At 40.6% G+C, this 41,651-nt stretch carries 35 protein-coding genes, 2 pseudogenes and 1 riboswitch; of the genes and pseudogenes, 8 read left to right on the forward strand and 29 right to left on the reverse strand.

What is annotated here, in order from left to right; all coding sequences use genetic code 11:
* The 5 genes and pseudogenes from BABA_RS24775 to BABA_RS24795 all read left to right on the forward strand — a co-directional run.
* Positions 1-316 (forward strand): annotated as a pseudogene (locus tag BABA_RS24775) (hypothetical protein); the annotation flags it as partial.
* Positions 317-414: 98 nt separating this feature from the next.
* Positions 415-1,224: an MFS transporter gene (locus BABA_RS24780; RefSeq protein WP_157273257.1), complete on the forward strand. Its 810-nt coding sequence runs from the start codon at positions 415-417 to the stop codon at positions 1,222-1,224.
* Between the two features lie 106 nt (positions 1,225-1,330).
* Positions 1,331-2,236 (forward strand): alpha/beta hydrolase, encoded by a 906-nt coding sequence (locus BABA_RS24785; protein WP_007088024.1) that lies wholly within the window; start codon positions 1,331-1,333, stop codon positions 2,234-2,236.
* 165 nt (positions 2,237-2,401) lie between these two features.
* A complete protein-coding gene (locus tag BABA_RS24790; RefSeq protein WP_007088025.1) occupies positions 2,402-3,064 on the forward strand; it encodes a Crp/Fnr family transcriptional regulator in 663 nt (220 codons plus the stop codon).
* Between the two features lie 128 nt (positions 3,065-3,192).
* A complete protein-coding gene (locus tag BABA_RS24795) occupies positions 3,193-3,825 on the forward strand; it encodes a Crp/Fnr family transcriptional regulator (RefSeq protein WP_007088026.1) in 633 nt (210 codons plus the stop codon).
* A gap of 16 nt (positions 3,826-3,841) precedes the next feature.
* On the opposite strand, the gene BABA_RS24800 is transcribed toward BABA_RS24795, so the two are convergent.
* From BABA_RS24800 to BABA_RS24905, 23 genes and pseudogenes are all read right to left on the reverse strand, one after another.
* Positions 3,842-5,452 (reverse strand): phytoene desaturase family protein, encoded by a 1,611-nt coding sequence (locus BABA_RS24800; protein ID WP_007088027.1) that lies wholly within the window; start codon positions 5,450-5,452, stop codon positions 3,842-3,844.
* A 45-nt stretch (positions 5,453-5,497) separates the two neighbouring features.
* Positions 5,498-6,022, reverse strand: a complete 525-nt coding sequence (locus BABA_RS24805; RefSeq protein WP_040347523.1) for an FAD synthetase family protein — start codon at positions 6,020-6,022, stop codon at positions 5,498-5,500.
* A gap of 113 nt (positions 6,023-6,135) precedes the next feature.
* Positions 6,136-7,611 carry a 4-hydroxyphenylacetate 3-hydroxylase family protein gene (locus tag BABA_RS24810; RefSeq protein WP_007088029.1) on the reverse strand — a complete coding sequence of 492 codons (1,476 nt, stop codon included), beginning with the start codon at positions 7,609-7,611 and terminating at the stop codon, positions 6,136-6,138.
* Positions 7,612-7,930: 319 nt separating this feature from the next.
* A pseudogene (locus tag BABA_RS28575) lies at positions 7,931-8,305 on the reverse strand (aldehyde dehydrogenase family protein); the annotation flags it as partial.
* Complete coding sequence (locus BABA_RS28580) at positions 8,278-8,433, reverse strand: aldehyde dehydrogenase family protein (protein ID WP_420806029.1); 156 nt, start codon at positions 8,431-8,433, stop codon at positions 8,278-8,280. The pseudogene BABA_RS28575 and the gene BABA_RS28580, both read right to left, overlap by 28 nt.
* A gap of 527 nt (positions 8,434-8,960) precedes the next feature.
* Positions 8,961-10,469: a sulfatase-like hydrolase/transferase gene (locus tag BABA_RS24820; protein WP_157273259.1), complete on the reverse strand. Its 1,509-nt coding sequence runs from the start codon at positions 10,467-10,469 to the stop codon at positions 8,961-8,963.
* A 153-nt stretch (positions 10,470-10,622) separates the two neighbouring features.
* Complete coding sequence (nhaC, locus tag BABA_RS24825; protein WP_007088032.1) at positions 10,623-12,056, reverse strand: Na+/H+ antiporter NhaC; 1,434 nt, start codon at positions 12,054-12,056, stop codon at positions 10,623-10,625.
* Positions 12,057-12,297: 241 nt separating this feature from the next.
* Positions 12,298-13,578: a kynureninase gene (kynU, locus tag BABA_RS24830; RefSeq protein WP_007088033.1), complete on the reverse strand. Its 1,281-nt coding sequence runs from the start codon at positions 13,576-13,578 to the stop codon at positions 12,298-12,300.
* A 284-nt stretch (positions 13,579-13,862) separates the two neighbouring features.
* Positions 13,863-14,480, reverse strand: coding sequence for a TetR/AcrR family transcriptional regulator (locus BABA_RS24835; protein ID WP_007088034.1), 618 nt, complete (start codon positions 14,478-14,480; stop codon positions 13,863-13,865).
* Between the two features lie 215 nt (positions 14,481-14,695).
* On the reverse strand, positions 14,696-15,487 hold the full coding sequence (locus BABA_RS24840) for a 2-keto-4-pentenoate hydratase (protein WP_007088035.1): 792 nt from the start codon (positions 15,485-15,487) through the stop codon (positions 14,696-14,698).
* A gap of 72 nt (positions 15,488-15,559) precedes the next feature.
* Positions 15,560-16,339 carry a 2-keto-4-pentenoate hydratase gene (locus BABA_RS24845; RefSeq protein ID WP_007088036.1) on the reverse strand — a complete coding sequence of 260 codons (780 nt, stop codon included), beginning with the start codon at positions 16,337-16,339 and terminating at the stop codon, positions 15,560-15,562.
* Positions 16,340-16,400: 61 nt separating this feature from the next.
* Positions 16,401-17,870, reverse strand: coding sequence for an aldehyde dehydrogenase (locus BABA_RS24850; protein WP_007088037.1), 1,470 nt, complete (start codon positions 17,868-17,870; stop codon positions 16,401-16,403).
* Between the two features lie 11 nt (positions 17,871-17,881).
* Positions 17,882-18,331, reverse strand: coding sequence for a RidA family protein (locus tag BABA_RS24855; RefSeq protein WP_007088038.1), 450 nt, complete (start codon positions 18,329-18,331; stop codon positions 17,882-17,884).
* The gene (locus tag BABA_RS24860; protein ID WP_007088039.1) at positions 18,328-19,344 is read right to left on the reverse strand and encodes an amidohydrolase family protein; all 1,017 of its coding nucleotides are present in this window, start codon (positions 19,342-19,344) and stop codon (positions 18,328-18,330) included. The genes BABA_RS24855 and BABA_RS24860 overlap by 4 nt, the downstream gene beginning before the upstream one ends.
* The gene (locus tag BABA_RS24865) at positions 19,335-19,871 is read right to left on the reverse strand and encodes a 3-hydroxyanthranilate 3,4-dioxygenase (protein WP_007088040.1); all 537 of its coding nucleotides are present in this window, start codon (positions 19,869-19,871) and stop codon (positions 19,335-19,337) included. Before BABA_RS24865 ends, BABA_RS24860 begins: the two co-directional genes overlap by 10 nt.
* A 158-nt stretch (positions 19,872-20,029) precedes the next feature.
* A complete protein-coding gene (locus BABA_RS24870; RefSeq protein ID WP_007088041.1) occupies positions 20,030-21,358 on the reverse strand; it encodes an MFS transporter in 1,329 nt (442 codons plus the stop codon).
* Positions 21,359-21,376: 18 nt separating this feature from the next.
* Positions 21,377-22,285, reverse strand: coding sequence for an alpha/beta hydrolase (locus tag BABA_RS24875; RefSeq protein ID WP_007088042.1), 909 nt, complete (start codon positions 22,283-22,285; stop codon positions 21,377-21,379).
* A 360-nt stretch (positions 22,286-22,645) separates the two neighbouring features.
* Positions 22,646-23,029, reverse strand: coding sequence for a Na-translocating system protein MpsC family protein (locus tag BABA_RS24880; RefSeq protein ID WP_157273261.1), 384 nt, complete (start codon positions 23,027-23,029; stop codon positions 22,646-22,648).
* 23 nt (positions 23,030-23,052) lie between these two features.
* Positions 23,053-23,799 (reverse strand): IclR family transcriptional regulator, encoded by a 747-nt coding sequence (locus BABA_RS24885; RefSeq protein WP_007088044.1) that lies wholly within the window; start codon positions 23,797-23,799, stop codon positions 23,053-23,055.
* A gap of 351 nt (positions 23,800-24,150) precedes the next feature.
* Positions 24,151-24,543, reverse strand: a complete 393-nt coding sequence (locus BABA_RS24890; protein ID WP_007088045.1) for a VOC family protein — start codon at positions 24,541-24,543, stop codon at positions 24,151-24,153.
* Positions 24,544-24,599: 56 nt separating this feature from the next.
* Positions 24,600-24,887, reverse strand: a complete 288-nt coding sequence (locus BABA_RS24895) for a putative quinol monooxygenase (RefSeq protein WP_007088046.1) — start codon at positions 24,885-24,887, stop codon at positions 24,600-24,602.
* A gap of 361 nt (positions 24,888-25,248) precedes the next feature.
* Positions 25,249-28,389, reverse strand: coding sequence for an efflux RND transporter permease subunit (locus tag BABA_RS24900; protein WP_007088047.1), 3,141 nt, complete (start codon positions 28,387-28,389; stop codon positions 25,249-25,251).
* Between the two features lie 148 nt (positions 28,390-28,537).
* The gene (locus tag BABA_RS24905) at positions 28,538-30,895 is read right to left on the reverse strand and encodes a bifunctional YncE family protein/alkaline phosphatase family protein (protein ID WP_007088048.1); all 2,358 of its coding nucleotides are present in this window, start codon (positions 30,893-30,895) and stop codon (positions 28,538-28,540) included.
* Between the two features lie 378 nt (positions 30,896-31,273).
* Between BABA_RS24905 and brnQ the strand changes: the two genes are divergently transcribed.
* The gene (brnQ, locus tag BABA_RS24910; RefSeq protein ID WP_007088049.1) at positions 31,274-32,644 is read left to right on the forward strand and encodes a branched-chain amino acid transport system II carrier protein; all 1,371 of its coding nucleotides are present in this window, start codon (positions 31,274-31,276) and stop codon (positions 32,642-32,644) included.
* Between the two features lie 381 nt (positions 32,645-33,025).
* Here brnQ and BABA_RS24915 read toward each other — a convergent pair whose 3' ends face one another.
* From BABA_RS24915 to BABA_RS24935, 5 genes are all read right to left on the reverse strand, one after another.
* Positions 33,026-33,982: a transketolase family protein gene (locus BABA_RS24915; protein ID WP_007088050.1), complete on the reverse strand. Its 957-nt coding sequence runs from the start codon at positions 33,980-33,982 to the stop codon at positions 33,026-33,028.
* Positions 33,979-34,830 (reverse strand): transketolase, encoded by an 852-nt coding sequence (locus BABA_RS24920; RefSeq protein WP_007088051.1) that lies wholly within the window; start codon positions 34,828-34,830, stop codon positions 33,979-33,981. The genes BABA_RS24915 and BABA_RS24920 overlap by 4 nt, the downstream gene beginning before the upstream one ends.
* A gap of 90 nt (positions 34,831-34,920) precedes the next feature.
* On the reverse strand, positions 34,921-36,297 hold the full coding sequence (locus BABA_RS24925) for a PTS ascorbate transporter subunit IIC (RefSeq protein WP_007088052.1): 1,377 nt from the start codon (positions 36,295-36,297) through the stop codon (positions 34,921-34,923).
* Positions 36,298-36,320: 23 nt separating this feature from the next.
* A complete protein-coding gene (locus BABA_RS24930; protein WP_007088053.1) occupies positions 36,321-36,602 on the reverse strand; it encodes a PTS sugar transporter subunit IIB in 282 nt (93 codons plus the stop codon).
* A gap of 23 nt (positions 36,603-36,625) precedes the next feature.
* Positions 36,626-38,689, reverse strand: coding sequence for a BglG family transcription antiterminator (locus BABA_RS24935; protein ID WP_007088054.1), 2,064 nt, complete (start codon positions 38,687-38,689; stop codon positions 36,626-36,628).
* Between the two features lie 224 nt (positions 38,690-38,913).
* On the opposite strand from BABA_RS24935, the gene BABA_RS24940 reads away from it, so the two are divergent.
* Positions 38,914-39,702 (forward strand): histidinol-phosphatase HisJ family protein, encoded by a 789-nt coding sequence (locus tag BABA_RS24940; RefSeq protein ID WP_007088055.1) that lies wholly within the window; start codon positions 38,914-38,916, stop codon positions 39,700-39,702.
* Between the two features lie 48 nt (positions 39,703-39,750).
* Here the strand turns inward: BABA_RS24940 and BABA_RS27780 are convergent, their stop codons facing one another.
* Complete coding sequence (locus BABA_RS27780; RefSeq protein ID WP_162829852.1) at positions 39,751-39,888, reverse strand: hypothetical protein; 138 nt, start codon at positions 39,886-39,888, stop codon at positions 39,751-39,753.
* Between the two features lie 47 nt (positions 39,889-39,935).
* A riboswitch (cyclic di-GMP riboswitch) is annotated at positions 39,936-40,020 on the reverse strand.
* A gap of 475 nt (positions 40,021-40,495) precedes the next feature.
* Here BABA_RS27780 and BABA_RS24945 point away from each other — a divergent pair.
* A complete protein-coding gene (locus BABA_RS24945; protein WP_007088056.1) occupies positions 40,496-41,581 on the forward strand; it encodes a BMP family lipoprotein in 1,086 nt (361 codons plus the stop codon).
* The last annotated feature ends 70 nt before the right edge of the window (positions 41,582-41,651 follow it).

The following is a 41,651-nucleotide window of genomic DNA, read 5'->3' on the forward strand; positions in this document are numbered from 1 at the left end:
CATGAAGCGCTTTGGAATATCCATTCATGAAGCTGCTAGTTTTGTTATAGCCCGGAGGGCATTAGGTTTTAAAGAGATACTCCCACCAGTGTTGCATGCACTTTTACCGGAGAAGATAACTGGTATGCATCATTGGGCGCAGTGGGCGTATATTTCTAAAATCCTGAAAGATGTTCGTGTTTGTGCGTTCTATCAATCAGATCTTTTTGATATAGACAAGTTTCGTTCTACGAATGAATTCTTTGCTCCAGGTACTTTAACAAACTTGGAGCAAAAAGGTTTGTCGAAGTTGAAAAGTGGAAAAACCGCCTCCTAGTTGGACGGGAGACGGTCATATATCTTAAGCTCCTATGATATATGTCTTATTATTTAAAGAATCCCCCACTTCAAACAACCCGTAAGGGATGTTAAGTGGTGGGTAGTTCAATGCTAATTCCTCTAATTTATAAATATGTACCCGATTCTTTAAATCTCTTAGCTGCAAAAGGAAAGAATGATAAGCTTGAAAGCGTATTAGAAAGATTTGTACCTGGTATTGATCGTAAACGCATTATTGCCGATAAATCTGAAATGTCAGTACATCCAAAGGCTTCATTGCCAGATTTATTCAAAAATAATTTAGCCCTAAGTACAATAATGCTTTGGATTATCTATTTTATGGGTCTATTAATGATATTTGGATTAAATACATGGCTTCCGTCTTTAATTAAGGAATCTGTTCCTAGTTTGCAAACAGGTCTTGCCTTTTTAATCGTACTTAATGCAAGTGCTATTCTTGGAACAGTCGTATTCGGATTACTTGCCGATAAAAATGGTGCAAAAAAACAACTCATTATCATTTATGTAGCAGGCGCATTCGCTATATCTTTACTTGGTTTTACAACTAATATCCCGCTTCTTTACCTTTTTAGTGCGATAGCAGGTATCTGTACTACCGGGGCTCAAAATCTACTAAATGCATTTACATCACAATACTATCCTTATCACGTGCGTTCAACGGCTCTTGGATTTGCAAACGGAGTAGGAAGAATAGGTGGAATAGTTGGTCCGACATTTGGAGGAGTTTTATTATCTTTAGCAGCCCCTTCGCAATTTAACTTTATCGCATTTGGTATCCCAGGTGCCATTATTGCAATTGCATTAATATTTGTCTCTACCCATAAAGAAGCAGTAAATACTAATTGGGTAAAAGGAGCCGGACAATTATCCGAGCAACCTAAATAATTTAAGTATATTTACTAAAGGGAATCTCACAGTCGTTATACCAATTAACGACCCTGAATTTCCCTTTCCTTCGTCCAAGGAATTACCTTAGAAAGGAAGATGGAACATGGTTGATAATCAAATGAGAGCTCAAAGAAATGTAGTTTATGGAGAAACAGATCAAGAAAAGTTAACAGCGGATATTTACATGCCCAACAAAGGCGAAAACCTGCCTGTTGTAATACTAATTCACGGTGGAGCCTTTCAATCAGGCTCAAAGGAAATGTATGCCGAATGGGGATCCTATTTGGCACAGTCTGGGTTTGTAGCAATGGCAGTCAATTATCGCTTAGCTACTTCAAAATATTCCACTTGGCCTAGCGTACTAGATGATATCCATCAGGCAGCTAACTGGTTGGTGGGCAAAGCCAACGAATTTAACATAGATCCTCTAAAAATGGCTGTTATTGGGGACTCTGCTGGTGCCCATATCGGTAGTATTTTCTCCTTCCAGTCACAAGCGCGTTCTAGCTACAAAATTCAGGCTTGTGTAGGTGTTTATGGAGTATATGATTTAACACATCCTGGCTCTAACCGAGAGGCACAAATGTTTCAAAAACTTATCGGTAAACCTTTTAATGAAGCCTCAAACGTATATAAAGAAGCCTCTACCTATTACTATATAGAAGATGCGATATCAAGTCCTACTTTTGATACAGACTTTTTCCTGATCTGGGGAGATTCGGATATCGTAGCATCACCTTCTCATTCTGAGAACTTAACTCAGGAATCAGGTTTGAATGTAAAAACCCTAGTGTATCCAGGTCAGGGCCATTTTTGGTTTAACCTTACACCAGGCTTAGAAGGTGGAGCACTTAAGGATTTCCCAAACAAAGATGTTGCGCCAAAAGTAATACAATTTTTAAAGGATAGCTTAGATTCCTCTGTAATTGGTATACTTTCAAAACCGCAGATTCAAAAGTTAGTAAAACCTGCAAAATTCAAAGGTAAATGCAAAGTATTATTTGTTTGAAAATATTTTCAAATGAACCATCACACACTCAAGGTTAAGTATGTTAACTCCAAAATAATTTTAATATTCTAATACCTTTGGTATAATATTAATTAATATATTGTTATGAAATTAACTATTAATCTTTATTTAACCTAATTGATTTTGAATGGTGGTGACATATCAATGAATAATAATGAACTTAGTTGGGATTCCTTTATCGCCATGGGGTATGGAGAAAAAAAGGTATATAAAAAAAAGGAAATTTTGTTTCATCCCGGAGAAATAGGCAAAGGATTTTATTATCTTTTAGCAGGAGAAGTAAAAATCAGTGTAATTTCGCGCGAAGGACATGAGAGAGACATTGACTACGTCACTCCAGGGGAATTAATTGGTGTACAAGGTATGCAAAACGAGCCTTATACCTATACAGCAAAGGCTACCATTTCCTCCACCGTCTATTTCTTTTCAAACCTAATGTTTAACCAATTATGCGCCAAGCTTCCTGAAGCAGCAAGTGTTCGCACAAATTCTTTAATAATGAAAGTTCGATTATTGGCAGAATCAATAAATATTCTTACTGCTCCAGCTGAATATCGACTTGCTCATTTTCTATATGGCTTGTATCTCAAAAAAGAAGACCCTAAAATCAAAATTAGTCGGACCTCATTAGGGCATTTTATTGGGACTTCGAGAATTACTGTTTATAAAATAATTAGACAACTAGAACAGGATGGTCTAATTGAAATAAATAAAGGCTATATTTATTTACTAGACATAAATAAACTTAAAACTTTTTTAGAATCCTCCCTTCAACCTTCTCATCAAGCATGTCATACGAAGAATTAGTTTAAAAAATATTGTACTTTTCGTGTATAACAACCAAACAAATGAAAGCACTTTCAAAAATAGCGTTCATTTGTGGATAAAAATCGTATCTATTTATTTTTCCACATTTCAACAAGGGGGGATTTTTATTGTCGCAGTATACCACAGATAAGCAAAATAAACATTTCATAGAACCTTACTTAAGGTACGCAGAAAGAATATTTATAAGAAAAAAAACGATTCTATTTCAACAAAATGAAAAAGGACAGGGATTTTACTTTTTAAAGGATGGATTTGTTAAAATTACCACTACAGATTATAAAAAAAATACTAGAATTATAGATATTCCCACTTCCGGGACATTAATCGGTGAACAGGTACTTAATGGAATGCCTTATTTTTCTACTGCCACTGTCATAAAGGATTCAATTTTATATTACTTTTCAATACAAACATATAATAAGCTAATTCAAGATTATCCTGAAATCGAAAATTTAGTTGTTAATTCTATAATAGACAAAGTAAAACTTCTTCTTTCTGATATAAATGTAAAGAGTATTCCAACGGAGAATCAGGTAGCCTTTTGCTTATTAAAATTAATCGATATTTACAAAGATGTTGAAATCGATTTAACACAACAAGAATTATCTGATTTTACCGGTTTGACCCGTATAACCATTTATAAAATTTTGAAGAAGTGGGAGGAAGACGGTATACTTCAGATTAAAAATAGAAAAATATATATTTATAAGCCTTATATACTTAAAGACTACATAGATTAAGACCGAAACCCTTTTCTTAATGTACCGATTCAAGTTGTTTTTTTCTCTTAAAGTTTTTTCTAAGCAGGCGTTTAGCTAACAAATAACCGGAAGTGGCATTTAATCCTGCGCCCGGCCAAGTGGAAGCTCCAACAAGATAAAGTCCTTCAATGGGTGTGTCGTACTTAGACCTTCCTGGGATCGGACGAAATAAGTAATTTTGCTGGAGTTGGTGGCTTCCTCCCACACTATCCCCACCAACAAGATTAGGATTTTCTTTTACTAAATCAGCCGGAGACATAGTACAGGCTGATAATATTTTCTGTTTGATGTCAGGTGCATAATGCGAAATTTTATCAATGACCCTTTCTGCATATTGTTCCTTTATATTCTCCCAAGTATCGGGATGAATAAGATCCAATGCATCTGACTTCGGCCTATACGGGAGAGCACGCACCTGAACCCACAAAGTATGCTTTCCTTCTGGAGCGCGGGACGAATCAACAGCGGATTGTTGTCCGATGACAAGCATTGGGCTGGCTGGAAGCCTTTGGTTTAAAGCATCCGTATAGGTCTGTGCAACATCGGATGTATAGGGACAAATATGCACGTAACAAAATTGGGAAAGGTCCTCACTGGCATTCCATTTCAATGGGCCATCCAATGCCATATGGATCATCATGGTGCCCGGCCCATTCTGAAATTTCCGAGCCTTTTGCACGTAAATAGAAGGAAGCGCTTCAACCGGAACTAATTTTTCAATTAGCTGTGATGGATGAATATTGGCGATTACGGCATGTTGAGCATAGACTTTTTGTCCATCCCCCAATATGACACCTACAGCCCGTCCATTTTCAAGCAATATTTGCTCTACCTGTCTCCCCAGCTCCACTTTGCCTCCCATCGATTCTAACAAAGAAACCATGGCGTTAATCATATTGCTTATACCGCCTTTTGCCAACGCCATGCCGTTCTTGTAGTCTAACGGAACTTCAAGGAATGGAAACATCGCTCCTCCTGCAACATCAGGAGCATAATCCAGATGAAATCCCCAAGGAATAAACAAAGATTTGATCTTCTCTGATTCAAACCACGATTCGGTAAATTGACGAGAAGTAGAAAGAAGCATTTTTACCAAGTCAAGGACACCGTCCCTGCCAACGTTCCTGTATAATTTATACACTTCCCGAACTAACGGCCACGAAGGCATCTCCTTTTGTGATAAAGACATTAGATAAGGAGAAACCTGTTCAAAATAGGCAAGCAGCTGTTTCCATGATTCGGCGTCCTTCAAAGACTGTCTAGCAAATTCATTTAGGGTCTTCAGCTTATCCATATAAACCCGGACCACATCGCCATCGGGAAAAGCACTGGCAAACGGTTTATCCGCAATGACTACTTCCAATCCTTTTTCATGCAGTTGTTTGCCCATTTCCTTGTAGATTGGTGATCCAAGAAATAATCCAATATTCGTGGCAAATAAATCATGCCGGAACCCCTTTATTGTCACCTCGGAAGTTTTTGCAGCTCCACCAGGCAGCTTGGAACGTTCAAGGACTAGTACCTTATAACCTTCTCGAGCCAGCATTAATGCAGTAGTCAATCCATTATGTCCTGAACCTATAATGATAAAATCAGCGTCATACATAAGAACCCTCCATTCTAACGCTTGCAAACTTATTGAATGAATTGACTAACGTCCTAGTAAAGCAACTGATTCTTCCATCTGTCCCTGAGAAATCAGTTCTCGTATTCTTGTAGATGAAATAACCTTTCCTCCAGAACAACAAACTGGTTTCATGACCCGAACATTGAAATAAGTTCGAAGGAGATTGATATCTCCCTCTCGATTTTTGCCAAAACGAAAGTCACTGCCCACAATGATTTCTAATGGATTAAGGCGTTTTAAATATTTTATAAAATCAATAGGCGGACGAGATATATAAAATTCATCAAACTTTGCTACTACTACATAATCAACCTCTAACTGTTTGATCAAAGTCAGTTTCTCTTTCACTGGAGTTAAAATACGAACCCCCTGAAAGTAAAATCGGGGTGGAGGATCGAAAGTGTATACCAAACTCGGTACTCTTAGCACTTTAGATCTTTCCACCGCTTCTCCAATCACGGTCTGATGCCCTTGATGAACTCCATCAAATGCTCCGATGGCTATAACTGATCCAGACAGCTTTAAACTTCCTTCTGAATATGTTTCTATATCGCTTACCTCCTCAGAAAACAATATCCTGTCTATCGAATAAACGTATTTCCATATTCAGATAAATTGTTTTCGAGATCATCCAAAATACCTTTAAATTGTAAATATAGATATTACTTATTTGATAGTTCCTTCAACTGACCTACTTTTAATGCTTCATCTACCATATCAAACTTACTATTCCTTTTAATATTATTGTAGAATATAGCTTTCTTTCGTATTGGATCGCCAGTATAATAGCGTTCATATTGAAGTAAACGCTGTCCAAATGCTTCACCACATAAATCCCAAGCTAATTTAAATATGCTTACACGTTCGACCCCAGAAATACCTTCTCTTCCGACATAATAACGATCTAAATCTTCCCTTAATTCTTCACTTTCAAAATCAGCACCTGTTGGGGAAAGCAATAGCCCACCTGCTCCTAAAATTTGCATTACTTCAATAGCACGTGGATACATATTTGGCATGTGACCACGAATCGTTTCAAGAGTAACTCCATTTGGCATTACCTCACCCTCTGGTGTAGTCTCATATTCATATTCGGCAGCATGTAACAATGCTCTAATGGTTTCCACAGACTGGAATAATTCTCCGAGTTTTTCTTGTACATGTAAATATGCATCGACACCAATTGAATCAGCCAATCTAGCTGCTACTTCTGCGGCAAATTGTAACTTTACAAGTCCTCTTACTGCTGACTGATGAGAAGGTTGTTGAGCAATTCCCGTTTTTGGATAAAGTAGATTCGCAGCTTCAACATTGTTATAAAGAAACACTCGATCCCAAGGAATTAAAACATCCTTAAACACAAGTAATGCATCAATTTCCTCAAAACGTGAGGCTAATGGATGGTCAAATAATGGACGTTTTCCATCTTGCATCGATTCACGGCAAATAATTCGAAGTCCTGGCGTATCAATAGGAAGTGCAAATGAGATAGCATACCGTTCATCTCCAGGTTGGAACCCAGGGAAAGTATAGATAATCACTTCATCTGTCACTGGGGCAAGTGTTGCTAAAAACTTTGCTCCCCTTACGATAAGACCATCTACTGTTTCCTCAACAACACCTAAATGAGTAAACATATCCTTTTGTTCATGTGAAGACTTCCTGCGATCATTTTGAGGATTGACAATCGCATGGGTTAAAAACAAATCATTATCACGGATATATTTATAATAATCACGGATATTTTCTCCCCATTGAGGATTATACTTTTCTAAGAAATGAGCGTTACTATACAAGGAGGTAAGGACTACATTTAAAAAGTCAGGAGATCTTCCCATCAAACCAAATGTAGCTTCTGCATAGGCTTCAAATGCCGTTCTGCGTTTAATTAAATCTTCATAACTTCTTGGTACTAAAAATGCATTGTTTACTCTTTCTCCAGTTTCTTCGCAGATATGAGTAATCTGTTCTTGATATTCGGGATCATGCTGCAGATCATATAATTTTGCTATTTCAATGACTGCCTGCTTTAATACGGGCTCATCTAATATATTTTCAACTTTTCTTCCTTCCAACCAAACCTCTGGTTTTCTCGACTTTACTGCATTGATATACTGTTCACCTGTACGAATTCCCATATTCATCTATCCCACCTTTATATTTTTACCATCTATTGATTGATTTGCTTAATTTAATATTAATACTGTAATCGTTTTCAAACTGTAAACCTATTAACATTTCAAAAAAACTTTCATGATATTTGTAAAACTATCCGAGATATTTGTTAAATAGTTAACGATTTGATTGTATTACTTGAATAGAACCAGTGTAGCGGACAAAATAAGCCAGCATCCCAGATAAAAAAAAGGCTGCATTCAGAACCAAATAAGGTTAGAATGCAGCCATTCTTATTTAACAATTCCCGACAAAATCAAATATGGTTTCGGTAAATATTAATTATAATTTTATACAAATATTTTTCAGTTCTGAATAAAACTCCATGCTATGTGCTCCGCCTTCACGACCGATTCCACTATGTTTCATTCCCCCGAATGGTGTTCTTAAATCACGAAGGAACATTTCAATGTAACTCTTTACTCGATGAAAATGCTCTTCGGAAATAAGAGCGCCATCATTTGTCTTTGAATTAAGTAGATCACCAACAACCAAATCTTTTGTTTTTGCTACAAACTTCTCTAGAAATTGATCGTAAACTGATCTTTCTACATATATACGTGAACCACACATGCATACTTCCCCTTGATTTACAAAACTAGATTTCAGCGTTGTTTCAATGACTTCATCTAAATCAGAGTCAGCAAAAATTTGATTCGTTCATCAGTTGTGAACTTTTTCCACGGACCTCTCAGTTCTATTTTTGCTACTTGAACAGCCAGATTTATTTCTTCCTCCCCACCTTCTGCAACGGTTCCTAATATTTCTTTAGTGGCTGGATTAATATTTTAAAATACCCTGCCATTAGTGGGAGGAATGTATTTTCCATTAATAAAATGCAGGCAATCAATTGGTTTAACTGTATTCGTTGCTACTACCTGTTCAATCATTTGATTATTCCTCCTACTATTCAGATAATTTATTACACTTATAGTAATCAACTTTGATTTTGTACACAACAACAATGTTGCTGTATGTGAAACAAATTGAAATATGTTCAATTCCTCGAACATTTATGCTCCACAGGGACTGTTCGAGACCGGTGAAAAAGTCTTTATATGTTATTAAAAGAGAGTTTATCCATTTACTTTATATCTTTTATCCACGAAAAAACCCCCTAAATGGTATAATAGGTACGACCAAATACCGACCATTAGAGGGGTCCTTGTGCTTCGACTAGAGCCAAAGCAATCCAGTTTTGACTCTGAATTATACGATAAAATTCCAGAAAATCATATACTTAAAAAGATTAATACAGTAGTAGATTTTAGCTCTTTAGTGAGTTACTCGTGGATAGTTACTCGTTAGTAAATTAGTGTAATCCCATTGGATGGAAAAAGGGATAGGCATTTTTTCTCTTTTCTTTTTCTAAAGAGGATAATTCAAGTTCCGACGAGGAAGCTCTTAGATTATGATTGAAAATAGCCGGATCATGTTTACGAGTTGATAAGATGTCAATTAATTTTTCTTTCCAGCCGTTTCTCATTTCAGGCTGCATCGTAACTAAGTTGGTTATTTCATTCGGATCTTTTTGAATATCAAAAAGTAATTCAAATCCATCTTCTTCATACCAAATATATTTCTGTTTTCCATCCGTTACCATAAGAGAGCGCTTACCTAAGGAACCGTACTCTCCTAGTATAACATTTCGAACACTACTAGCAGAGTTATTTACAAGTGGTATCAGACTTTGCCCATCAATATGACCTGGAATTTCTGCTCCGCCAATTTCACAGCATGTTGGTAAAATATCTTCCAATCCTACGACTGAATCATTCACTCTCCCCGGCAGCCAATCTGAATGTAAAAGTTCATTTGATTGTTCTCCGAAACCGACCAATGGCGGAGTGATAATAAGCGGAATGTTACAAGAGCCTTTTAAGAAATTCGTTTTCTGCCAAAGTTGATGGTCACCAAGGTTATCTCCATGATCTGAAGTAAAGATAAACCAAGTATTTTCTAGGATGCCCTCATTACGAAGTGTCCCTATTATTCTATTTATTTGCCTGTCTACTTGTGTAACCATTGCAAAATAGGCCCGATATGCCAGATCAATTTGTTTATCCGTCATGGTTTCGCCAAACGATAAACCTAATTGGTGAAATAGTGGATGATTTTCTGCCCACTCTCCCATAACAGGGCGCGGCATTTCATCTCGATCGTACATATAAAGATCCTTTTGTAAAGGAACCAGAGGTGGATGCGGGGCTGTAAAGGATGCCCAAAGAAAAAGTGGACTTGTCCAATCCCGTCTTTTAATTTGTTTACATGTTTCATACCCAATCCATTCAGTAGGATGCAAATGGTCTGGTAAATGCCACGGTGTTGTCGTATACCCGTTTATTGACATTCCATGTCCAAAAGCCATGCCGGGATATCCTTGTTCTGCAAGCCATTGCTCATAGTCTCCGTAGCCTCTATTTTCTCCATATGGTGCACCAAATGGTCGACCTTCCTCCCATAAAATCATTTCGTGAAAACCATACCTGCGTCTTTCCGGATAGGTGTGCATTTTACCGATTACCATCGTTTGATAGCCTGCATCACTAAGCTGCTGTGGCAGAGTTTCTATAACAGGAAGTTCAACACCTTCACGATATTCAGTTAAATCCAGGCTGTGCCCATCCATTCCTGTCATAACGGTTGCACGCGCTGGAACACAGACAGGTGTAGTAGAATATGCCTGAGTAAAGCGGACACCTTTTTTTGCCAGCAAATCGATATGAGGGGTTTGAATAACTTCATTGCCAGCACAGCCCATTAAATCCGCCCTTAAATGGTCACAGGATATCATTACAATATTTGGTTGATTGTTCTTCACCATTGGTACCACCTTCCTAAAATCCAACTAGACTTTCAAACCTCAATGAAACTATGGAACATAAATGATCAGCAAATGATAGAAAGGCACATCGTATGATGTCCCTTTCTATTATAAAATAAATCCCTGAGTCTGAATATTCATGTTTATTTATTAAACAACAATCTCTATATCTGAATTCTTACTTGAACCATTCGTATTCGTTTCTGGATATGTCTTCTTTTTAATAGTAAATCCTGTTAACCCATAAATGATATTAATAATCGGCACAAGCAAGATAAAATAACTAAATGGAATAAATTCCATCGCACTGACCCCGAGAATCCCAGCGGCAAAGACAGCGTTTACACTCCACGGTACAAGGTTAATACTAACTGTACCAATAGCCTCAAGGCACCTTGATAAGTTTACTGTATCCAATCCCCGCTCTTTATACGTATTGGCAAACGCCCTGCCCGTAAGGATAAGTACAAGGAATTGAGAACCGCTTGCCAATGCAATTATAGCCGCTGATGTTAATGTCAACATAATAAGTGATTTGCTTGAGCGAGCTTTGTTAATTAAAGTATTTAGTAATACTTGGAATACCTGAACCCCTTCTAAGAGTCCGCCTAATGCTGTTGCTAATAAAATGAGGCCAACAATATTGAGCATGGACAAAATACCACCCTTATTAAGCAAAGCATCGACTTCTTTTATACCTGTATCCGCAGCATAGCCGCTGGTCATCGATTGAATGACCTGTGCAATGCTGCTCCCCTGCATGACCATAGCCATAATTCCTCCAAGGATACTAATAATCAACAAGGAAGGCAATACTGGATATTTTTTTAACACTAATAAAATTGTTACGATAGGCAAAAGAAGTAAAATTGGACTTATGGTAAATGAATTATTTAAGGTAATCATCATTTCGTTAATTTTATCAAAATTAGCTGAATCGACCGTATACTGTAAGCCTACAAAGTAGAAAATAACGACCGAAATGAAATAGGCCGGAATGGTATCCCACAGCATATGTTTAATGTGACTAAAAAGGTCGGTATCTGAAACTGCAGGTGCAACGTTGGTCGTGTCCGATAATGGAGATAATTTATCACCAAAGTAGGCACCTGAAAGGACTGCTCCAGCAACGAGTGCCGGCGGAAAGCCCATTCCTTGACCCACGGCCATGAATGCCAAGCCGATCGTTGAGATAGACGTAAAGGAACTGCCTGTTGAAATACTTAATACACCTGTGACCAACACAACGATGGGAATAAAGATACTCGGGTTGATAAAATCTAAAGAATAATAGATTAAAGTAGGAATGGCACCACTTAAAATCCATGTTCCAACAATTAATCCAATCATAAATAAAATAAATAGTGGTAATAATGCTCGGGAAACGCCCTCGATGATAAACTTTTCTATATCAGTCCATTTGTGGCCTAGGTATAAACCAAGCAATGCAGTAAAGACAATACCGGATAATAACGGTATATACATACCCGTTTTCCATTGTGAGATGGAAAATACAGCCACGACCATTAGAATGATTAATGGAAGTAGAGCCTGAAGAAAATTAGGCTTTTTTACATTTGACATTATTTAAAACCTCCTTTTTTTCTTTAAAGCTGGTATTGAGTTACTATAAATGATTCTCTACTTCTACTAATCTCACTATAAATACCGGTTGAACATTCTATATATTCCAATAATTCGAATCATAATATAATACCGACGTTATGTCTATATTATTTTCGACTTGATGTCCAATACATTTTAGATAGTGGCAGTGGGGCTGCCACTGCCACCCCCATCCTATTCCACTGAATTCTTTTTGGGCCTATACAACAAGAGTACGTTTATTGCTATACTGTTCATATTCTCCATTAATCGCTATTTCCTCCAGTATTTCTACCAGTCGAAAGACTTCCTCAAATGAAACATAAAGTGGCACTGGCGCAAGCCTTATAACGTTCGGTTCACGGTAGTCTGGTACTATGCCATGATCTTTAAGTGCTTTACAAATGCGGTATGCTTCCTCGTGTTCAAGACAAACATGACCGCCGCGGTTATGATCTTCTCGAGGGTTTCCAATTTTGTACCCATACTTCACTAAACGTTCATCGACAAGTTCCATCAAATAGGCGGTAAGATCTAGTGATTTCGCACGAATCTTTTCCATACCAACCTCATGATAAATATTGAGGACTCCCTCTAGTGGTGCCATTGAAAATAACGGCTGGGTTCCTGTTTGCCATCCATGAGCGTTTTGTTCATGATCAAACTCATTTAGCAGTTTGAACTGCGTATCTTTATTATTTCCATGCCATCCTGCTAATCCAGGTTCCTTTTCAAAGTGGCTTTTATTAATGTAGAAACCGGCTATCGCACCTGGTCCGGCAGACAAATATTTATAATTGCACCATACTGCAAAATCCGGATTGATATTTTTGAAATCATGCGGAATGGCTCCAATAGAATGGCATAAATCCCAGCCAATAATAATCCCTCTTTTATGTGCTTCCTTTGTTATACGTTCCATATCAAGCAGCTGCGCACTTCTGTATAATACGGATGGCAGCAAGATTAATGCCACATCTTCTGTCATTCCCTCAATAATTGAGTCCTCAGAAATAAAATTTCCATCAGAACTCTTAATGACCTTAACCGCATCTTTTGGATCATACCCTTTTAGTCTTACTTGACTGTCAACAGCATATCGATCTGTAGGAAAATTCAAGTCATCAACTAAGATTTTGTAACGGTCTTGTGTAGGTTTATAAAATGTACTAATCCCTTGGTGGATATTAATGGTTGTATTCGTCATTACTGTTACTTCATCACCATCTGCGTTGATCAATTGGGCAAGTTTTTCACCAAGAACCTTTTGATAAAGAAAATACTTACTATCCTCGATGTCCCAAATACCAATTCCATGTTTCTCCCACATATCAATCACATGATATAAGGCCTCTTTAGCATCTTTCGAGCACAGCCCTAATGAATTTCCATCCATATAAATCGTGTTTTCCTGGATACAAAATCGTTCCCGTATATCCCTTAATACGTCTTCACAATCTTTCTTTTTAGCAAATTCTAAGCTATTTTCATATTTTTGCATTTACCTTCACCCTCATTAGTAGAATTTTTATATGCAGAAAACACTGGCAGCGTTTACATAAAGAAGTATTTACCACCCCTCCTTATTATTGAAAATATATTTCCTGCTTTTGATAACCTGTATTTCATTAATTCTTCTGTGCAAACCACTAATCTGAATTTACTGTATTTTCTTTATAGTCTCGATTATAATTTATTTCCGACGTGATGTCTATAATAAATTCGACTTAATGTCGGAATTGTTGCACACCAAAAAATTTTGATTTTGGTGCGTATATTATTACTTTACAAGTAGATAGCGTCAACATACATAGTGGTTAAGGTAGAAGCAATTTCATCAAGTGAAAAACTATTTTTATGAAAAACAATCTCCCATTGATAGTTTTCGTTAGAGAAAAACCAGCTTCGCGCCACAATTTCTGCCTTTAGATCTGTTCGAGCCAATCCTTTAAATTGAGCATAGGTAATATCTTTTGTGATACTTTGAATAAATCTTAGTCTAATTTCCTCCCATTTTTCATTCACTATGGTTGAAAGCCCAATAGCCTCTGAAAAAACCTTCATTATCTCCCTTTCTGTTTCTGCTATTTGCAAGAAATTTAATACTTGAGTTAAAATAATCTCTTTCGCTTCGTCTCTAGTTATTGGAAAAAATGGGGTATTTGCAATTTCAAAAAATTTATTCATAACATCTTCCATTAACACGATAAATAGGTCATCTTTGCCTTTAAAATGACCATAGAAAGTCCCATATCCTATATTTGCTTGTTCCATAATTTGTTTAACTGTTGTATTTCTAAAACCTTCTCGTGAAAAAATGAAGTGTGAAGCCTTAATAATTTTATTTCGAGTTATGATCGACCGTAAATGCCTTCCATCTTCAACATTATTTTTCTCTCTCATCATGATCCACCTTATCAACTTTATTACCGCTAGATAATTCGTATTTTACCTTTTATCATAGCGAATAATAATAAAAAACTCCACCAGATATGTTGAATTAGAAGAAAGAAGAAAATCAAAAACAGATCGATTAACCATCTTAAAAAGGGGACAATCTATATTTGAATGTAAAGAAGAGATGCCACTGTGGGTAGCACCTCTTCTTACCTTTTCACTCACTTACAATACATGGATACACTGCCTAAGCCTTCAAAATTGGCAATCACCGAATCTCCGGGCTTAAATGCGATGGCTTCGGTGATCGCGCCGCTCAGGATGATATCTCCCTTTTTTAGTCCTTTGCCGCGGGCTCCCAGTTCGTTAACCGCCCAAGCAATAGCTGTAGCCGGATGGCCTAAAACGGCTGCGCTCGAACCGGTTTGAGCCACTTCGCCATTTTTGGACATCACCATGCCGACGTTTCCTAAATCTAGCGTGCTTGGTGAAATCCATTTACTCCCCACGACAAATTTAGCGGAAGAACAATTGTCCGCAACGACATCCACTAAGGTAAAGCGGAAATCTTTATAACGGCTGTCAATCACCTCAAGTGCAGGCGCCACATATTGGGTTGCATCTAAGACATCTTCTTCCGTTATGTTTTCACCCTGTAAGTCTTTTCCTAGTAAAAAAGCAATCTCAGGTTCCACCTTTGGATGAATCAACTCTGAATAGCGAATAGCTTCCCATTCAAAAGCGAGCATATCGTTATGTAAATAACCATAAATGGCTTCATTGACGCCCATCATGACTTGTTTCGCTTTGCTTGTTAAACCTAACTTCACACCGACCGTTTTCGTGCCAGCCTCCACTAATTTGCGTGCCAGTAAACCGTCCTGTAATTCATACGCATCCTTTACGGTCAATTCCGGATATTCGTCCGTCACTTTAATGACTTCCCGTACATCACGCTCTGCCGCATACAAATACTCAATAATTTCTTTGTTTTTATTTGTTAGTAGAGTCATCCTTTATGCCCTCACTTTATTTATTTTCTCCCATGGTGCTGTTACCGATTTACGCATATCAGCCGGATTGCATTATTCGAAATGAACCGTTACCGACCCAAGTGCACCAAACTTCGCTTCAATGGTGTCCCCGGCAGCAACCGGTACGGCGCCGGATAATGCTCCTGGTAAAATTAATTCATCTTTTTTCAAAGTAATTCCGAATTCATGTAATTTATTGGCGAGCCAAGCAATCGCGTGTGCCGGATGGCCAAGTGCCGCCGCACCCGCTCCTGTTGCAAGAAGTTCATTATTTTTAAATAGAGACATGCCAGCTGTACGTAAGTCCACACCATCGAGCGCTGTATAGTTATCGCCCACGACCACTTTAGCAGAAGAACCATTATCGGCCACTGTATCAATTAATTTGATTTTCCAGTCTTCTACCCGGCTATCGATAATTTCGAGTGTCGGCACCACATATTTGGTTGCCATCACCACGTCTAAATAGGTAACATTCGGTCCGACTAAATCCTCTGCAAGAACAAAACCGATTTCCGCTTCAATCTTAGGCGAGATCATCGAATCGGCCTTTACCGTTGCGCCATTCTCCACACGCATATCATCTAACAAATGGCCATAATCCGGTTCATTCACGTTCAGCATTTTTTGCATAGCTGCACTTGTTAACCCTACCTTTTTTCCAATAACCTTTTTCCCTTGGGCTAGCTTTACATTGACCGCTTCCAATTGGATTTGATAGGCATCCTTCACCGTTAACTGTTCATCGCGATCCGTCAAGGCTTGAACCGCTTGCCGCGTTTCTTCCGCTTTCAATAGTTCATGTGCATACTCAATCGTTCGTACTCCCACCAGAATATCCTCCTCATTCAAAATAAACAAAAGGTGAGCATGTCACCTTTTGTTTATTGCTTTATTTTTTCATCGTAATGGTTTTCGCTTCTGTATAGAAATCAAAACTATGGCGTCCGCCTTCACGGCCGATGCCGCTCGCTTTAGCTCCGCCAAATGGTGTGCGTAAGTCTCGGACATACCAGCAATTCACCCATAATAAGCCGGAGTGAACTTGTGATGTCACGCGGTTTGCGCGTCTTAAATCATTTGTCCACACAACACCTGCCAAGCCATAGATGGAATCATTGGCAATTTGAATTGCCTCTTCTTCCGTTTTAAATGGAATGATCACCGGTACAGGTCCGAAGATTTCTTCCTGGGCAACGCGCATTTTATTATTTACATCATAAAGAACAGTCGGCTCATAGAAGTTTCCTTCTGTGAGACCCGGGGCCCGCTTACCGCCATGGGCCAATTTTGCACCCTCCGCAAGCCCGATTTGTACGTATTCATCAACAGATTGTAAATGGCCTTTTGATACGAGCGCGCCCATATCCGTCGATTCGTCTGTCGGATCACCGACTTTTATTTTCTTCACGGCCGCAACAAACTTATCTAGGAATTGATCGTAAATACCTTCTTGAACAAGGATGCGCGAACCGGCTAAACAAATTTCACCTTGGTTGCGGTATATCGCCTCAATTGAACCGGTAACGGCTTCATCTAAATCAGCATCTTCAAAAACAATATTTGCCGATTTGCCTCCAAGTTCTAAGGAAACAGGGATTAGGTTTTCAGCGGCATTGCGCATCACTGTTTTTCCGGTATTGGACTCACCGACAAACGAAATTCTGCGAACGGATGGATGGGATGCCATTACAGTCCCCACTGAACCTCCTGGGCCAGTGATAATATTCAGTACGCCAGGTGGCAAACCGGCTTCATTGGCAATCTCACCAAGCAAGACGGCACTTAATGGTGTATAAGATGCCGGTTTAATCACGACAGTGTTTCCTGCTGCCAAAGCAGCTGAAGCTTTCCACGTCATTTGCATAAACGGCAGATTCCACGGAATGATTAAACTTGTCACACCCGCAGGCGCATACTGGACATAGGACATGTGATTGCTCATATCAAAATGCTCATGGACCATGTATTTGGCCATCTCAGCGAAAAAGCGGAAGTTTTGGGCAGCGCGAGGAATATCAAAACCGCGGCTTTCCTTTATCGGCTTTCCGACATCTAATGTTTCAACTAGTGCCAGCCGATCGACATTTTCCATAATTAAATCGGCCATCCGGCAAAGGATCTTTGATCTTTCTTCAACAGGCATGTTACTCCAAACGCCGCTCACAAATGTGCGCTGGGCAACGTCAATCGCTAGCTTTGCATCCTCTTGGCCGCCATTGGCAACCGAAGCATGCTTTCGATTTGTTGCAGGATTCAGGGAATCAAACGTTTCCCCTGAGAGTGCGTCCCGATACTCCCCATTGATAAAAAGCTTCGCATCTTGAATGATGGTATTTTCAGCCACTAATTCTTTTGCCACATCCGTTCCTCCTATTCCTCGACTTCCAGAATCAGTTCAATTTCAATTGCCGTGTTGTTCGGTAATTGGGCCATTCCCACTGCTGAACGGCCATGCTTTCCTTTTTCGCCAAACACTTTCAAAAGTAGATCAGATGCGCCGTTCATGACTTTCGGCTGGTCGGTAAACTCTTCCGTACTATTGACCATTCCGAGCACTTTGACGAACTGCTTGACCTTACTTAGTTCACCCAGTTCATTTTTCACCACACTTAAAAGGTTCAACATCGATTGCTGTGCGGCTAAATAGCCTTCTTCGACCGTTAAATCCCGGCCCAGTTTCCCGTGGTATTGGTCGACGCCCTGACCGGCAGTGAACAACAAATTCCCGGTTCTCACACAAGCTACGTAGCCTCCATGTGCTGGACGTAAAGCGGGTAACTCCAGTCCTAATTCCGCTAGCTTTTCCTCTGGTGTATTCATGATTTGATCTCTTCCTTTATTTCAATATTTAAAAAGGCAAGTGCATTTTTGCCTAACATGTCCTGTTTTTGTTCTTCCGTCAGTTCAATCGTGTCATCAATGACCTTTCCAGGCGGAATTTCCCTTAATAAAAACGGATAATCCGAACCCATTACCACTTTTTCATGGCCAAAACGTTCAACTAAATATTTAATGTTTAACGGATCATAATTTAAAGAATCAAAGTAAAAGTTTTTCGCATAATGGCTTGGCGGATTGCTGATTTGGCGTAATTCCGGCCATACTTTCCACCCCTGATCCAAGCGCGGTAGGATATATGGGAAAGACCCGCCGCCATGGGCGAAACAAATCTTTAATCCTGGGAATTTCTCCATCACACCGCCGCAGATTAGGCTGGCAGCAGCCAAAGCCGTTTCACTTGGCATGCCAACGGTGTACATGAAATTATGGCGCGGCATCCGTTCTCTGCCTAACGTTTCCCACGGATGAATAAACAATGGTACTTCCCATTTTTCCGCCATTTCGAAGAACTTTGTAAAAGCAGGATCATCCAAGTTTTTACCGTTGATATTCGTCCCGATTTCAATGCCTTTTAAGCCAAGCTCATGAATACAGCGATCCATTTCGCGAATCGAAACCTCTACATCCTGTAATGGAACCGTTCCAAGGCCGATAAAGCGGTCCGGATACTTTTTCACGGTATCTGCGATAAAATCATTTTGAATTTTCGACATTTCTTCTGCCGCTTCCGGTTCGGCCCAATAAGAGAACGTCACAGGAATCGGCGACAAAACTTGGATATCAACACCTTCTTTATCCATATCCGCGATTCTTTTTTCCGGACTCCATACCTGGTCCGTTACTTCACGGAACACTTTCCCGGCGACCATGATGTTCGCGCCGCAGGAACATGTTTTCTCCAGCGTCGGCCAGCGTTCGCCGCCAAATTTTTGGGCGAAGTTTGGAATGTCTTCGGGAATGATATGTGTATGAAAATCTACTCTCATTTCCATAACCCTACTTCTTCTGACATTACGTGGCCGCAGCTTTCACATGTACGAAGATCTTGGCTGCTATTGAATTCTTCAATCGCTCCTTTTACTTGCGTTTCTATATTAGTCAGCTGCACACTCTTCCGGTGCATTTCCTTATCACAGTTATCACAGAACCAAACGAAATCTTCCAGTTCTCCTGTGGCACGCTTCCGTTCAATTACCAAGCCGTAAGTATCTGCTACACGGTGCGGGGAATGCGGCACATTTGCCGGCAGCATAAATACTTCTCCTTCCTTCACCGTTACAACTTCACGTTTGCCATTATTAATGACCTCGACATAGCAATCGCCTTTAATTTGATAAAAGAATTCATCTGAAGGATCGACGTGGAAATCACGGCGTTTGTTCGGCCCGCCAAGAATCATACAGATAAATTCGGAGTCCTCCCAAAGCACCTTATTATTTACTGGCGGCTTGAGTTGATCCTTATTTTCTTCAATCCATTTTACTAAGTTAAAAGCATTTAATTTTGTCATCGTAGCCATTTATAATTCCTCCAATTTATTATTTTTCTTAGTAAATCGTCAGGAGGTCTATAACCCTTGAAGTCTACTAAGTTTCTAATACCAATATAGTGAAAAAGCGCTTTCAGTAAAATTGAGTTTTTTCATAATGTGAAATTAGTTGAATTTTTTAAAAATATTTATGATTGCTGATTCGATTGATTTGTCGGTACGAACAAAATCACTACGGAAGCTATAACGGCTATTATGGCAAACAAATAAAAATTAAATTGGAAGCCTACACCCATGCTTAAAATGATTCCAACAAGGATTGGCCCGGCAACTGCACCGAAACGTCCGATGGCGGAAGAGATCCCAATGGCAGTGGCACGATTCTGGGAATTATAGTGTTTCATCACATAACTCGCCAGGACAAAAGTTGTGCCCGTGGTTCCAAACCCTGCGACCGCAATAAGCAAATACATAATCACGATATTGAACTTGATACTAAGCAGGGCGATACTTAATGCGGCTAAAAAATAGGTAAAGCAAATGACTTTTTTCGGACGAATCCGGTCCGCTGCTGCTCCTGCTATAATTCCACCGAAAATAGCGGCCAGATTAAAGATAAGTAAAAATGCCAAACTCGATTTCATCGGATAACCTGCTTGTTGCATAATTTTCGGCAGCCACGTATTCATGCCGTAAATGAGGAGAAATGCCAAGATATAAATGAAACTGAATAACAAGGTGGAGGTCAGATATTTTTTTGAAAAAATACTAACCAAACTATTCGATTTCCCTGCCACTTCCTCTTCACCGGCCGCTTCCTCTGCCAACTGATGTTTTTCCATCAGCTTTTGGGCTTTCGATTGCTGATTGGATGCCTGTAAAAATTTGATCGACTCTGGCAAATACTTCATGGCAAACGGGACGATTAGAACTGGGATCGTACCCAGCCAAAATAAAAATCTCCAGCCGAAAGGTGCAATGAACAGCATGCCGGAAACCGCTGCCGCTACTCCGCCAAAAGCAAAACCGGTATACATTAATACATAGACTAACGAACGATATTTTGCCGGTGAATATTCCGTGGTTAAGGCCGATGCAGCCGGAACAATTCCCCCTATTCCTAATCCAGCAATAAAACGGAACACAGCAAAACTTTCTGGCGAATTGGCCAAAGCCGACAACATCATCATGATGGACAATAATACTAAGGACAGAAGTAACACTAGTTTTCTTCCAAATTTATCTGATAAAACACCGCCGACAGACGACCCAACAAACATCCCCAATAGGGCATAGCTTCCCATTGCCCCTGCCTGTGTGGCGGACAAGCCCCATTCACTTGGATCCATAAGGGATGGAAGGACCGCCCCGTAAACAACTAGGTCATAGCCTTCAATAAAAATAGTCAGCCAACAAATAACGGTGACTAAGATAGTTATTTTACTCAATGGTTTCGTTTCAGCAGATCCCCGTTTGGATGGCTGATTTTCGACGGCTACATAGGCATTATTTTTCATTACACATGACCTCCTGTTTTAATTGATTAATGGTAAATTTTCAAATTGAGCTAATACTTCGATTTGCCTCTTGGAAAAATTCACCCTATGACTCTGTTGAACGGTATTCTTAAGAAAAGAAATGATTTTAGGATAAAGAAGATGGTTTGGATAATCAGTAATGGTGCCTCCCTCAATTCCAGGTAATTGATTAAACCAGAAATGACCTTTATCCTCTATTTCCGTGACCTCTACCTCAATGTTTGCTTCTGTTAATTTTTCATAGAAGACGTGTGATTGTGAAGGATTCAGGATCTGATCTTTCCCACCCCAAATGAGATAAAAGTTGGTATCAAATGTTGGGCTGGTGACTGCCTCGTCAATATACGTAACTGGTGAAGCCCCAGCGAAAGCCCTTTCATTTTCCTTAAAGGGTAATCCAAGTAATTTTTCAAACATATTATTTTTCCGCTCCCGAACGGGATGTAGACACTCCGCTACTAGATCATAGACGCCATACACACCAATAACAGAACAGATCTTATAACTAAATGGCCGAACCTTTAACGCGAAAAGTGCAGCTAAGTAGGCACCGGCTGAATCCCCGATAAGACCAATCTTGCCAACATCTAACCCCCTTTCATTCGCTTGAAAAACCAGCCAATTCATAGCCATCTCTACATCTTCTAAAGCGCCTGGATAGGTAGAATAGGAGGAAGTGGCCAGCCTGTAGTTAATTGCCATTACGAAATACCCCTCCCCGGCAAGCTTTTCCCCCCAGTCTTTATACATTTCTTTCGAACCCGTTTGAAAGGCACCGCCATGAATCAATACTAAAACCGACAAATCTTCCACTATCAGTGATGGCTTATACAGATCCGCCGTTAAATATTCCTTTTCCGTCTTACCAAACACTACATTTCTTTCTACAAGGACATGATTCGTCATCTACTTTTTCTCCTTTTAAGATTTTAAACAACAAGAAAAGCGTAAACGCCCTGGTCAGCGGCGTATGACCTGGAGCACTCCAACTGAGATAAAGGAAACACGGTGAGCTTCGCTGCCCGATGTTGACTTATCGTAGGGCGGAGAGCGAAGGACACTAGCCGCTAGGGCGCTGGAGCTGGACAACAAAAAAACCATAACTGCACAGACCATTCCTATCGGAACAATCTAGAACAGCTATGGTTTGCCTTCTTTAAAGACCACCCATTGCTAGGCATGGCTTATGGATATACAGGAGCAACTGTATACGTTTGTTGTAATCATTATAATACCGAATATTCCGCATATTGTAAATAAAAACTTTTAGGAGCTTTTCCACATATTTTTTTCCAATAATAATACGGCTGTTGCTGAGTCATTTTCCAAATTCCAAGATTCATAGTTTTCGAGCACCCTGCATCCAAGAAATTCCTCAAACTTAGCAATTCGATGTTCTTTATCCATGTCTAAAAATACTCTTCTTGACTCTATCACGACCCTTTTTCCCTCTGGGCTTTGAATGAGCTTTCTTTCTCGTTCTGTTAATATGCCGCGGAGGAAATAAACGATCGTATCACCCATAAATCGAACTTCGGCACTTTTAGGACCTTTCCCACCCTGCTTTTTCACATAATTGTTTACAAAACTTAAGAATTCTGCCTCAAATGTCTTGGGGTCCGTATGCTTTATAATAAAGAACACCTCCATAAAATGTTGTGGAATGGCGCGGATTAAATTTCAATATACCCTAATTCTTTTGAGATGGACTGCGCCGTATTTCTGACACTTTGGATGATCATGTCTCGATTACTGCCTTGCATATAGGAAGTGGGTCCGACTAAATTAACTGCCGCCAGTATGTCGCCAGAATAGGAAAAAATCGGTGCTGCAATCCCATACATGCCATCTGAATTTTCATTATTGCTGATAGAGTAGCCATGTTTCCGAATCTCCGCTAGCTCTTTTTTTAACTGATGAATATCTGTAATGGTATTGGGGGCCTCATATGACAACCCCCGATTAATAGTCTCTTGTAGAAATATTGGATTGTACGCAAGCAAAACCTTTCCAGAGCTCGTAGCATAGGCTGGTTTCCTTGACCCGATGTACGTTTGGATGGGTGTCGATTCCTGGGAATTTACCCTTAAAACAAAGACAACAGTCCCTTTATCAAACATGGCAATATGGACAGTTCCTCTAAATCGATTGATCAATTCCTTTACCAATGGCATCGCTTTTTCGTAAACATCTTGCTGAAACATCACATGATTATTCCACTCTAGTAATTTCCAGCCAAGCCGATATTTTTTCCGATTATCCTTCATCAATACCCCTTCATCACATAATGTGGAGACGATGTGATGGGCAGTACTCACATTCATGCCTAGTTTATCTGCAATCGTTCCAATCCCCAAGGCAGGATCTTCATTTGAAAAACAGCTTATAATTTGACAAGCTTTTCTAACGGACTCAATCACAATAGACTCCCCCCTCTATTCTTAAAAAAAGGGCTTAAATAATAGAATAATTAGAATTATTTTAAATTTATTATAATGAAGTCTCTTGAGGGAAGCAAGGGGGCGGGTCTTCAGTTAAAGGACAATCCTTACATTCCTTTGGACGGGTGTATTTTAGTAGTAGAGCAGGGGACGGTTCTCTCGCTTTATTTTTTCCTCAGGGAAGAAGCAAGATTTAAACAATAATTCTTAGACACCAAAAAGCACACGTTATTTCATAATTGAAATCTCGTGTGCTTTTTATTGAAAAATCAAGATATACCCATAATGCCCCAACGAACTGTTTCAAATTTCAAGATAAATGTTCCTTTCTTAACTTCTCATATGTGGGGATTCAGGGTTCATCTCCATAAACTCGAGCCAATTTCCATCGGGATCTACTATCCAAAATTGATAGTTCAAAGCCATTCCTTGAGAAATCTCTACTTCTAAAGGGACTCCCTTTTTCTTTAATTGATCCGCCGTTTCTTGGATATTATCTACTTCGAAACAAATATGCTCCGCTCTATCTCTAGCTCCCCCGGTGCCCCCGTAAAATAATTCAATGAAACACCCGTCAGCCACTTTCACATACACAATCCACGGTTCGCCATTTGGATCATTCAATTCAAACGCTTTCTTAAAACCAAGCTTATTACAATAAAAATCCAATGATCGTTCCATATCTACTACATGAAATCCTTTGTGATTAATCCCTTTAATCATCGTCTATTTCACCTCATATTTTTCAAAATCGCAGTTAGAAACAAATGGTATGAACATTATTCTACTTCTCGATAAAGGTTGATTTCTGTACTTTCCCGAAGTTTTCGAAGCTCTGGAACAATTTTCAAAACATGTTCACTTTGATTGTGTTGGTTTATTGCCTCTTCATTCACCCATTCTTCAAGCATAGTAAGGATGGTCGGATCATGGATATCTTCATGAATCGTGTATGTTATACAGCCTTTTTCTTTTCTGGTTTCTGAAATCACTTCTCTAGCTATTTTTAAATATTCTTCAACGGTTACACCTTGTTTTAGTTTGGCTTTACATACAACTTTAATCATTTTATTAACTCCCTTTCTTTTTTGGGGTCTAGCTCAACACCATCATTTTACATGATTTTCGATAGTATTTTACAGCTATATGATTATATTTGAACACGGTAATTGCTAATGTGATCTGGAGGATTTCCCCAATAGCATTTTCAAAATAGTGCCAATAGAAAGCCTAATGTCCGCGTCTCGTACCCAGCAGGAAACTCCGTCAAGAACTCCGCCATTCCGTTTCCATCCGCTTGCTGGCGGCCACGCAAAAACGTTTCGTTATTTGTTGGCTCAATATGTTCAGGATTTTCTTCATTTTCAAGGGCTGAGTTACCGAAACCTGAGTAAATTCCGAAAGTTCCACAGGGTCGGATCTCCAGCTTTAGAGCAGAAGAACCGTCCCCTGCTTCCTTTCCTGCTGCTGACGGTTTCTTGTCTTATTCCTCTTTACATTCAGCCATTCATACATAATGGGTATGATGAAGAGGCAGATAATCGTGGAACTGATCATCCCGCCGACAACGACAACCCCGAGGGTTTGCGATACAAGTGTGTTTCCGTTACTTGAAGCCGCTAAAGGTAGCAAGGTCAGGATCGTCGTTCCCGCTGTCATGAGCACCGGCCTCACTCTTGTTGCGGTTCCGAAAAGGATTGCCTGTCTCACTTCCATCCCTGCAGCAAGATTCCGTTCAATTTTATCGACGAGGACAATTCCGTTAGTGACCGCAATGCCAGCAAGCATCAACAAGCCAATCAAGGCAGCCAGATTCCATTCCATACCAAGAATCGCCATGCCCCAAACAGACCCAATCAATGCCATCGGAATACAGATCAATACAGCAGCCGGTGCATGCCAGCCGCGAAAGACCGCACTGACAATCATCAGGACGAGTGCAAGCGACAATATGAGCGCAAGGCTCATCTCCATTACCATTTGCTTGACTTGCTGAGAGATTCCGCCAAGCGAATAATCAACACCAGATGGAAGGTTCAACCCGTTCATGGTTTCGTTTACTTGTCTCGTTACCTTGCCAATGTCCCGTGTGACAATATTCCCAGTTACGGCAGCAAACGGACTGCCGTCCCGTTCACTGATAACTGTTTGGCTGCTCGTCTCTAATGTCGTAATTTCCGCCAACGACACCTGTGACCCATCCTTGGCCGTAAACGTTTCATGTCCAATTTTTGAAAGAATTGTTTTTTCCGGATTCGGGTCGCCAGCCGATACGAGGCTACCTTGAGCCGTATCCATTTGCAGCTCAATCGGAATCGCCACCTCTCCAGCGATAACGTCCATTCTTACATTTTGAGGTAAATAGCGGTTCATTCGATTCGTAATTTCATCGACATTCAGACCTAAGTCTTGAATACTGCTCTGATTAAGTACAAGGAAATGCTTCATCGACTCATTGGCATCATTCGCCGTTCCTTCTACACTTAAGCCCGGAATCATCTGCAGTTTACTTCTTACCAAAATCGCAGCTGAATCGAGTTCACGCTGGTCTCCCCCAGTTAATATCACCTTTAAGCGCGAATCATCGCCGGCAATATTTTGATTGGCAACAGTAAAGACCGCATTAGTTGATAACGCCCCAAGCTGGCTCCGCAATTGTTTCACGAATAGGTCTGCGTCTGTTTGTTTCTTGATGCCAACAGATATATTGGCGATATTTTGTTTTTGAACCCAACCGCCGCCTTCATCAAACACATCGTCAAACATTGGCGTAAACGTTGAACCCAGAGTAGACGTATAGGTCTCAACCTCAGGGACATCTTTTAAGATGGTTTCAATATTTTTTACCTCAGCATCCACATCAGCAAGAAGGGATTGTTCAGGAAGTTCCACCTGAATGGTCACACCATTGGCATGCTCTCTTGGAAAAAAATTCACTGGCAGAAAAGCAGCTACAGCAGCTGTAATAGCGAATAACGCTAGGGTAAGGATCACAATTACTTTTTTCTTAAAAAAGACCCATTGAAGTACGGTTCTCGCTTTCATCTCCATGTCAACGGACTTCGTGATGGGCTGTTTTTTCCAGCATACATAGGCTAAAGCAGGGACAACCAAAATCGAAACAGCCAGTGAGGTGACAAGGGCAATCACAACGGCCCAAGCAAATCCGGAAAAAGCTGAACTAATCATCCCACCAATCAACGAAATAGGCAGAAACACGGCGACGGTAGTCGCAGTGGAGGAAACAATAGCGGGAATCATTTCCACTACCCCACCTGCCAATGAATGAGCTGTTATCGGGCCGCCCGTTCGTTCCATTTGTTTTCTGTACATATTATCAATCACGACAATCGAATCATCAACCACTCGCCCCATCGCCACGATTAATCCAGAAATGGTTAAGATATTCAAGCTGACATCCATCGCTTTCAGAATCGCTGTTGCAGCAAGGAGGCAGACCGGCAATGACAAGGCGATAATCAGGGTGGAACGGATATTTCTAAAAAAGACAAATACACAGATGACCGAGAACAATATTCCTAATAATCCTTCTTTGATTAACCCTTTTAAAGCAGTGTTTATTTCATTTCCTTGATCTTGTAAGATACTGAGATCAACCGCTTTTGCCTTGATTTCAGGAAGGGCCTGGATTCGCTCGTTAATTCGTTCCGTGACATCGGTTACGTTGGCTGAAGGTGTTTTTAATACATCAAGAAGAACACTTGGCTTTCCCGATGTTCTTGAAATCGTATGTACGTCAACGAGGCCGCTCTTAATCGTGGCGATGTCCTGCAAAACGACCGTTTCCCCGTCTGGAGTAGGAATACTAAGGTTGTTCAGATCGGTACTATTAATCTCCCATCCCGTAATGCGGATGGGCATCGATAGTCGCCCTTCAGGTCCGCCGTCTTCTTTTATCGTCCCTTGCGGCCAAATCGGATGCATCGAAGAAAGAGCATTTTGGATATCTTTCATGGTTAATCGGTATTTTTCGACCGCATCGGCTTGCAGCGTCACTATGTAACCGGATTGGCCTGCACCTGTAACACGCACTTCGCTTACTCCGGGAACACGTTTCAATTCATTTACTACGTTATCTTGAACCGATGTACGCAAATGACTTTCATCTACATTTTCGCTGGTCAAACTCAACCGCAGGACGGGAAAAGAGTTCGTACTGACCCGTGAAACGAGAGGTGTATTCACATCATCCGGCAATTTGATTTTTCCAACGGCCTTCTTTACGTCGTCTTCTGCCTTTTCCATATCCGTATGGTTCGGGAAGTAAAAGCTTACCATAAGACCACCATCGAAGGAGTTGGATTCAATGTAGCTAAGCTTATCAACAGATTGAACCGCTTCCTCCACTTTTGCCGCAATCGTTTGTTTCACCTGATCGGCTTGATAGTGGTCGGCTTGAATCGTGGCCATAAGAGCCGTATTGTTAATTGGCGGCAGATAATCACGCTGCATCTGAAAAGCAGACATCGCCCCCCATGTGATGATCAAAGCGACACATGTTAGGATTAAAACCGACCGTTTCATTGCTGCTTCAATAAATCGATTCATGGAAAAATAAACCACCTTTTCAAGTTATAAATGAATTAGAGCTTACATAAAAAAGGTGATCCAAAGAATAGAGTTTCCACCTGCACCATCTTGTATTGGTGCTTGCGGTGCTACTATTTTCGCTTTGTTTCACCCAATTTATCATGATTTAGTTAGACTTTTTGTCCCCAGGATATGGTTTATCTCCTTTTGTCGCTTTCCACAGTATCTTGTTTAATTTTTCAGGGTTTGCATGATCAACCCCTGTAAAGTCTAGTTCTGCAGATTCTTTTGCCATTGGCGCGTTTACCCCATTTTTCCGATCAAGTGGATAGGTTGGTTCAATCACCTTAAAAGGAGTAAAGGCTGGTTTATGGGTGAACGAATTGACCATTGGAACAGCCGAGGCATCGAATTGGGTCATTGGCTTCATACCCAGGATCATTTCCATCGTTCGCAGCATGGAAGTGGTATCATAAAGGGTACTGTCCACCTTGCCTGTTTGCGTGTACGGGCTGATTACGAGTGATGTCGTACGGTGGGCATCCACTGAATCCCATCCATTCTGGGCATCATCCTCTGTCACAAAAATAGCCGTGTCTTTCCAATATGGAGAATGGCTGACCATCTCAACAAGCTTTCCAAGTGCATAATCGTTTTGCGCGACCATTGCTTGCGGTGTTAATTCTCCTACCTTTGTTCCAAGCGTATGATCATTAGGCAGACGAACGACTTGCAGCTGTGGCAGATTCCCGTTTTTTACAAATTGCTGAAATTCCTCTGCCCACGCCTCATATCGGGTAAGGTCGGAAATTTTCAGATCATAGGAAGGAAAGTCCGGGTCAAAGTTATTGCCCATACTAGGCTCATTCGCCACATATTTTCCGGTCTTTTTGTCATAATTAACGAATTCGCCATAGTTTCTAAAAGTGACACCCGAGCGAGCGGCATTCGACCAGAGGAATCCTGCTTTAGGATAGGCAGCCTCATTATCCCCTTCAAAATCATAGCCGCGGTTACGTCCGGAATAGTTGGCAAGCCAATTTTTCTCAACATAATCATTGGATTGGGCCGCCGTAGACCAGTTATGACCCTGGGCGCTGATTTCCGCATTCGCATAAAAGTTGTCCAATAAAACGAATTGATCCGCAAGTTGATGGATATTTGGCGTAATATCTTTGCCAAAGATCGTTAAGCTAGGGTCGCCGTTTCCTTTTTTCACATCGCCAAATACTTGATCATACGTGCGGTTTTCCTTGATTACATAAATGACATGCTTGATCGGTGATGCCTGACCTTCGAAGCGAGGGATTGGGAATTTATCACTTGCACTAAAACCTGTTGGCTTATAAATCTCATTATTCTTTTCTACTTGTTTCGTATATTTTTTCAACTGCTTCTCATCCGGAATAGCGATGAATGACATCGTTCCTTTGATCATACTTCCAATATACTCGCCATTCCGGTTTGAACCGGCTCCAAGACCCTTTGCATTCAGAACCATGAGTTTATCTTCATTTAAGTAAACACCGCTTGGGTACCAGCCAGTAGGAATTCTCCCTGTCACTTCTCCTTTTTGCAGGTTCACAACGGCTACATCGTTTGTTCCACCGTTCGTAACGTAAAGCGTGTTTCCATCTGTATTTAAAGCAAGCGCATTTGGCTGATTTCCTGCAGGAGCATTTTTATAGGTGCTCAGTGAAATCGTTTTGATTTCTTTTTGTTGGTTAGGGTCAATGACGGAAATGGAATCACTGTCGGAATTCGCTACATAGAGTTTGCCGTCCGCAGTGTTTTCAATAATCGCATTTGGATGCAATCCGACGGGAATGGTGCTTTTAATCTCCAGCGTTTCCGGATCAACAACACTGATGCTGCTCTCACCCCAGTTGCTGACATAAAGGGAATTCCCATCATGGCTTAATTCGGCCGTGTATGGATTTTTGCCAACAGGTGTGGTTTTTACAATTTGATTGGTGGAAAGATCGACTTTTGAAACGGAATGATGTAAATTATTTGCTACTAATAGAAACTTCCCGTCCTTTGAAACAGATAATCCAGCCGGATAGAAGTTGGTTTTGTTTTGATCTGTCAGCATAATTGGAGATCGCTCAGCCAATGTTCCGTTTTCAAATCCATAGACGCGGATTTTGTTATTACCGCCCGCTGATGCATAGACCGTTTTTCCGTCCGGGCTAAAGGCGACCCCTAAATAAAGAGCTTCAGGGGATGTGTAAGGAATGGTCTGAACGACTTTCTGGGTGTTAACATCCACTACTTGAAGGGATTGCTCACCTTGTCCATCGTTTGAGACAAGAAGATATCGATGATCAGGGCTTAATACACCGCCCATTGGAAAATCACCAAGCGTCACTTGTGAACCCTGTGGCGTAACCGTCCAGCCATGAGGGGTAACAGCTGTTCCATTTTCTTTCGGACCGACCAATTTCGTGTATGCCGCATAGGTTGACGTTGAACCAAGAAGCACTGTCACAAGCGATGCTGCTAGTAACTTTTTGTGTTTCATTTTAACAACTCCTTTTTCATTTGATTTTGGTTTACAAATTCAATCCTACTCCCCGTTTGTAAATTGGAAGTTAAGGGAAACTAAAGAAATATAAAGAAAATTAGGAAAATATATTGATTGCAATCTATCATTAGGAGGGATTTCCTATCATTTAGAGGATATAGCACCGACAATTTACGTATTTTTTTCAGATACCCTTGCCACTCTTCCAAAAAAAAGAGAGACAAGCATGATGCTTGTCTACAATTTTCAAAACATGTTCACTTTGATTGTGTTTGTCTATTGCCCAAAAAACAAAATGCCACAAGAATCATCCCCTTGGTTCCTCCCAAAAAAGGTGTTAAAATAGGTGGAATTCATCTTAGAAGGAGCACAGAAATGCAACAAAAAATATCATTTTCAACCTATGCCATCATTGGCACGATGCTATTCGGAATGTTCTTTGGCGCAGGAAACTTAATCTTCCCCATCCAAATGGGGCAGCTCGCGGGCACGAACTTTTGGCCGGCTTTAATTGGGTTCCTCGTAACCGCCATTGGCCTGCCTTTTATGGGGATTTTAGCATTTGGTTTGTCCGGAAGTAATGGATTACGTGATCTAGCTGGTCGGGTTCATCCACTATTTGGCGTCGTCTTTGCCATGGCACTTTATTTAACCATTGGGCCGTTTTTCGCCATTCCACGGACAGCGACGGTTCCTTTTGTGGTCGGTTTTGAACCATATATGAACCCAGCGCACGGCAGTTTATATCTCGCACTCTTTAGCTTTGTATTTTTTGCTATCGTCTATTATTTCTCATTGAATCCGGCGAAAATCATCGACTATATCGGCAAATATTTAACCCCAGCGTTTTTGGTATTTTTATTCCTCTTAATTGTCATTGCGATCGTTAAACCGATGGGGCACTTCGGTAAGCCAACAGGTGACTATAGTGAATTGGCTTTTATCACCGGCTTTAAAGAAGGATACAACACGATGGACGCGCTCGCCTCCCTTGCCTTTGGGATTGTTGTCATCCATGCGATTAAAGGACAAGGCATCACCGATCCGAAGGCAATCGCGAAAGCAACATGGAAATCAGGCATTTTCGCCATGGTACTGATGATGCTGATTTACGGACTGATTACCTATATGGGAGCATCGAGCGAATCAGCAATCGGGACATTCGATAATGGCGGTTTGATCTTTGCGGCCGTAGCGCAGCATTATTTCGGATCTTTCGGCTCTATTTTATTAGCGATTATTATCGTACTCGCTTGTTTAAAAACTAGCATCGGACTGATTACGTCTTGCAGCGAGTTTTTTCATGGTATTTTTCCAAAAGTAAGCTATAAAATCTTCGTTCTGGTACTGAGTCTTGTCTCATTGATCATTGCCAACTTCGGCTTAAGCAATATTATTCAATACGCGGTACCAGTATTAATGCTATTGTATCCGTTAGCCATTGTTCTGATCTTATTAGTACTTGGTTCATCTTTATTTGGTCATAAGCGGAATGTCTATGCAGCTTCCATGTTTTTAACCTTTTGTGTAAGCTTCTTCGACGGCTACAGCACGTTAGTCAACAGCTTGCCAGGAGCGACTGTTCCTTTATTCGAGTCCATTAAATCGTTCTATATGGATACTTTACCACTCTACGATATTGGACTTGGCTGGATGTTACCAGCTTTAGTTGGGGCGTTTATCGGCTATTTCTGGCCAACACGCTTTAGTAGGAAACAGAAACATGGGGATAAAATTCCGTCGTAACATCCTTCTTCATGCTTATGAAGACCAAAACGCTGAGCAAATACAAGTAAAATGGTCTTCATCAAGCCGATGAAGACCAAAACCCTTAGCGAATACTAGTAAAATGGTCTTCATCAAGCAGATGAAGACCAAAACCCTCAGCAAATACTAATAAAATGGTCTTCATCAAGCAGATGAAGACCAAAACCCTGAATGGATACTACCAAAACGGTCTTCATCAAGTCATCAAGCCGAGTAAGTCACCCTCGGCCCAAAATGTATGAATGATCAACCATCTGCCAATCGACAAAATAGGGGCAAGTCTCGCTGTTTCCACAGTAGGACTTACCCCTTTATTATTTCGGTTAAGGAAACTGAGGCAAGAGAACCATCCACTGCTTCCTAAACCAATTCCCGTACCGCACCAGCAATATCTCCGGCTGTGAGTTTGTAGAATTCTTTTAGGTATTCGGCTTTTCCGACTTGGCCGAATTGTTCTTTGACACCGATTCGTCTCATTTTTGTTGGGCAGTGTTCGCTAAGAACCTCAGCCACGGCGCTGCCTAAGCCGCCGATGACATTATGGTTTTCGGCTGTGACAATTGCACCTGTCTTTTCAGCATATTTCACGATCAACTCTTGATCAATCGGCTTAATCGAATACATATCAATAACAGCTGCCTCTACTCCTTGTTCGTGAAGCAAATCTGCAGCCTTTAAGGATTCTGCTACCATGATTCCGCTCGCAATGATGGTCACATCGCTGCCATCGCGTAGAACCTTTCCTTTTCCTGCTTCGAAGACTTCATTCTCGTCATAAAGCTTGACGGCATTCTTTCGAATCGTCCGGATGTAATGAATTCCATGCTCTTTTTCAATTTTTCTAAGAAGGAACCTGAGCATGGCCGCATCACTTACTTCGTAAACAGTAGCGTTTGGAATCAGACGGGCAAGGCCTAGATCTTCAAAGGCCATGTGTGTACCGCCGTTATGTTCAGCCGTCACACCCGCATCAGATCCTAAAATTTTGATATTCGTTTTCGCATAGGCTCCTGACACAAATAGCTGGTCAAAAGCACGACGTGTGGCAAATTGGCCAAACGTATGCACGTAAGGGATTTTGCCTGTAAGTGATAAGCCTGCCGCAACCCCCATCATATTGGCTTCCATGATGCCACAATTGATTAATTGATTGGGAATTTGCTTGATGATTTTATTCGTCGTAATCGCGCTCATCAAATCTGCTTCTAATGCAATCACATTGGGATTTTCCTTCGCCAATTCCAGAATCGTATTAGCATACACTTGCCGCATTTCAATTTTGTCTAGTTCATACGTTTTGGATGGTGCCTGAATCATGATTTCACAGCCTTTCCAAGTTTGTTTTCCAACGCCTCAATGGCGTCTAAAATAGCGACTTCATCAGCTTGATTTGGACGGATATGATGATTGTCGGCCTTTTCCTCCAGGTAGGGAACGCCTTGGCCTTTCACGGTATCTAGAATAATCGCAACGGGTCCAGCCGATTGCGCTTTTCCTTTTTCGATAGCTTCATAGATTTGTTCCAATGAACTGCCGTTTACCTTCAATGTATAAAAACCAAACGCGGCAAATTTTTCTTCAAAATCTAGTGGATCAATAATATCTTTTGTAAGGCCATCCAGCTGCTTCTTATTATCATCGATAAACACAAAGAGGTGATTCAATTTATGATGGGATGCAAATTGGAACGCTTCCCAGCACTGGCCCTCATTTAATTCACCATCGCCCACTATACAATACGTATAATTTTCTTTTGCTGATAGTTTGTGAGAAAGGGCTACACCAACGGCCGCGGAGATTCCTTGACCTAGAGAACCGGTTGTCATATCCACGCCTGGTGTTAAATTCCGATCAGGATGGGAAGGGAGCGTCGTTCCATTTTGGTTTAATGTATAAAGCACTTCTTCTGGAAAAAATCCTTTCACCGCCAAGGTGGCATATAACCCAGGGCCTCCGTGACCTTTTGATAAAATAAAATAATCACGATCCTCCCAATTTGGGTCATTAACATCCACCTTCATGACTTGCCCATATAATACCGCCAACGCTTCAACGATCGACAAGCTGCCGCCATAATGACCAAAACCGAGATTGTATAACTCTTTTAATGTCTTTAGACGAATCTCATCGCGGAACGTCTCTAGTTTTTGAAGATCGATACTCATGAAAAATCCTCCCTTTTCAATGTTGATGACGTACTAATAAAATGCACTCCTGGTGGAACACCCCAAGAGTGCCTGAGATTTTTTAAAAAATTAAGCGCCGATTTGTTGTGACTTATTGCCGTCTTTGCCTTTTTTGAAAAAACCGAATACAACAGCGAGTAAAACCAAGCCCACAACGGTAACGGTAACGCCCGTTGCTCCAAACGATTTAGCGATATTCCCAAGGAAGATTCCCGATGCAGCAAAGTCTGCGTCAGAGAAAGTCGTGCTGGCAAATCCTAAGTCGCCAAGAACCGGCATTAAGAAGACTGGCAGGAAGGTAATCAGCAAACCGTTTGCGAATGAACCAATCGTTGCGCCGCGGACACCACCTGTTGCATTTCCGAATACTCCTGCTGTTGCCCCTGTGAAGAAATGGGGAACAACACCTGGTAAAATAATGACCTGGCCTGTAAGACCTAGGATAATCATTCCGACAATCCCGCCGGCGAAGCTTGAGAAGAAACCGATTAATACAGCGTTTGGTGCATAAGGGAATACAATCGGACAGTCAAGCGCTGGTTTTGAATTTGGTACAAGTTTTGTAGAAATCCCTTTGAACGCAGGAACAATTTCAGCTAGGACAAGTCGAACACCGGCAAGGATCACAAATACCCCTGCTGCAAACGTAACCGCCTGAATGAGGGAGAAAACAAGATAATGAGTGCCTCCGCTCAATTCTTTTTCAATATAAGAAGGACCTGCAAAGAGGGCAATAATCACATAAAGAATAATCATCGTCAGCGAAATCGTGACAGAACTATCGCGTAGGAAGCCCAATCCTTTAGGGAATTTGATTTCCTCAGTTGAACGTGAATTTTTTCCGACCGCCTTGCCGACAAGACCTGAAAGAACATAGCCTAAGCTTGAAAAATGCCCAAATCCAACATTGTCGTTACCCGTAATTTTTTTCATAAATGGCTGACAGATGGCAGGGAATACAGCCATGATTAAACCTAGGGCAAGGGAACCGACAATCACAAGCGGTACACCTCTTAAGCCTGAAACCATTAAGATAACAGCAAGCATACATGCCATATATAAGGTATGATGACCGGTTAAGAAGATATATTTAAGTCTCGTAAAGCGCGCTATTAAAATATTAGCCAACATTCCGAAGAACATAATGAATGCGGTTGTGCTGCCATATTTCGTTAAGGCCATCGCCACAATCGCTTCGTTATTCGGGACAACGCCATTTACGTGGAACGCCTCTTGGAACATCTTTCCGAAGGGGTCAAGGGAACCAACGATAATCCCAGCCCCAGCACCAATTACGAGGAAGCCTAAAAATGTTTTGACCGTACCTTTAATAATGTCACTTAAAGCCTTTTTCTGAATAATAAGTCCGACAAAGGATATTAACGCAACCAAAACAGCCGGCGTACTCAAAATATCCATGACTAATTTAAGCAATCTTTCCCCCATGGTTTAACCCTCCTTTGATTTTTTTAAAGCAATCCTTTTTGTGCAAGAACCTCTTTCAATTTGGCACGAAGGCCATCCATATCAATAATGCTTTCGATGACAATCACCTCACCTAAATGTCCCATTCCTTCCGCAATGTCCTTTGCAGCAATAAAGAGATCCGCCGAATCAGGCGTTGCTGAACTGAGGTCTGAATGTTCTACTTCGATACCGCTTACCCCTAATTCCCCTAAGATTTGTTGAACATTCATCTCCAACATAAAGCTGCTTCCTAAACCTGATCCACATACGGCTAAAATTTTCATTGTAATTTCCTCCTAATTTTTAATTACACGAGTGCAGAGTATTGCTTAAATAATTCAAAGATTTGATCTGTTGATTCGGCTTCCTTCAGTAATTCAATGTTGTTTTTCTCACTAAGAAGTTTGGTTAATTGTGAAAGTGCCTTGAGATGTGTGGTATTGTCAATGGCGGCAATGCAAAACAGCAACCGAACAGGATACTTTTCATCATCTAAAAAATAAACCGGCTTGTTTAGCTTTAAAAAGCTCATTCCTACCTGATTAACGCCCATTTCAGGCCGCGCATGCGGAATTGCCACTTCTGGGCCAATGACCACATAGGCACCTAAGGTTTTAATATTGTCAATCATGGCATCAATGTAAGAAGACTCAATGGCACCTGTCGCGAGCAACGGTTTCGCCGCTACTTTTACAGCCTCCTCCCAATCCGATAGCTGTTCCACAATCTGAACAGTTTCCTCTTTTAATAAATCATTTAACACTGGCTGATTCCCCCTTTGATGCTCCACTTTCTTTTGAAAGGTTAATTGACTTAAAGCCGTCTTTAACCCTTTCTCATCGTACACATTGGCAAATTTGCCGATGGTTTGAATGAGTTCTTTTAACGAAATATCCTGGTATTGAATCCCAAATAAATGCTGATACACTTCATTGACCAAACTGTTCTTTTCATTCGGCGTCATGATCGGCTTTACATAGAAGCAAGGAAGTGTAGTTACCAGTTCCACTGTTGAAAAAAGAAGATCATATTGGTCAACAGTCTGTTTTTGAAATTCCTGTAAGGACATACTTTTTTCGACAGTTATTTCTGAGAAAAGCGATTCTAGCTGGTGTTTAACCATGAGGGATGAACTAATCCCGCTCGGACAAACGACAATGGCTCGTTTCCTTTTCGGCATTTCTTGCTTGGGCCTTTCTAACATGGCGCCAAAATGCATCGTGATAAATCCTATTTCCTCTTCAGGTATCGAAATACTTAGTAAGGTGCCAAATGGCTGGAGCATTTCTTTTACAATCGTATAAAGTTCCTTATGCTCATGTTTAATTTGGTCAAGAAGTGGATTGTTAATGGGTATCCGATATTTCATTCGAAAATATGCTGGTTTTAAATGCTGGTACAACGAATGAATGACCTCGTCTTTTTTTTCAAAAACAATACAGGCCTTGGATTCAAAATCAAACACAAGCTGTTCACATATTTTAAAAAGTAAGTCCCGGTTCATGTCTTGCATAAAACGGTTTCCTAAAGATAAACCAAGTAGTTGGATGGTTAGATAACATTGCTCCGTGTCTACTTCTTCAAAATGAAGCAGCTCCGTTAATGTTTGTGATACCTTCCACATCGGATCCTTTTGTAATAATTTCATTTCATCCGCATGAAACTGGACGAATTTTCTTTCTTTTAACCGATAATGATAGAAAAGGAGAAAGTAGGCGAATTGCTTAATCCGTTCCTCGACAAAATGCAGCTCGAACTGTGTCTCCATTTGCAAAAGAGTACGATGGACCTCCGCAAACGGAAGGTGGCCCGTCCGATTCTTTAATAAATAATCGATTAGTTTTTCAAAGTAGGGAACAGATAACAGCTGGGACAAACAGTGCATGACAAGTACCCTCTTATCAAACTCCGTTCCTTTTAAATGGTAGCCATTCTGCCTGGAATAGCGAATTTCAACTAAGAATGGCTGATTCATTTCATTGACCTTTTTTACATCAGTTATAACCGTGTTCTTACTTACTTGTAACAACTGTGTTAAATGGAAGGATGAAATGGGCTCTTCTCGAATAAACAGATAAAGAATGATGAGATTCAAACGTTCCTCTTCTGTTAAAATAACATTGCGATCCTGGCTGCGATTTTGCTGCTCTCGAAAATAATTCCCCACCTCTTTTGGAACCTCGATAAAGTGGATCCCTCGAAAAGGAATGGCTGGAAGATCCCTTTCCTTTAACCAATGGTTGATTTTCTCTAAATCATAGTAAATTTGCCGTTTCGTTAATTGGGTGTGTTCCATCACCTGATTCATGGTTGTATTCTTCATTTTTAAAAGGTAATTCAGCAAAAAGGCTGGACGTTTCTCAATCATCATTGCCTTACCTCCTGTCATCATCATACAATAAAGCGTTTTCATATTGGGTACACATTGGGGACAATTGATGTCAGAGAAATCAGACAAAATTGGGCTCAACCTTATTTTGGATAAATAGTGGTGAGGATTTCAAGCACGGGGGAGGTGAATGGTGCTCCAAAGTTGCCAAGAACTTAAAATTAATAAAAAATAGATACATAGAAATCTTTCGGGGGGGAAATGTTATGTACTTAATGGATTACCATCATCACACGAACAATTCATTTGATTCCACTGCCATAATGGAAGAAGTTTGTAGGAGAGCACTGGAAAACAATATAAAAGAGATCTGTTTTACTGAGCATTTCTCGGTTAACCCGCTTGCGCCCACTTATGGTCATATGAATTTTGAGAAATACTTTAGGGAGATTCGCGATTGTCAGGAACAATTTCACAGCCAATTAACCGTTAAGGCCGGGATTGAACTGTGCGAGCCCCATCTTTTAATGGATCAATATGAGCAAACGCTCAAACACTTACATCTAGACTTCATTTTAGGCTCCGTACATAATATCAACAACCAAAAGCTTCGACTGGTAGGGAAGGAACATCAGCAACATGCCTATCAGCTCTATTTTGAAGAACTGTATAAAATGGTATCGGCAGCGGATATTGATGTGATCGCCCATTTGGATTTAATGAAACGCTATGGCTATAAAGAATTTGGAAACTATCCATTTGCGGACCATCAGGAAATCATCGAGCAAATTTTAAAAAAAGCGATTGAACGGAATATTGGCATTGAAATCAATACGTCAGGTCTTAGGGTCAGTTTGAACGAAACCCTGCCATCCATGAATATTATCCAACGATACCGGGAATTAGGCGGAGAGATTTTAACCATCGGCTCGGACTCGCACAAAGCCGAAACAGTCGGTGCGGGCCTAGTAGAGGCCTATCAACTAGCAAAGGAATGCGGATTTAACTATATTTATAAATTTGATAAAAGAAAAGCAATCCCCGTAGCGATATAAAGTAAAAAAGGGTAAGTCCCACTGCTGAAAGCAGCGTGACTTACCCCTTTATTGTTCTGATGGAATGGAAAACGAAGCAAAAGAACCGTCCCCTGCTTCATCACCTCTTTTAGCCGCAACCATTAAACTCATGGTGAAGAGCATGGCAAAAGAACCGACGATTAGACCTGCAATAAATAGTAACATAGTTCCCTCCAAAGGTATATTTCATAATTCGTAGGAAGGTGATCATATTCGGTATCTGGCTGGCATAGTTGATAAACCTTAGCCCCTATAGCTTTGCGCCACCATCTTTCAATGGATTTGCCCTTTCGTACGAACTATGTTTTCATTTCACATTATACCATAATTTACTAACATTAATAGTACTGTTAACCTATTAATTATAATAAAAATAGGACTAAACACCTTCTCCCCCTAAAAAAGTCCTTCCTTATCTAAATGCGACTAGAACCGTTTCTTTGGTACTCTGATTCATATATGAATATTTTATTGTATAATGGATATTTTATAAAAAAGTGAACCGGGTCAACACTTCTCTCCGAAACTTCTACCATCAGGTAGTACCTCCCATTTGCTTGCGGGCGGCGTGGTGGGTTTCCAATTTTCTAGAAAGTTTTCCCGAAAGAAACACTCACTAACTTCACTCATCGTTCGCTTTATACTTCGACAGGAAAGAAAAATGGAGTAAAAAACAGTTACGCGCTTCACAAACACGAATAAATGAAGTATAATCAAGACTTAAGTTTAGGTATTAAACAAAAGTTTACACATCATAGGGAGGCATATTATTTTGAAAAAGCGTAAAGTTGGAATGGCACTAGCACTTGTTCTTGCTACAGGTACACTATTAGGTGCATGTGGAAAAAGTAATGATAACAAAGGCGGCGACACTAGCAAAGGTGGAGACAATGAAAAAGGCTTCTCCGTCGCAATGGTGACCGACGTCGGTGGTGTCGATGACAAATCATTTAACCAATCTTCTTGGGAAGGTCTCCAAAACTTCGGAAAAGAAAATGGTCTAAAGAAGGGTAAAGGCGGATATGATTACCTTGCATCTAAATCGGATGCCGATTATACAACCAACTTAAATGCTCTCGTTCGTCAAAATTTTGACCTAGTATACGCAATTGGTTTCTTAATGCCATCAGCGGTAGAGGAAATTGCCAAACAACAAAAGGATCATAAGTTTGCCATCGTGGATGCAGAAGTCAAACTGCCAAACGTGGCAAGTATTCTCTTCAAAGAACAAGAAGCAGGATTCCTTGCGGGAGTTGCAGCTGCCCTTACAACAAAATCTAATCATATCGGATTTATTGGCGGGATGGAAGTTCCGGTTATCGAACGATTTAATGTCGGCTTTTTAGCTGGTGTGAAAGCGGCAAAACCGGAAGTAAAAGTCGATGTTCAATATGCAGGAGCGTTTGACAAGGCCGAACTTGGTCAAGCCATTGCTTCTAAAATGTACTCTTCGGGTACGGACGTTATTTTCCACGCCGCAGGAGCTACGGGTGTTGGACTATTCAAAGAAGCCAATGACCGCAAGAAAAAGGACCCAAGCAAAGACTTTTGGGCAATTGGGGTAGACCGTGACCAAGCGGACATGGGCGCAGATGTTGTCCTTACATCCGCCTTAAAACGCGTGGATGTAGCGGTTAAAGACCTTTCAACGAAAACAAAAGATGGCAACTTCCCTGGCGGCGAGGTTGCGTTATATGGCTTAGCAGAAGATGGTGTCGGCTTAGCACCAATCAATGACAAAGCAGCCAACAAAGCTGATATTGAAGCAGCTGTAAAAGATTGGGTTGGGAAGATTAAATCAGGCGATTTAAAAGTTCCAGAAACAAAAGATGAGTTAAAAACATTTAGTGTAAAATAATAAGAAAAGCGCAAGCGCCCTGGTCAGCGGCGTATGGCCTGGAGCGCTCCAACTGAGATAAAGGAAACAC

The organism is Neobacillus bataviensis LMG 21833 (assembly GCF_000307875.1).
In the GTDB taxonomy this organism is placed as follows: domain Bacteria; phylum Bacillota; class Bacilli; order Bacillales; family Cytobacillaceae; genus Neobacillus; species Neobacillus bataviensis.

What these genes read in the sequence shown, in the direction of transcription:
- BABA_RS24870 (WP_007088041.1), bottom strand. Translation starts at nt 21,358, where the DNA reads ATGAAAAATAATGCCTATGTAGCCGTCGAAAATCAGCCATCCAAACGG.
- BABA_RS24875 (WP_007088042.1), bottom strand. Translation starts at nt 22,285, where the DNA reads ATGACGAATCATGTCCTTGTAGAAAGAAATGTAGTGTTTGGTAAGACG.
- BABA_RS24855 (WP_007088038.1), bottom strand. Translation starts at nt 18,331, where the DNA reads ATGAATACACCAGAGGAAAAGCTAGCGGAATTAGGACTGGAGTTACCC.
- BABA_RS24940 (WP_007088055.1), top strand. Translation starts at nt 38,914, where the DNA reads ATGTACTTAATGGATTACCATCATCACACGAACAATTCATTTGATTCC.
- BABA_RS24790 (WP_007088025.1), top strand. Translation starts at nt 2,402, where the DNA reads ATGAATAATAATGAACTTAGTTGGGATTCCTTTATCGCCATGGGGTAT.
- BABA_RS24905 (WP_007088048.1), bottom strand. Translation starts at nt 30,895, where the DNA reads ATGAAACACAAAAAGTTACTAGCAGCATCGCTTGTGACAGTGCTTCTT.
- BABA_RS24800 (WP_007088027.1), bottom strand. Translation starts at nt 5,452, where the DNA reads ATGTATGACGCTGATTTTATCATTATAGGTTCAGGACATAATGGATTG.
- kynU (WP_007088033.1), bottom strand. Translation starts at nt 13,578, where the DNA reads ATGCAAAAATATGAAAATAGCTTAGAATTTGCTAAAAAGAAAGATTGT.
- BABA_RS24900 (WP_007088047.1), bottom strand. Translation starts at nt 28,389, where the DNA reads ATGAATCGATTTATTGAAGCAGCAATGAAACGGTCGGTTTTAATCCTA.
- BABA_RS24860 (WP_007088039.1), bottom strand. Translation starts at nt 19,344, where the DNA reads ATGGAAATGAGAGTAGATTTTCATACACATATCATTCCCGAAGACATT.
- BABA_RS24835 (WP_007088034.1), bottom strand. Translation starts at nt 14,480, where the DNA reads ATGAGAGAGAAAAATAATGTTGAAGATGGAAGGCATTTACGGTCGATC.
- brnQ (WP_007088049.1), top strand. Translation starts at nt 31,274, where the DNA reads ATGCAACAAAAAATATCATTTTCAACCTATGCCATCATTGGCACGATG.
- nhaC (WP_007088032.1), bottom strand. Translation starts at nt 12,056, where the DNA reads ATGTCAAATGTAAAAAAGCCTAATTTTCTTCAGGCTCTACTTCCATTA.
- BABA_RS24895 (WP_007088046.1), bottom strand. Translation starts at nt 24,887, where the DNA reads ATGATTAAAGTTGTATGTAAAGCCAAACTAAAACAAGGTGTAACCGTT.
- BABA_RS27780 (WP_162829852.1), bottom strand. Translation starts at nt 39,888, where the DNA reads ATGTTACTATTTATTGCAGGTCTAATCGTCGGTTCTTTTGCCATGCTC.
- BABA_RS24880 (WP_157273261.1), bottom strand. Translation starts at nt 23,029, where the DNA reads ATGGAGGTGTTCTTTATTATAAAGCATACGGACCCCAAGACATTTGAG.
- BABA_RS24935 (WP_007088054.1), bottom strand. Translation starts at nt 38,689, where the DNA reads ATGATGATTGAGAAACGTCCAGCCTTTTTGCTGAATTACCTTTTAAAA.
- BABA_RS24810 (WP_007088029.1), bottom strand. Translation starts at nt 7,611, where the DNA reads ATGGGAATTCGTACAGGTGAACAGTATATCAATGCAGTAAAGTCGAGA.
- BABA_RS24865 (WP_007088040.1), bottom strand. Translation starts at nt 19,871, where the DNA reads ATGGCTACGATGACAAAATTAAATGCTTTTAACTTAGTAAAATGGATT.
- BABA_RS24920 (WP_007088051.1), bottom strand. Translation starts at nt 34,830, where the DNA reads ATGAGTATCGATCTTCAAAAACTAGAGACGTTCCGCGATGAGATTCGT.
- BABA_RS24840 (WP_007088035.1), bottom strand. Translation starts at nt 15,487, where the DNA reads ATGACTCTACTAACAAATAAAAACAAAGAAATTATTGAGTATTTGTAT.
- BABA_RS24785 (WP_007088024.1), top strand. Translation starts at nt 1,331, where the DNA reads ATGGTTGATAATCAAATGAGAGCTCAAAGAAATGTAGTTTATGGAGAA.
- BABA_RS24890 (WP_007088045.1), bottom strand. Translation starts at nt 24,543, where the DNA reads ATGATTAAAGGGATTAATCACAAAGGATTTCATGTAGTAGATATGGAA.
- BABA_RS24925 (WP_007088052.1), bottom strand. Translation starts at nt 36,297, where the DNA reads ATGGGGGAAAGATTGCTTAAATTAGTCATGGATATTTTGAGTACGCCG.
- BABA_RS24930 (WP_007088053.1), bottom strand. Translation starts at nt 36,602, where the DNA reads ATGAAAATTTTAGCCGTATGTGGATCAGGTTTAGGAAGCAGCTTTATG.
- BABA_RS24915 (WP_007088050.1), bottom strand. Translation starts at nt 33,982, where the DNA reads ATGATTCAGGCACCATCCAAAACGTATGAACTAGACAAAATTGAAATG.